The 57,671-nt window shown below is 46.5% G+C and carries 57 protein-coding genes and 2 pseudogenes (1 of these 59 running past the window's edge); 15 read left to right on the top strand and 44 right to left on the bottom strand.

The genetic code is table 11. The annotated features are described in order from the left end of the window. Positions 1-744: the 5' portion of a lytic transglycosylase domain-containing protein gene (locus tag ACEPPX_RS00295; RefSeq protein ID WP_416622473.1), read on the bottom strand. It extends 84 nt beyond the left edge of the window; only the first 744 of its 828 coding nucleotides appear in the window; the start codon lies at positions 742-744; the stop codon falls past the left edge of the window. Positions 745-800: 56 nt separating this feature from the next. On the opposite strand from ACEPPX_RS00295, the gene ACEPPX_RS00290 reads away from it, so the two are divergent. Continuing rightward, positions 801-1,016: a hypothetical protein gene (locus ACEPPX_RS00290; protein WP_416622472.1), complete on the top strand. Its 216-nt coding sequence runs from the start codon at positions 801-803 to the stop codon at positions 1,014-1,016. A gap of 72 nt (positions 1,017-1,088) precedes the next feature. Here ACEPPX_RS00290 and ACEPPX_RS00285 read toward each other — a convergent pair whose 3' ends face one another. The 26 genes from ACEPPX_RS00285 to ACEPPX_RS00160 all read right to left on the bottom strand — a co-directional run bounded on the left by ACEPPX_RS00285 (position 1,089) and on the right by ACEPPX_RS00160 (position 29,975). Next, entirely contained in the window at positions 1,089-5,501 is a 4,413-nt protein-coding gene (locus ACEPPX_RS00285; protein ID WP_416622471.1) for a conjugal transfer protein TraG N-terminal domain-containing protein, read from the bottom strand. A gap of 12 nt (positions 5,502-5,513) precedes the next feature. Continuing rightward, positions 5,514-7,070, bottom strand: a complete 1,557-nt coding sequence (locus ACEPPX_RS00280) for a conjugal transfer protein TraH (protein WP_416622470.1) — start codon at positions 7,068-7,070, stop codon at positions 5,514-5,516. Positions 7,071-7,082: 12 nt separating this feature from the next. Next, positions 7,083-8,084, bottom strand: a complete 1,002-nt coding sequence (traF, locus tag ACEPPX_RS00275; RefSeq protein ID WP_416622469.1) for a conjugal transfer protein TraF — start codon at positions 8,082-8,084, stop codon at positions 7,083-7,085. Between the two features lie 10 nt (positions 8,085-8,094). Further along, positions 8,095-9,126 carry a tetratricopeptide repeat protein gene (locus tag ACEPPX_RS00270; protein WP_416622468.1) on the bottom strand — a complete coding sequence of 344 codons (1,032 nt, stop codon included), beginning with the start codon at positions 9,124-9,126 and terminating at the stop codon, positions 8,095-8,097. A 10-nt stretch (positions 9,127-9,136) separates the two neighbouring features. Then, positions 9,137-10,285, bottom strand: a complete 1,149-nt coding sequence (locus ACEPPX_RS00265) for a TraU family protein (RefSeq protein ID WP_416622467.1) — start codon at positions 10,283-10,285, stop codon at positions 9,137-9,139. A gap of 9 nt (positions 10,286-10,294) precedes the next feature. Continuing rightward, a complete protein-coding gene (locus ACEPPX_RS00260; protein ID WP_416622466.1) occupies positions 10,295-11,383 on the bottom strand; it encodes a TrbC family F-type conjugative pilus assembly protein in 1,089 nt (362 codons plus the stop codon). Next, the gene (gene lepB, locus ACEPPX_RS00255; protein WP_416622465.1) at positions 11,316-11,837 is read right to left on the bottom strand and encodes a signal peptidase I; all 522 of its coding nucleotides are present in this window, start codon (positions 11,835-11,837) and stop codon (positions 11,316-11,318) included. Before lepB ends, ACEPPX_RS00260 begins: the two co-directional genes overlap by 68 nt. Further along, positions 11,837-12,373 (bottom strand): hypothetical protein, encoded by a 537-nt coding sequence (locus tag ACEPPX_RS00250; RefSeq protein WP_416622464.1) that lies wholly within the window; start codon positions 12,371-12,373, stop codon positions 11,837-11,839. The genes lepB and ACEPPX_RS00250 overlap by 1 nt, the downstream gene beginning before the upstream one ends. After that, on the bottom strand, positions 12,370-12,732 hold the full coding sequence (locus tag ACEPPX_RS00245; RefSeq protein WP_416622463.1) for a hypothetical protein: 363 nt from the start codon (positions 12,730-12,732) through the stop codon (positions 12,370-12,372). Before ACEPPX_RS00245 ends, ACEPPX_RS00250 begins: the two co-directional genes overlap by 4 nt. Positions 12,733-12,748: 16 nt before the next feature. Then, the gene (locus tag ACEPPX_RS00240) at positions 12,749-15,256 is read right to left on the bottom strand and encodes a TraC family protein (RefSeq protein ID WP_416622462.1); all 2,508 of its coding nucleotides are present in this window, start codon (positions 15,254-15,256) and stop codon (positions 12,749-12,751) included. Positions 15,257-15,321: 65 nt separating this feature from the next. Continuing rightward, on the bottom strand, positions 15,322-15,738 hold the full coding sequence (locus ACEPPX_RS00235) for a single-stranded DNA-binding protein (protein WP_416622461.1): 417 nt from the start codon (positions 15,736-15,738) through the stop codon (positions 15,322-15,324). Positions 15,739-15,992: 254 nt separating this feature from the next. Then, the gene (locus ACEPPX_RS00230) at positions 15,993-16,544 is read right to left on the bottom strand and encodes a hypothetical protein (RefSeq protein ID WP_416622460.1); all 552 of its coding nucleotides are present in this window, start codon (positions 16,542-16,544) and stop codon (positions 15,993-15,995) included. 240 nt (positions 16,545-16,784) lie between these two features. Beyond that, a complete protein-coding gene (locus tag ACEPPX_RS00225; protein ID WP_416622459.1) occupies positions 16,785-17,924 on the bottom strand; it encodes an AcaB family transcriptional regulator in 1,140 nt (379 codons plus the stop codon). A gap of 521 nt (positions 17,925-18,445) precedes the next feature. Further along, positions 18,446-19,963 (bottom strand): hypothetical protein, encoded by a 1,518-nt coding sequence (locus ACEPPX_RS00220; RefSeq protein ID WP_416622458.1) that lies wholly within the window; start codon positions 19,961-19,963, stop codon positions 18,446-18,448. 9 nt (positions 19,964-19,972) lie between these two features. After that, positions 19,973-20,716, bottom strand: coding sequence for a hypothetical protein (locus ACEPPX_RS00215; protein WP_416622457.1), 744 nt, complete (start codon positions 20,714-20,716; stop codon positions 19,973-19,975). Then, complete coding sequence (locus ACEPPX_RS00210; RefSeq protein ID WP_416622456.1) at positions 20,713-21,357, bottom strand: STY4526/YPO1902 family pathogenicity island replication protein; 645 nt, start codon at positions 21,355-21,357, stop codon at positions 20,713-20,715. Before ACEPPX_RS00210 ends, ACEPPX_RS00215 begins: the two co-directional genes overlap by 4 nt. A gap of 15 nt (positions 21,358-21,372) precedes the next feature. Next, positions 21,373-23,037: a ParB N-terminal domain-containing protein gene (locus tag ACEPPX_RS00205; RefSeq protein WP_416622455.1), complete on the bottom strand. Its 1,665-nt coding sequence runs from the start codon at positions 23,035-23,037 to the stop codon at positions 21,373-21,375. Between the two features lie 2 nt (positions 23,038-23,039). Continuing rightward, positions 23,040-23,951 (bottom strand): ParA family protein, encoded by a 912-nt coding sequence (locus ACEPPX_RS00200; RefSeq protein ID WP_416622454.1) that lies wholly within the window; start codon positions 23,949-23,951, stop codon positions 23,040-23,042. 494 nt (positions 23,952-24,445) lie between these two features. Further along, the gene (locus ACEPPX_RS00195) at positions 24,446-25,582 is read right to left on the bottom strand and encodes a zonular occludens toxin domain-containing protein (RefSeq protein WP_416622453.1); all 1,137 of its coding nucleotides are present in this window, start codon (positions 25,580-25,582) and stop codon (positions 24,446-24,448) included. 4 nt (positions 25,583-25,586) lie between these two features. Next, positions 25,587-25,874 (bottom strand): DUF2523 domain-containing protein, encoded by a 288-nt coding sequence (locus tag ACEPPX_RS00190; protein ID WP_416622452.1) that lies wholly within the window; start codon positions 25,872-25,874, stop codon positions 25,587-25,589. Between the two features lie 2 nt (positions 25,875-25,876). After that, positions 25,877-27,421: an IgG-binding virulence factor TspB family protein gene (locus ACEPPX_RS00185; protein WP_416622451.1), complete on the bottom strand. Its 1,545-nt coding sequence runs from the start codon at positions 27,419-27,421 to the stop codon at positions 25,877-25,879. A 74-nt stretch (positions 27,422-27,495) separates the two neighbouring features. Beyond that, the gene (locus tag ACEPPX_RS00180) at positions 27,496-27,771 is read right to left on the bottom strand and encodes a hypothetical protein (protein ID WP_416622450.1); all 276 of its coding nucleotides are present in this window, start codon (positions 27,769-27,771) and stop codon (positions 27,496-27,498) included. A gap of 11 nt (positions 27,772-27,782) precedes the next feature. Then, positions 27,783-27,998 (bottom strand): major capsid protein, encoded by a 216-nt coding sequence (locus ACEPPX_RS00175; RefSeq protein WP_416622449.1) that lies wholly within the window; start codon positions 27,996-27,998, stop codon positions 27,783-27,785. A 66-nt stretch (positions 27,999-28,064) separates the two neighbouring features. Continuing rightward, positions 28,065-28,376, bottom strand: a complete 312-nt coding sequence (locus tag ACEPPX_RS00170; RefSeq protein WP_416622448.1) for a hypothetical protein — start codon at positions 28,374-28,376, stop codon at positions 28,065-28,067. Continuing rightward, positions 28,348-29,769, bottom strand: coding sequence for a replication initiation factor domain-containing protein (locus ACEPPX_RS00165; RefSeq protein WP_416622447.1), 1,422 nt, complete (start codon positions 29,767-29,769; stop codon positions 28,348-28,350). The genes ACEPPX_RS00170 and ACEPPX_RS00165 overlap by 29 nt, the downstream gene beginning before the upstream one ends. Further along, the gene (locus ACEPPX_RS00160; protein ID WP_416622446.1) at positions 29,766-29,975 is read right to left on the bottom strand and encodes a hypothetical protein; all 210 of its coding nucleotides are present in this window, start codon (positions 29,973-29,975) and stop codon (positions 29,766-29,768) included. Before ACEPPX_RS00160 ends, ACEPPX_RS00165 begins: the two co-directional genes overlap by 4 nt. A gap of 145 nt (positions 29,976-30,120) precedes the next feature. Between ACEPPX_RS00160 and ACEPPX_RS00155 the strand changes: the two genes are divergently transcribed. Beyond that, a complete protein-coding gene (locus ACEPPX_RS00155) occupies positions 30,121-30,303 on the top strand; it encodes a hypothetical protein (protein ID WP_416622445.1) in 183 nt (60 codons plus the stop codon). Positions 30,304-31,233: 930 nt separating this feature from the next. On the opposite strand, the gene ACEPPX_RS00150 is transcribed toward ACEPPX_RS00155, so the two are convergent. From ACEPPX_RS00150 to ACEPPX_RS00115, 8 genes are all read right to left on the bottom strand, one after another. Further along, entirely contained in the window at positions 31,234-32,370 is a 1,137-nt protein-coding gene (locus tag ACEPPX_RS00150; RefSeq protein ID WP_416622453.1) for a zonular occludens toxin domain-containing protein, read from the bottom strand. Between the two features lie 4 nt (positions 32,371-32,374). Continuing rightward, positions 32,375-32,662: a DUF2523 domain-containing protein gene (locus ACEPPX_RS00145; RefSeq protein ID WP_416622452.1), complete on the bottom strand. Its 288-nt coding sequence runs from the start codon at positions 32,660-32,662 to the stop codon at positions 32,375-32,377. A 2-nt stretch (positions 32,663-32,664) separates the two neighbouring features. Further along, the gene (locus ACEPPX_RS00140) at positions 32,665-34,209 is read right to left on the bottom strand and encodes an IgG-binding virulence factor TspB family protein (RefSeq protein ID WP_416622451.1); all 1,545 of its coding nucleotides are present in this window, start codon (positions 34,207-34,209) and stop codon (positions 32,665-32,667) included. A gap of 74 nt (positions 34,210-34,283) precedes the next feature. Then, positions 34,284-34,559: a hypothetical protein gene (locus ACEPPX_RS00135; RefSeq protein WP_416622450.1), complete on the bottom strand. Its 276-nt coding sequence runs from the start codon at positions 34,557-34,559 to the stop codon at positions 34,284-34,286. Positions 34,560-34,570: 11 nt separating this feature from the next. Continuing rightward, entirely contained in the window at positions 34,571-34,786 is a 216-nt protein-coding gene (locus ACEPPX_RS00130) for a major capsid protein (protein ID WP_416622449.1), read from the bottom strand. Positions 34,787-34,852: 66 nt separating this feature from the next. After that, positions 34,853-35,164: a hypothetical protein gene (locus ACEPPX_RS00125; protein WP_416622448.1), complete on the bottom strand. Its 312-nt coding sequence runs from the start codon at positions 35,162-35,164 to the stop codon at positions 34,853-34,855. Beyond that, entirely contained in the window at positions 35,136-36,557 is a 1,422-nt protein-coding gene (locus ACEPPX_RS00120; RefSeq protein ID WP_416622447.1) for a replication initiation factor domain-containing protein, read from the bottom strand. Before ACEPPX_RS00120 ends, ACEPPX_RS00125 begins: the two co-directional genes overlap by 29 nt. Continuing rightward, positions 36,554-36,763, bottom strand: coding sequence for a hypothetical protein (locus tag ACEPPX_RS00115; protein WP_416622446.1), 210 nt, complete (start codon positions 36,761-36,763; stop codon positions 36,554-36,556). Before ACEPPX_RS00115 ends, ACEPPX_RS00120 begins: the two co-directional genes overlap by 4 nt. A gap of 145 nt (positions 36,764-36,908) precedes the next feature. On the opposite strand from ACEPPX_RS00115, the gene ACEPPX_RS00110 reads away from it, so the two are divergent. After that, positions 36,909-37,091: a hypothetical protein gene (locus tag ACEPPX_RS00110; RefSeq protein WP_416622445.1), complete on the top strand. Its 183-nt coding sequence runs from the start codon at positions 36,909-36,911 to the stop codon at positions 37,089-37,091. Positions 37,092-37,875: 784 nt separating this feature from the next. Here ACEPPX_RS00110 and ACEPPX_RS00105 read toward each other — a convergent pair. Continuing rightward, on the bottom strand, positions 37,876-38,253 hold the full coding sequence (locus tag ACEPPX_RS00105; protein ID WP_416622444.1) for a hypothetical protein: 378 nt from the start codon (positions 38,251-38,253) through the stop codon (positions 37,876-37,878). A 9-nt stretch (positions 38,254-38,262) separates the two neighbouring features. Beyond that, positions 38,263-38,463 (bottom strand): annotated as a pseudogene (locus ACEPPX_RS00100) (hypothetical protein); the annotation flags it as partial. Between the two features lie 380 nt (positions 38,464-38,843). On the opposite strand from ACEPPX_RS00100, the gene pdxH reads away from it, so the two are divergent. Next, positions 38,844-39,476, top strand: coding sequence for a pyridoxamine 5'-phosphate oxidase (gene pdxH / locus ACEPPX_RS00095; RefSeq protein ID WP_416622443.1), 633 nt, complete (start codon positions 38,844-38,846; stop codon positions 39,474-39,476). A 90-nt stretch (positions 39,477-39,566) separates the two neighbouring features. Here the strand turns inward: pdxH and ung are convergent, their stop codons facing one another. From ung to hpnD, 4 genes are read right to left on the bottom strand one after another with little or no spacing between them, the layout of a single operon-like run. Then, entirely contained in the window at positions 39,567-40,226 is a 660-nt protein-coding gene (ung, locus tag ACEPPX_RS00090) for a uracil-DNA glycosylase (RefSeq protein WP_047761359.1), read from the bottom strand. A gap of 26 nt (positions 40,227-40,252) precedes the next feature. Next, positions 40,253-40,972 (bottom strand): SDR family oxidoreductase, encoded by a 720-nt coding sequence (locus ACEPPX_RS00085; protein WP_416622442.1) that lies wholly within the window; start codon positions 40,970-40,972, stop codon positions 40,253-40,255. A gap of 11 nt (positions 40,973-40,983) precedes the next feature. Further along, a complete protein-coding gene (gene hpnE / locus ACEPPX_RS00080; RefSeq protein WP_416622441.1) occupies positions 40,984-42,294 on the bottom strand; it encodes a hydroxysqualene dehydroxylase HpnE in 1,311 nt (436 codons plus the stop codon). Next, a complete protein-coding gene (gene hpnD, locus ACEPPX_RS00075; RefSeq protein ID WP_416622440.1) occupies positions 42,291-43,139 on the bottom strand; it encodes a presqualene diphosphate synthase HpnD in 849 nt (282 codons plus the stop codon). The genes hpnE and hpnD overlap by 4 nt, the downstream gene beginning before the upstream one ends. Before the next feature lie 241 nt (positions 43,140-43,380). Here hpnD and hscA point away from each other — a divergent pair, with 241 nt between their 5' ends. The 8 genes from hscA (at position 43,381) to pth (ending at position 49,599) form a co-directional block, all read left to right on the top strand. Further along, positions 43,381-45,243, top strand: coding sequence for a Fe-S protein assembly chaperone HscA (hscA, locus tag ACEPPX_RS00070; protein ID WP_416622439.1), 1,863 nt, complete (start codon positions 43,381-43,383; stop codon positions 45,241-45,243). Between the two features lie 97 nt (positions 45,244-45,340). Further along, the gene (fdx, locus tag ACEPPX_RS00065; protein WP_047761354.1) at positions 45,341-45,682 is read left to right on the top strand and encodes an ISC system 2Fe-2S type ferredoxin; all 342 of its coding nucleotides are present in this window, start codon (positions 45,341-45,343) and stop codon (positions 45,680-45,682) included. Positions 45,683-45,825: 143 nt separating this feature from the next. Further along, complete coding sequence (locus ACEPPX_RS00060) at positions 45,826-46,395, top strand: hypothetical protein (protein WP_416622438.1); 570 nt, start codon at positions 45,826-45,828, stop codon at positions 46,393-46,395. Positions 46,396-46,504: 109 nt separating this feature from the next. Beyond that, positions 46,505-47,452 (top strand): thioredoxin-disulfide reductase, encoded by a 948-nt coding sequence (gene trxB, locus ACEPPX_RS00055; protein ID WP_416622437.1) that lies wholly within the window; start codon positions 46,505-46,507, stop codon positions 47,450-47,452. A 103-nt stretch (positions 47,453-47,555) separates the two neighbouring features. Continuing rightward, positions 47,556-48,047 (top strand): peptidylprolyl isomerase, encoded by a 492-nt coding sequence (locus ACEPPX_RS00050; RefSeq protein ID WP_047761351.1) that lies wholly within the window; start codon positions 47,556-47,558, stop codon positions 48,045-48,047. A 180-nt stretch (positions 48,048-48,227) separates the two neighbouring features. Beyond that, positions 48,228-48,659: a type II toxin-antitoxin system RatA family toxin gene (locus tag ACEPPX_RS00045; RefSeq protein WP_047761350.1), complete on the top strand. Its 432-nt coding sequence runs from the start codon at positions 48,228-48,230 to the stop codon at positions 48,657-48,659. Next, positions 48,652-48,939, top strand: coding sequence for an RnfH family protein (locus tag ACEPPX_RS00040; RefSeq protein ID WP_416622436.1), 288 nt, complete (start codon positions 48,652-48,654; stop codon positions 48,937-48,939). Before ACEPPX_RS00045 ends, ACEPPX_RS00040 begins: the two co-directional genes overlap by 8 nt. Before the next feature lie 84 nt (positions 48,940-49,023). Then, positions 49,024-49,599 carry an aminoacyl-tRNA hydrolase gene (pth, locus tag ACEPPX_RS00035; protein WP_416622435.1) on the top strand — a complete coding sequence of 192 codons (576 nt, stop codon included), beginning with the start codon at positions 49,024-49,026 and terminating at the stop codon, positions 49,597-49,599. Positions 49,600-49,698: 99 nt separating this feature from the next. On the opposite strand, the gene ACEPPX_RS00030 is transcribed toward pth, so the two are convergent. After that, positions 49,699-50,454: a formylglycine-generating enzyme family protein gene (locus ACEPPX_RS00030; protein WP_416622434.1), complete on the bottom strand. Its 756-nt coding sequence runs from the start codon at positions 50,452-50,454 to the stop codon at positions 49,699-49,701. A gap of 118 nt (positions 50,455-50,572) precedes the next feature. Next, positions 50,573-52,060: a copper-containing nitrite reductase gene (gene nirK, locus ACEPPX_RS00025; protein WP_416622433.1), complete on the bottom strand. Its 1,488-nt coding sequence runs from the start codon at positions 52,058-52,060 to the stop codon at positions 50,573-50,575. A gap of 389 nt (positions 52,061-52,449) precedes the next feature. On the opposite strand from nirK, the gene ACEPPX_RS00020 reads away from it, so the two are divergent. The 3 genes from ACEPPX_RS00020 (at position 52,450) to ACEPPX_RS00010 (ending at position 57,331) form a co-directional block, all read left to right on the top strand. Further along, on the top strand, positions 52,450-54,708 hold the full coding sequence (locus tag ACEPPX_RS00020; RefSeq protein ID WP_416622432.1) for a nitric-oxide reductase large subunit: 2,259 nt from the start codon (positions 52,450-52,452) through the stop codon (positions 54,706-54,708). Between the two features lie 215 nt (positions 54,709-54,923). After that, entirely contained in the window at positions 54,924-56,234 is a 1,311-nt protein-coding gene (locus tag ACEPPX_RS00015; RefSeq protein ID WP_416622431.1) for a hypothetical protein, read from the top strand. 296 nt (positions 56,235-56,530) lie between these two features. Further along, entirely contained in the window at positions 56,531-57,331 is an 801-nt protein-coding gene (locus tag ACEPPX_RS00010; RefSeq protein ID WP_416622430.1) for a DUF4198 domain-containing protein, read from the top strand. Positions 57,332-57,564: 233 nt separating this feature from the next. On the opposite strand, the pseudogene ACEPPX_RS00005 reads toward ACEPPX_RS00010, so the two are convergent. Beyond that, positions 57,565-57,671: pseudogene (locus ACEPPX_RS00005) on the bottom strand (IS1595 family transposase); the annotation flags it as partial.

Raw genomic sequence — 57,671 nt, 5'->3', positions numbered from 1 at the left:
GCCAGAGTTTTTGGCGACACGTTCTGTCGTGTGGAAGTAACTTTCCTGTTTGGTAACAGCTTTTTTGGCAGTTTGGCCTGTATTTTTCAGACGGCCTGTCCCACGCATAGGCGTGGGTTTGGAAGGCAAGCTGACGCGGGGTGTTTCGGCCGTTGCTGATCCGGAAACTTTTTGCAGATTTTCTTGTCTATAATTATCTGTTTTAGATGATTTTTCTTGAAAAAGGCGATGCAGGGAAGTAATATTGCGGACATAGGCACGAGTTTCCTTAAACGGGGGGATACTCCGACCGTATTTGCGGACATTTCCCGGCCCTGCATTATAGGCAGCTAATGCCAGTTCGACGGTTTTAAATTCGTCCAACATCTTGCGTAAATACCGGCTGCCGGTACGGATTGAAACCTCGGCATCAAATAATTGCAAATGGTGTACGCCTAAATCGGCAGCTGTGCCCGGCATGACTTGGGTTAAACCGGTCGCTTTCACTCGTGAAACTGCTTTGCGGTTATAACCGCTTTCATAAGCAACCAAAGCCTTGAGCAAATCCGGATCAATACCTTCCTCTCGTGCTATTTTTTCGATAGCAGGACTGTGTTTCCAATAGTTTGCAATCATCGTCAGGCAGGACTTGTTAGCGATTTTACCTTGGAGGCAGCCCTCAACCCGCTCTTTGGCACTTTTAGCAAAAGAGGGTTGTGCAGCTAAAAGCACAGTCACTAAAACGGTAACGACAGTTTTTTTCATGTTGCAATACCTCAGACAAACGGGATATTTTTTGAATCTTCGACAGGAGTATGGCTATGAAGCAGAATAATCAGAACATCGACCTGACCAAAGTGGATTTAACCCAATTGGATAGTGAGTCTATGGATCGCTTGATTGATGCCTTTAAAGGGACGAAATACTATAAACGTCAAAATAAAGTAGCATCTATTGCTAAGTTTATTGTGTTTGGTGCATGGGGTTGCGTTATTGCGTACTTTGTCATCTCCATTGTTGCAGCTTTGTTAAAATAATTTAAGTCATTTTATCATTTTCACTTAATTCTGCATAAAAAGAGCTGGCTGGTTAGCCAGCTCTTTTTATGTTCAACTGAACGTACTCTTAGCATGTATCAACGCGGCTCGGACATCACTCAGGCTCAAATGTGCCTTATTGTTACCCACCCCGTGATAATAGCTTTGGCCGGCAGCTACCTGCTGTGCATGGCCTTTCATGGCATGGGGCACAGGGAATGATGCCCATTCCTTAGCCATGGCGACCATCGCTTTGTTGATGTCGTTATGCCTGCCTTTGATAAAGTCCAAGGCTGCTCCGCCTCCGGCTTTACCAATCAGGTACTCGCTGAAGAAACGCTCCTGCAATTCCGGAGTGAATTTTTCATTACCGGACAAACCCAATGCCTTGACACCGGAAGCAAAGGTGGACGGAATCATCTGATAGCGGCCGATAGCATTAAACTCTTTGTTTCGTTGCGCGGTCATGATTTCGCTTACCGTCATACCGGTCAGATTGCGCGTAGCGGTTCTCTGACCGTAACGCTCACCCAGGTTGACCGAATTATAGCCGCCTTCACCCTTACTGATTAAAGAGCGCAATGCGGACATCGAGGTCGCATCGGTGGGTGTGGCAGTGCTGGAAATGGCTTCGCCGAGGCCGCGTACTTGCCCGGATTCAGCCAGACGTTCGAAACGTTCGGCAGCTTCCTGATTCTTAAAGTTGAAGTGAATGTGGTCCCCAGTGGCACCACCTTCGCCTTTCTTCTCATAATCCACATAATAATCTTTGTTGCTGAAACCGTTTTGCTGCATAAAATCGCGGATTTTATGTTCGGCAGCCATCCAAGCAGCATGGCCGCTGCCGAGGGCTTCGGTGCTTTTGCCTTCTTTATCCAATACCATGTCGAGTGCCAAACCGCGTACATGGGTGCTATTCGGGCGCTTGTCGACATGATAGGTATCATTGAAGGCACTGAAACGGACATCCTGCTTATCGGTATCGAATAATCTTTCCATAGCGTGTGCCATGGCCAATACGCCTGCTTGGGTTTTAACCCCGTTTTTGGCCTCACCACCGAAGGCTTGGTTGCGTGCCAAGGTCGTCAAACCGTCACGGCCGGTGGGCAAATAGCTGCCGTTGTCCTGCATATTCGCTTTATGCGGACCATCTGCAGACGGAGTCGGATGTTGGTCACTGTAATCCAACATCTGATCCGCTGTCGGTGCGGTCAGTTTGCGGCCAATAATGTTTTCTACCGGGGAACCGTCAAAGGTTTTGCTAGAATCATTGGGATTGTAGTTGTCCAACATTCTGCTCAATTCAGCATAACGTTTGTTGAGCGCATCGGTATCGTTAAATACGGCAGTTTTACCAGAAACAGGGTTCATACCAAGAAATCCCCCATTTTCTTCTCCCGTAATTCCAAGGCCTTTAGATACACCTTCAAGCAACTTTTCTGGAGCGGCTCGTTGGCGCAACTCCTTCTCAATTGCCTGTTTCTCTTCAATCGCAGCCACTTTCATGGCATTGTTGGCCTCAATCACTTTACGCTGCTCGGCAATTGTCATGCCCATACTATTTACCTTTTCACCAACCTGCGGACCAAGGTTTCGGGTGCTACCCAGTCGTTCACCGACACCCAAATCTTGGCGAAAACTGCCGACGAAAGCCGCATTCTGTGGATCAATATCTTGGCTGATTCGGCTGGCTGCTTGCCCCTGCATCATCTTTTGATGCTCAAGCATATCCATACGGCCTTCCAGCATGGCTTTATGGGTTTCTATGCCCTTCATATCGCTGTGATTGAAAATCTCACGCATGGCGGCATTGGCCGCCAGCCGCTCCGCATCACTGCCCGCAGCGTTAAATGCCATCAATCGGTCGAACAGTGCTCCGTTAGCATTGCCGCCAAAGCGCCCGGCATCCATAATGGTCTGAGCCACTTTGTCGCTGTATTGGCCGGCTGCGGTAATAGCTGCATTACGCTGTATGTCAGCAGCCTGGCTGTCGCGGTCGACGTTGATCATGACCTCGTTGAACATTTTCTGGTCAATGCTGGTCGCACTACTGCCAGATTGCTGCAGAGAGGCAGCATTTTCCAGGCTGCTCATATCGGATCTCAAATCGGAAAGGGTCTGACTGTGGACTTCCTGCAGGGTTTGTGAATCCAAACTGGCGGCCGTCATGGTTAGACCGTTGCTGTTGGTAACGCTGCTGCTAGTGGTCGTACCTTCCGATTTTTCACTGCCGGTACTGCTACTGCTGGTATCACTGGCTTGTCCGTTGGTAGAAAGTTCTACCAAAACACCTCCTTTTGCCTTACCACCATTACCAAGAAACTCTAGGCCACCAGATGCCTCTGCACCTGCATAAACCTTACCGCCGGCAGCCTGAATGGTTGAATCCGCCATCACATGAGTGCCTGCTTCCACATAACGCGCCGAAGCCTGCTGCCCGGTCGCCTGATCGATGACCCAGCCTGAAGAAGTGGCCACACCGTTCGAGTCGATATGGGCAAACGTCATTTGCTCGGCCGTCGTACCCAATGCGCTGGCCTGTGCCGACAGGACGCGTTTGGCTGTTTCGGTTTGGCTGTCGGTCATGGCCAGATTGAAAGTCGTCGGACTGTTGGCGTAGGCGTTGGACTGCAAATCCTCCATGCTCTCCGCCGGCCCGTATTGGGTCGAATTCTGAATCATTCTTTCCGCACCGATGACGCTTGTTTTATGGAGGTCAGGTGCTTCCAGTTCTTCTTTGATGGCATTTTGGCCAACCAGATTAGCACGGTTCGCAATCGCGGCAAAACCATAGGCCGAACCGCTTAAGATAAAGAACAAAATGGTCGGAATGTAGGCCATCAGCGATGAGCCGGTCAGGATGGATTTTTGGATACTGTCGAACAATCCGGCGGTAAATCCCGGAGACAGCACCACATTCGGAGTGCCACTATACATAATGGCCAAGGTTGATTTGTAGAGGTTGTCCATCAAGTTTTGCTGCATAAAGTGGGCAATTAAAGTATCAATCGGCAGCCACGAGTTAATCCACGCAGCCAGCATGATATACATGCCCAACAGTTTGAAACCTGACCAGCCCCGAATGACAATCATGAACACCATCAGAGGAGTCACACCGATATACAGGCACAGCATCAGGTTTAAAAAGCCTTCTGCCAGTGTCTGAAAAATAGACGCTTCACCGGCAGCATCTACGGCGGACGTACCAATGGCATCTGTCATCATGGCAGCCGCCTGGGTACAGGCCGCATCTTGCGCGCCGATACACTGATTGGCAATCTGATTAAAAATCATCGAAGCCTGAATAGAAGCCGCGTCAATCTGTACACCGGCGCTGTAATACTGTGCCAGTGCATTCGGTGTCAGGGTACCGCTCTGCTGTGCCATCGCATAGGCCGTCGTCAATACGTCCGCTGGTCGGGGATTGCTGCTTGAAGAACTGCCGACCTGTGTGGCCAATACACCTGGCAACTCATTCAGTTCGGATTGGATTTTGATTGCACGTGCCGATGGATCAAGTGTCACACCGGAGCTGCCGCTCATATTGCGGGTGGCTACAATCTGATTGGCGGCAGCCGAGGCGCTTTGTGCAGTTGCCGGGGTCGTATGGCTCAATACTTGGGCGGCGATGATTTTGCCGGCATCGGCACAATTCATGGAAGTCTGAATGGCTTTGCCGCTGCCGGTAGGGTCAGGAACCATAATCTGCGTCATGCCACTTTGATGACCGCTGGTCAATACACGCAAAAAGCCTTCTTTGCTCACATCGCTCCAGCGCACATTCCAGCCACAGGAACGGGTGGCAATGGCCATATTGGTCATGATTAAGGCATTTTCAGGGGTATTAAACTGACGGCGTAACTGCATCAGTGTACGCAGCGGACTGAAAAAGCCTTGCGTGCCGTGTACCGACAGATTGCCGGCCACCGGTCCTTCAACGGCTGCCGTGCCTGTCCAGTTAGCATCCGGCAGTACGGTACTGGCCGTATCAATGCCCTCGGTAAAACTCTTGCCCAACTTGCTGAACAAACCCAGTGTCCATGCCACCCCAACCGGAATGTTGTCCACCTTGCGGAAGCGTACCGCACCGGCATTACTGTTTAATGCCTGGTCGTAATAGGAGGCAACATATACCGGCGTAGTCGGAATAATCGCGAACGCTAAGAAGATAATCATCAGGATGGTTTTGAACGGTTCGAACTTCATCGAAGTGGCCGCGCTCAAGCACATCAACGTGATGGCAATCAGGATGGCTAATTGAACAGCACTGATAACCATAGAGCCGGAGTCGCTGTTAAACAGCATTGCAATCATGCTGAAAGTACGGGCAACCATGTCAATGTCGCCGACCACCCAAATAGTTGAAATATCGGCATTACCGGGGATTTCACTATCGGGAATCGCGGCATAGGCCACTGGGATAAAAGCCACTAGCAGGACAGCGAGGGCGGTGATGCGGTTCAGGTAGCGTTTCAGGGAAGGCATGATACGGATTCCTTATTTTGCTGCGATGGTCAGCCCATTTTTAATTGCCAATGCAGTGTCCAGCATCTGCGACAGATTCTGCATGGTTTGAGAACGGGCATTGAAAGCCAAGCGGTTGTTGGCCTCCTGTTCCAGTTTTGCCATTTGTGCTTTTTGGCTGTCACTCAGAGGCACAATGTGTTTGCCGTTTGGAGAGACATTGGCAGAATAGGCTGAAGCGATGTTTTTGTTCATGGCCATGACCATTTCTGCTCCCATCTGTTCCGCCCATGCGTCAGCAAAGGCAGAAACTGCCTGAGTTTGGAGGCGGGTGCCGGATTTGGCCGCTGCGGCCAGCTTGCTGCGGATTTCTTCCGGAATCGAATTGGCAAAGGCAATTTGCTTGGTACTTTGGGCAATAGTATTGTCAGCCAAGTGCGCCATAATCGAATCAGAAGCAATAGAGGTCACGACAGAGTCCCCCATACTGTTCCTGTCTCCATAGGCGGTTTGTTTGCCGGCCATCATATTGATGATGTAGCGCTTAACACCCGGAAAATCGGTTTCGGCCATAGTCACGGTTTGGCAGCTGTCGGCTTTATTGATGTTGAAATCAGAACATTTGTAGCCGTCTAATACCCCACCGGTTTCTTTGCCGTACACCAAATCACGGAACGACCAGATTGGCTCATATACTTTGTCTCCTTTTTCTTTAGACTCCTTGACGAACAAACCGCCGGAAGTGCTGGAAGTGGCATTGCTGCCAGTTAAGGCAATGGTGGTGCCATACAGATTCATCGCCAGCTGCAGATAACTTTGGTCACCACCATACGGTTCAGTATTGATACCGCCGCCGCTTTGGCCGTTTTTACCAAATACACCGGCTGATGCCAGGGTATTCATCATATTGTTGCCGTAAATGGTGGACTGGTCGGCCGCATCATCAGGACGGTTGGCGTTTTTCCCTGAGTAACTGCGCTTTTGCAAGGCTTCAGAAAAATCGGAAACAGCCCCCTTGGCTGCGCCCCATGCTGCTTCAAAGCTGCCTTTGGTTTCACCGAGCATACTGCTCATCTGTGAGGTATCGCCGCGCGCCGCTTCGACCATTGCGCTGCTGATTTGGCAGGTGTTTTTGGCCGCACCGTTGATCTTGCTGGTCATATCGTGCAGCCCGCTCATAATATTTTGGCAAGACGGACACATATTATCCAAGGCGATCTTAAGGGCGTAACCGGTTCCGTTCGCCATAATCGCACGGATAATATTACGCATGTTGTCCACGGAAATCATTGAAAATGAACCGAAGTAGGCATCAATACCGCCGCAGCCAGCCGAAAAACGCGGTGGGTCATAAGCCAGGATATTGAACGAACGCACCGGCGAACGCATACTCAGGCCGCCGAGCGAGCCGCCATAGTTACCGTTGACCGCCCCCAATTCGGGAGAGGTCGTCGTCCACATCGCGTCCATACCGGAGGAAATGTCAGCCTGAACAGGAGCGGGCAGGGTGGCAAATAGAAGTGAGGCGGCCACTACGCCGATTTTGACGGTCGCATAAGTACGTTTGGCTTTGGTTTTCAGAATCGACATAACTTGGGTCTCCTACATTTTGTTTTTGATGATGCGGTTCAACATTTTGACTACCTCATCCATATCATCCGGGTCTTCCAACCTGTTTTTAGCGGCATTCAAGTCCTTACTGCTGATCATGCCGCGCTCATTCAGTTTGGCGAGGTTGGTCAGATTCGGGTCGGCCAGATTCATGTCGATGGCCGCTGTGACGATTTTCTGTTCCAGCTCACTCATACTCATCGCGCCATGGGCGACAACGGCTACACGGTCAGGCGGTACAACCAAAATGGTTGCCGGGGTCAGCTGTATGCCCATGCTGCGGGCGCGTTGCCCGCCCCGGTCATAACGGATTTGGGCCGGTTTCATACCGCTGATGACACCGCCATCGGTACTGATGTAGCGCACCTGTATCTTGTATTTCTCTTCCAGCATTTTGGTAACCTGATACTGGCTTTGACAAAAGGCGCAGCTGCTGTCGAAGAACATCCAGATACCGGCTTTACGGCTTAAATCTTTAATGATGCCTTCCTTAGCTTGGTCGATCTGCCACAGAACCTGTTGACGTGCCAAGGCAGAAATCGGTACGCGTACCGATTCGGACAACATCGGATCGGCATCGGTTACTTTTTTGCTCATGCGGGCAAATTCATCGGCTTTATCGAGCATCAGCCGGTTGACATACAGATAGGCTCGGACGTTTTCTTCGGTAGGATTGGAAATGGCCAGCTCAAGCAACTCTTTCTGCTTGTCTCGTATCCAAGTAGCAGAACCGAACTCAGCCTTTTTTTCAACTTTGGGGGTTTCCGGCTTTTCAGACGGCTTTGGGGCTGACGGAGCTTCAGGTTTAGGCTCCTCTTTTACTTTCGGCTTAGGTTTGGCAGCCGGCTTGTCCTTGTACCAAAAGTAGCCGTCGTCGGTTGCCTTCTCGAACGCAGAACCCTCTGCCAGTACCTGCATACTCAAAACCGCACCACCTAGGGAAACCAGTATCAATCCGGCGACGGAGGTTCGTATTTTCCAATTTTTCATCATAATTCGTTCTCTAGCGGATGATTGCAGGGTCTTCAAACAATGGGGCGGTGTAATCGAAGGGAGCAGGCCGGATGCCCCTGCGCTGCAGCCACATGGATACAGACGTGCCGACCCGTTTTTGCTCATCCGGTTTCAGACTGTTCATGGCGCGTTTGGCGTAAGAAGCATATTTTTTATCGGTTGCTGCTGCGATTTGCAGCCAGCGTGCAGCTTCAAGACGATTTGCTTTGTGCAGGCTGTCACCTTTACTGTAATAACGTGCCAAAGCCACCATGGCACCGCTGTGCCAGCGGTCGGCTGCACGGTTGTAGTAGGGTAGTGCGGCCGGCTGGTTTTCAGCGGCAATCAACAGACCGTAGCGGTAGAGGGCGTTCGGGTCACGCATTCGGGCAGCATTGGCATAATGGCTGCGTGCCTCAGCCAGCTGCACAGGGGCGGTTTTGGCAGCCGCTTCTTTAATCAGTCCGGCATGGTATTCGGCCGGCCAAAATACAGCATTACGCCCCTTACTTTCACGGTATGCCTGTATCGAGGTCAGAAACCACTTCAGTGCAGTGCGGTTGTCTGCCGCCACCCCCTTGCCGTAGTAGTAAGCCCGACCAAGGTTGTAGGCGGCTAAATGGTTTCCGGTCAGACTGCCGTCAGGGTTCTTCACCGCTTTTTGATAGGATCGCAGTGCCAGCTGTACATCCTGGCGGCCGGATAATTTACCGGTCTCGGCCAGGTAGCCGTAATACAGGGAAGCCCAGCGGTTGCCGCCGTTAGCCGCATCTCTCAGTTTGGTCGCGTACAGACTGTCACCGTGGGTAAAGCGTTCGTACAGTTGGCGCGCAGCTTCCTGCTCACTTAGTTTGCGCTTATAACCGGTTTTCGGAGCCTGGCCGTCCACTTTTTTCTCGGCAGGTGATTTGGCAGCTTGGGATCCGATAATGCGGCGCTCTTCGCCGAATACTTTTCTGTCCATTTCCTGCTTGCCGTCCTGTGCTGCCGCATTCAGTGCGGTCAACAGTAGGCAGGCGGCAACGGTTTTAACGGTATTCATCTTTCACTCCTCAATCAAATTCGCAGCAATCCACCCAGCGCCATAAAAGGTAAACTGCATCTTCATCCTCGGTTTTCGTGCTTTTCTCGCTGCGGCCTATACCCCAACGCAGGCTGCTGGCACCTAGACGGTGAGCACAGCGGCTCGTGATGTTCAAAAAGCTCGCAACCTCCCCCGCGCTTTGCTTGACCATAGTGTCCAAATCAAGCCCATCGGCACTGCGGGAAGAAGAGCCAGAGGAAGCCTCACTGTACGGATACAGCATGGTGGCTTTAAATTCGGATTTTCGCGGGAAAGGAGTAGCTATTGGTGAACACAGTGCGTTGTCACCAACGGTACTCACACTGGCAAAACCTCCGGTACGGTTAGAAACCATAATGGAACGGTTCAAAATCGTAGAAGTCGCGACTGTGCTGTCACGCTCGGCCGACAGAGCGCCGACGGCAGGCAGGTTGTTGCCCATGCAACCACCCAACCAATAAGCCGTATCATCGGCGTAACCCCAACCAACGCCGGTGGTATTGGCCACACAAGAGGCTGTATGTGCTGCCATATCGAACAGGGGATTATTGACAACATTTCCGATGGCCATCCACTCCGGATAGAGCAGGTTGCCCCATACTGGGTCACGTTTCGACCAGGTAGGCTGCAATACCGAACTTTCGAACGATCCACGGTAAAAGCAGCGCGGTGTCCAACCGTAAATGTTGTATAGCGGAAATACCCAACTGTGGTAGTGATAGAAGCCGGTATCGTATTTACCTTGGCCGACGCTGCCACCGTTGGCGGATACCGCGCCGGTCAATCCACCTACACGGGACATTTGTTTCAGCACCTGTCCGACTTGTTTACCGTAAACAGGCGAACATGAAGGGTTGCGTACAACTTCAACTAAGCGGGTGGGCAGCCACATGCCGCGCGTATAACCATAACGGACATAAGGTTCTTTACCGCATTTGCAGATACTTTGATTGGTCGCATGCGGCGGATTGGGTACGTCATTACCGGAGATAACGGTGCTACCCATAATGCGCAACGGAAAAGCCGAATCAAAACAGAAGTCAGTAATTGCGCCCAGACCTGCATTGGAACAGCTGTTGGCCGAAGCAAAGCCGGCCGCTGTGGAAAAGAGCAGGGATGTAAGGATTTTTTTCAACATGGAAAACTCCTACGGATTCTTCACTTCGACGACATCAAAATGCTTGCCGTTTTGACGGTAATAAGTCGGTACGGTCTTAACCTGCAAAAACTTTCGGGTTCTCTCATCCAAGGGGGCAGCATTCAATCCTGCACCGTCCAATCGGCCTAAACGCGTATACAGCACCACCAGGTCGGGATGATATTTCTTCATGGCTTGGGCAAAACGCACCTGCCAGAGATTGCGGCCGTCGATGACCACCAAACCGCGCATACCGGCCGGATCCAAAGCCAAGACATTGAAGCGCGTTCCTCGCGGATACAGTACCTTGCCAGTTTGCGGGTCGGTAATATCAAAAGCAGCCGTTTGATAAGGGATCAGGCGGGTAACTTTGCGCTCTGTGGCTACCGGTAAATTCAGACGGCCGGCCAAGGCCGCCTGTGCATCCTGTCGGGCTTGTACCGCTTCCCGGTTCCAGTCGCGTCCGGCGGCGCGGCGGCGCATCACCTCAGCTTGGTCAGGCTCGCTGACACGCCATTGCTGGCTCAGTCGTTGGTTGAAACGGCGCTCTTTGACCGCATTAACCGAAGCATTGATGTTTTGTACCCCTTGCACCAAATACCATTTGTTGTTGCTGTCCTTATGCACCAGTGCCGGAACGTAGGCTATCCGGTATTCGGCAAATGCAGCCGGCTGCACGATAATGTTCGGCGGATTTTTTTTGGCACGTTGCGACAATTTTTTATAGAGGGTATCGGTATAGTCGAACATTTCCTCCACACTACCGTTGCCCCAGCCGCGATAGGCAAACACGACATCCTTGCGTCCTGCTCCCTGTTCCAAAAGGCTCAAAACAATCTGCTCCGGCATGGAACGGCTTAAAAAAACCACCGTGCGCGTATGCTGCAATTCTTCCATGGTCGGATTTTGCCCGACCTGCTGACGGCGGCTCCCTACGGTCCAATGTTCAGCTTCCTTTGTGAACTGCATACTGCGGACTTTTTGCTGTCGGACGAGATCACTTAAAAACGCCGTATCATCGGCTCTCGCCTCAAAACAGAACGTGCAGGCGGCCAACCAGAGCAGTGACAGGATACGGCCCCCAGTAGCGGGAGTCATACGAGTGTTTTTCTGTTCCATATACGAAGACTTCATCCTTTCCCAGACGGTATTCGGTATCCCACGCCGTCAGCGGTTTGTTCCATTTACCGGCAACGTAACGCACATCGCCTAAAAATTTGCCGTTGATATACAGATTGCCGTTTTTAACCGTCACAGTGTCACCCGGTAGGCCGGCAATGAGCTTGCCGACCGTCTCGCCGTCTGCCAGTACCGGCCTCATGTTTTTGGCCGGGAACAGCACTAAATCGTAACGTTCAAGCTGTCCGACGGCCTCTGTTTTATCCCACAGGTAGACCGACCACGGCAGGCAGCCTGAAATCGTGCGCTCCAGCATGATGCCGTAACGTTCAGTAATACCGACTGAGGCAAACTTAACCGCCAAGACCAGCGGCACTGCCCACAGGCCACGCAGCCAGTCCTTCCGAGTCAACTCTTTCCCCAATACCCTCATCAGTCCAACTCCGCTCCGCCACCGGCTGAACCGGCTGCAGGCAAAGCACCGTCTTGGGGTAGGGAGGCCGGCGGCAACATGGCATTCGGTGAAATTGCCTGTTGTGGCGCAATCAGTGCAATACCGAGTTCCTTCGCCACCTGTTCGGTAATATCTGTCCCTTCAGGATAGGTTACGACGGCCGTTCTCTGGACAATAATCATGCCGTCATCAGACATTTGGCGAAGTTTTGCCTGTACCTGCTCGAGATTTTGCGTCAGCATCCGGCGTACTGCTTCCGGGTCTTGGTTTTGCGACTGGTTCATTGCCTGAGTCAGGTAGGAAGCCGCTAGGCGGTCACTATCCACCACATAAAACCCGGCTGCCGGTTTGGCAGAACGAGCGAAAGACGACTGGTAGAAGTTGTAGCCGGCAAGCATCAGAGCCGCTGCTGCCAAGCCCAGGGCCAACAGACTGCCTGAGCCATTTTCGACTGTGTCAGTGCGGCTGGGCGCTTCCTGCTTGTTTCCCTGCTCCTGTTTGTTTTCATTACTCATGTCAGCTCCTTTCCAGATTCCGTTTGTGACACTTTATTTTCATAACGGGCTGCTTCGGCCATCAAACCGTCGATGGTCTGAAGAGCTGACCCGCCCCAGTAATAGTGGAGTACCATCCCCCAGTCGTAATGTTCGAAGTTTTCATCCAACCAGTTACAACGTGCCGTATTGAGACGATCCTGCTCACGGCTTTGAAGCAGTACCAGTTTGGCAGCTTCGAAGTGTTCGGCCAGAGGACCTTCCGCCGTATCAAAAACCACATCAATCCAACCGTCGTTCTCAGTGCCGACCACCACACCTGTGATTTCCGGCGTTTCGCGGTAACACACCAAATCGCCGAATGAAAATGTCGTGTTCATTGCCAAATCCTTTGTCTTAATCGTATGTACCGTCGCCATAACGGTTCCAAGCTTCACGGTGAATCAGGTCCGCTACTTTTTCCCCTGCACGGATGCGGTTTTTCAAATCAGTAAAGAATGCACCTTCGGTACTGAACAGAACGCGGTTGAAAGGAGTTTCGATCAGACGTACGATACCGGCGGTTTCTTCGCCCGAAATCAAAACAAACTCACCATATTCGCCTTTTACCGTATGGATTTTCTGTAACAGGCTCGAAACGTAGGGCGAAGGTTTGAACCATCCTTCCCGTGCTGCCTGTTCCAGCGAATCACCGGTTTGGCGAAACATGAATTTGGTGTAAGTCGAACCCATAATGTCGTAACCGAATTTGGTGGCAAATACCTGGTTGAAGGTTTGGCCAACCACCCAAACACCACCATCCTCCTTGCGCACCTTGGAACACAGTTGTCCTACCCATTGCGCAAACGGTGCGTCTTTCAATAAATCACCGCATTCTTCCAGCCACAGCAGCCGTTTGCGACCATCATGTTTCATAAACATTTCCTGGCTGATGCCGGTAGCCGTCATCATCAGGACAACATCGTGCAGATGGCGGTTGGTTGCCAGACCGGACATTTCCAACACTGTCCAGTCTGCTTCGGTACGCAGGTTGTTTTTACCTCTGAACCAGCGTCCCATGCTGCCGGTAGAGCCGAAAGGCATCAGCAGCATGGCCAACTCATGCTGTTTGCCGCTCATGTGGCCGTTTTGTGCCTGCAAATACTGGATTACATCGGTTACTTCGGCATCATTGGCCTTAGCAGTAAACACAGACTGGATGGCTTCCATCAGCAATGCACTTTCCAAATCATCCAAACCTTCAGTCGGTTTGGCCATCTTCCCGAAAATCGGAATCAGGATTTCCATCTCACGTTCGATGTCACTGATGCGGGTAAATGGGTTCAGGCAGATGTCTGAATTCGGATGAAAGTCGATAACCTGTGCACCGGCGATTTGTGCGGCCGCCACATAACTCATGCCTCTGTCGATGGTCCAAACCTTCGTACCCAGCGACAGCTCATCCTGAATCATACGCTGCGACAATACCGATTTACCCTGGCCGGGCTGTCCCAGAATCAGGCCGTTATAGTTGGAGTTCTTAGGATCGAAAATACCGAAACGGAACGGTTTGCCTCGACGAGTAGTGAACAGGTTACGGTTACCAAAGCCACGCCACTCATCCATTACCGGCAGCAGGTGTGCAGCCAGCTTGGTCGGCATGGTTTTAAAACGGAATGTCCGTTTGATGCTCTCCGGCGACGCATTCATCGGCAATGTATTGAAGAAGCTGACAGCCGGTAATAACCGTTCCTGACGCATCAAAAAACCGTTGCTGCGGAAATAGGCCGCCATGCGTGCCAAACTTTCGCGTATCTGTCGGCGGGAATGATGGAACAGTGAATAAGTCGTGCAGACCTCGACCATTTGTCCGCCTTTAGTGGTTTCTTCCTGTATCATTTTGAAACCGGCGAGACGGCGGCGCAGACGCGGGGAAATATTCAACGCCCCTGGTACTTTGGCTGCACGCTCCGTCATCAAGTGGTCGGAACTGACTTTGCTGCGTTTTTTGTCCTGATTCGGAAAATGAATCGTGGTTTGGAACATATACGGCATACCCGGCTGTGGACCGCTGCCGCCAGGATGACCAATCAGGTCAATCATCCGCGACATATGCCAGGGCTTCTCCTGAGTCGGGTAACGGTCAATGGTCAGAATACCGACATTTTGATTTTTACCGTCGTGCGAAAAGCCCTTACACAGCAACATCCCTTGTCGGAACATTCCCCAATCAACCGATGTACCCGGCGGAAACAGCTGTACGTTCAGCGGCATTTCTTCATCAATACCACCATCCCATTTACCTTCCATATCGAATGGTCGGCGCAGAATCGCCAGCGCCTCAGAACGGTCTGCCAGGCGGATATTGAGTCCGGCCGTTCTTAACTGGCTCAGACACTGGCTGTACAGTCGTTTGAACTCCTCGCATTCCTTCATGAATTTACGATAGTCCTCTTCCGAACCGTCTAAAGGGCGTTTGGTTTTAAGCGGGATTTTGAGCGTCCAAGTACATATCGGCTGCAGTATTTTGGTATCACTACCATGCAGCAGCTTACGTTTGGTTCCTGTACGCAGGTACTCGGCACGTCCGGCTACGGCTTCCTTGGCCAAAGTGACCGATTCGTCGCCGGAAGCACCCAGTCGTTCAGATTCATAACGGCCGGTTACATCATCGATGTCGGGGATACCGAAATTGTGAAAAGACATCAACGTACCTGCCGGATATTGGATTTCCAGCAGATCATCGAAGGAATTACCCATCCCCTCATTCCAGCCGGGAAGCGGCTCGAACACCCCCATGGTTGCAATCGCATTTTCGTTTTCGTAATAGAAAATGCCGTCCGTATCATCGCCGGCAATCAGACTGACAAACTGACGGCCGCCGTCGCGGTTGCGGTTGATTTCAAAAATATCGGGTTTAGACATGTTTGCCCCAAAGTGAGAATAGCCTGGGGCGGCAGGAGGCCGCCCTTATTCCGTATAACCGGGAATTAGAACGGCGAATCATCCGTTTCCGAATCATTCGGACGAGGAGGACGCAAAGTGACAGATTCGATGCGGCTCGAATCCAAATTGAGGTAAATATCTTCTACACGGATTTTACGGGTACGGTGAACCACACCGTCTTTCTCGTAAGAACCGATGCTTTCGCGGCCGGTAATCGTCACCGGCAGACCCTTGACCAGAATACTGGCCAAATGCTCGGCACGGCGCTCCCAGTATTCGCATTCGACCCATTCTGTATGGCCTGCGACATAACGGCGCTCGCCTGATGAATTATCAGGACGGTATTCGGTAGAGGCGATAGAAAAATTCAGTACGATGGCTTCTTCGTCGCCGGAACGTTGGATTTTTTTGAGAGTAATGTTTTGACCGAGATTACCTCGGATTTTCAAATCAATAGACATAGCAGGCATTCCTTACGGATTGCCTGTGTTTTGAATGCGGCAGAACGAAAATTCTGCCAATAAAGATGGGGGTAAAATGGAATTTACTCCCACATTTTTTATTTGTCAATAGGTTTTGTGAAAATTTTACGAACGGTCATTTTAGTACCCAAGCGATTGAAAGCAAATAAAATAAGTATACTATACTGCCACAGGTTTTACCCCTAGGAACAACATCAGGGGTATTCACCCCCTGAACACCTCCGGTTTCTGCCTCAGTATCCGGGCAGGTCTTCTTCAATCGGGTTGTAACGTACCCTGTCGGGCAGCATCTTTTTTTCAAAACCACTCAAAGCCAACGCTGCCTCAATTTCTACTTTCATGTCGTATAGTTGCCTCAGCCGGAATACCAACAACCCCGCACGGTGGAAATAGTCTTTCATGGCAAAATGCACTTGGAAGTGGATCATGATTTCATCGAACGATGCGTTCTTCTTTTGCAGCAATTCGAAAACCTGTTCCCATTCGTTGAGATTTTGCCCTCGATACAGAAAACACACATAGGGAATGTGGTATTCGTCCCGGGGATAATGCGGCAGGTTTTTACCCATGCCGTAGTTCCTACGGGAACGAACCCCTAAAAACAAAATACCCTGTTCCCGCATTTCCTTGACTTCTGTGGCAAACACCTTTGCATCCATGGTCAGCTCACGCCATTCCATTTCAAACCGGCGTATTTGCCCATCCACGGCATCAATGCCCTTAATACGTTTCAAACTGTCGAAACACCCGTATAGCGTATCCGCAGTTATATCTTGTCGTTCCATACTATCCACTTGCCGGTTAATGATTTCCAATCAGCCCACGGTATTGCCATGACGGAAATGTCTGCAACGCATACGCTGTATCCGCGGACAGGGTGTGCATAGTATGCACAGTCTCGGTAATCGGTTTCAGGTGTTCACAGTGTGAACAGCATTTTGCCGCAGTTTCGCTCCCTTACCCTTAAAAGTCTTTTAGTGTGCGGACTTTAATGACACGGGTTTTCCACCGAAGAAAATTCACTTTTATGCTTCTTCCCCGACAGCCAAAAGTCCGTATTGCGTCGCATAAGCCGTCATTTTTTCCAAATCGGCAGCCGAGAACGGAGATCGCAGGAAAATATACTGCGGTACGGTCTCATAGACCAACACGTTACGTGGAATAGGATCAACCGCCTTCTCATCAATCACCGTTTTCAGACGTTTGCCCAGCGAACCGCCTTCATCATTCAGGAAATCGTGACGGGAAAGGTTTTTAATCTTGCGCATTTTCATCGTAACCAAGTACAGATTTTGGTTCAGCCGTCTGATATGCGAACCGCCCTCACGGATGATTTTGTTACATACTGAGTTTTCCAACAGACCTTTCAACATCAGTGTTTTGGCTAGACGGATATACAGGTCGTATGCCGTCAGCAGTTGGACTAGACTGAAGCCGTAACCACGAATATGGCCGACAGGGATACTGACCGGTTTCTCGTTCTCAACCACACCGATATGGATGCCGGACGTATTGACCCGTTCCACCAACAAACGCATTTTGTCGGTTTCGGTCTTCAAAAAAGTAGCCGTCTGAGACAACTCGTGTTCGAACCGAATCAGTGCGGCATGAGCAAACGGATTACCGTCTTGGGTCATTTTAATCAGCTCAGCCGTCAATGCCATTACATAACGGATACCCGGCCAGCGTTCGCGGATACGGTTCTTATCATTCATCCCCTCCCATGCACGTACTGCCTGTTTGGTATGCAGCAACACATAGTCCTGTTGGACATCACGCAGTTTGCCGATACTGTCGAACTTGGAATCCGCGCTCATAAAAATTTCGATGTCTTCCAAAGAAGTGGCACCGGCATTTTTAAAAAACGGATTGAGGCTGGCAGCCCCCATACGAGGGGCGAGACGGTTGTCTCGGATATATTTTTGAAGCAACTGCCTGTGGCTGGAGAATTGGCGTACCGCCTCATATTCGGGGTTATCCTTCGGAACGCTGAAAATATTGACCTGATGGACACCGCCAAACAAATCGCTTAACCGCTTTTCTTCGCCGTTATAGTCATACCCGTTGGAGAAGAACGACTGCTTGACCGTGGGTATTTTCTGAGACCATTCGGGTGGTGTTGGAATGGCGAAAGGCGGAATAACGATACGGTGTTTTGCACTCATGAAAAAGCTCCTCGGGTTAAGTAGATGAACTGGTCGGATTTTTGAGCCAGTCTCGGTAATTGGTTTCAGGTGTGCATAGTATGCACAGTCTCGGTAATTGGTTTCAGGTGTGCATAGTATGCACAGTCTCGGTAATTGGTTTCAGGTGTGCATAGTATGCACAGTCTCGGTAATTGGTTTCAGGTGTGCATAGTATGCACAGTCTCGGTAATTGGTTTCAGGTGTGCATAGTATGCACAGTCTCGGTAATTGGTTTCAGGTGTGCATAGTATGCACAGTCTCGGTAATTGGTTTCAGGTGTGCATAGTATGCACAGTCTCGGTAATTGGTTTCAGGTGTGCATAGTATGCACAGTCTCGGTAATTGGTTTCAGGTGTGCATAGTATTTTGCCGCAGTTTCGCTCCCTTACCCTTAAAAGCCTTTTAGTGTGTGGACTTTAATTACACAGATAGCTGATATATCGAAATCTTGCTTAACCAGCCTCTGAAACGTGGATTTTCACTATCGGAGGCTCATGGTTTTAACGGGTACACTTCTGTTTCAGCATATTCTGCATGTCGGCAATGACTTTTCTACCAGAATCTTTTTCTTTCGGGGTTTCAGGCGGCGCTACTGTTTCCGGCAATACTCGGTTGGCTGTCATGCGTGCTGCTTCAATTCGCATGTTTCTCACAATGGATGCAAATGAGCAGGTTAAGCCTTCGGGACTGGCAGCCTGTTTGCACAAGTGTGTCAGTAAGCCTAGGGGACTGTTGACGGGTTTAACCTGACCAGCAATCTCATCAAGAATTTCCTGATATTGGTCGTGACTGCCATTGGGAAAGAACTTTTCAAAGACGTGTCGGCAGTCTGTTTTCAATTTGGACAGCTTGGAAGGGTATACCAAACCGTCAAAACGGATGTCTGTATCCCCATTGTAAGGAACAGGAGTATCGACCACTACCACATCATATTTCTGTGAAGTTCCAGTACCGGTGTTTGTTGTAGTTGTAAGATCCTCCGTAGGAGGATTGTTGTAATTATTACTATATATATTTTGCCGATTCGTCACTTCTGACTTTCCCAAATCGTCACTTCTAAACTTCTGACTTTCTCCTTTTGTTACTTCCGAGTTTTCCAATTTGTTACTTCTAATGTTTTTCAATGACTTATCTTGATTTTCGGGTGTATCTTCCGAATTTTTCGATTTGTCACTTCCCAAACCCTGTTCCGTTTGCGTTTTGCGTGCTGCCAATACGCCCAAACGCATTTCCGGCTTCTGGGTGAGACTGATTTTTTCTTCCAGCATGGCCATCAGACGTGCGCCATTGATGTGGCTGAAGATACGGGCGTTCTGCTCGTAATGCTTTTCTACCAACAGACCGGCATTCTTTAACATGGTTCGGGTACGTTGCTGCGGTTTGTAGCCTAGCATGGTAGCCTCTTCCCATTCTTTGATGGTGGCCGAGTAATACAGACGACGCATCATAAAGGGGTTGTTTAGATTTGCGTGACGGGCGCTTTGGTGCAGGGCGTTCGACAGGATAACGGCCGCATGGATGTCGCCGGTCAGCCATACCAAGTCTAGGTGGTACACGATGGAATCACTGAAATAGTCGCGGATAAAACCCAGCTCCTGTTTGCGCCATTCTTCGATGGTCAGTTGGGTTACATCCGCCAAACCGAAAGATTTGCAGATGGCTTCCGACAGAGCCTTCAAATTCACACGCACGGCCAAACGCGCACCCTGGCCGATACGGGCAACCTGAATCAGGTTGAGTTCGACCAGTTTGTCTTTGCACAAACCCTGTTCGCGTTTAGTCAGGCCAGTTTCTTCTTCCGTTTCGGCAATGGATTTGAATATCCAGCCGTCACGGATTTCGACATTGATACCGACCCGCAGCCAGTACAATAATTGAGACAGATAGGCGGCAGTTTTAAGGCTGCCGGTAATCTGTATCAGGCTGCGGTGTACCACGATGCGGCGGCCTGACTGCAAACGGCGCCAGCAGGCAACAAGATTGCCGTTGAACTCTTTCGGAGGGAGCAGTTCGTTCATCATGCCTCCCTATACCTGCGGGTTATGCAGATACTGCCATGACAGATCCGCCATGGCTTTATGGTTTAGGCGGAATACGGTCAGCTCGTAAAAAGGGTGGCGGCCCGCTTCTAATAATCCAGCTTTGGCTAAAGCCTTCATGGAACGGTGCTGTTCTGCCTCATTCAATATGGACATGGCCTTTACCTGTGCTTCGGTATAGAGAATCCATTCGCTGAAATCGCCGCGTTTGTCCGGTGTCTGGTAGCGTTGTTGTGCCTGCACCATAAAATAAAACAGCACATCATTGATTTTGAAGCCGGATTGCAGCATGGCTGCCGCACACAGCCGGTCAACCGGAACGGAAGGCATCATGCTGTATGTACTGTCACCGCGCAAAGCGTTATCCTGTTCGCGCAAAGCATCGGAGAAGTGCTTCTCGTTCAAGCTGTACACAGTATGCACACCAGAACGTTCGGACAGCAGGAAGCCATGCTGTTTCAACAGACGGCGCACGTTGTGCCAACGGTGTTTACTGAAGCCCAATCCGTCGCGCATATCGACATCGCTGATTGGGACCGATTGATTGTAAGGGCAGCTGCGGACCATCCATGACAAAAAGTAACCGGCATAGCTATCTCCAGCCAACTGACCGTAAGCGGGGACGTACAGTACCGGCTCCTCCATCAGGGAACCCAGTACGCTGGTAATGACCTGGTTCTGTTCGATTTCCGCCAGTTCGGGATACTCGTACAGGCTTAATACATTGTTCATTTCAGATACTCCGAGATGGCAGTATTCAACTGGGAAAGGTCGTAGTCGGGAAAGGCTTTGTGCAGCAGTTGGTAGCGCGTATAACTATCTTTCTCCTGTTCGCACAATTTCTCCCAGTAAGCTGCAACCGTCAGTTGCTCTTCCAGCTCCAGTGTTTTACGGCGGCCGACCGCTACTGGCAGATTCATTTCCGCACGTAGTTTCTTAATGTCGGCCGAAGCCAGCATTGCACACATATTCAGAATCATGGTATTGCTCGCACCATGGGCAACCAGCCACTCGCATTGCTGCATTTGGCGTTGGCGCTTCTCATTCTGTTCGCGCTCGATACGCATGATTTCCTGTAAAGTGTTCAGGTCAATACGGACTTCCAATACCCCTGCCAGGCGTTCAGCAATCGTGCCGACTTGTTCCGCTGTCAGTTTGCTCAGATATTCGAATACCTCAGCGTATTTACCGATCATCACGGAATTGGTTATGCGCTCCTGCTTGCACGGCGAACCGGCAGCAAGGATATTCAGAATCTGTGCATAGAGTAGGGCGTTTTTGCCCGTCAAACGCATCTTGTAGGTATCTGCAGCCGGTATCACGACAGGTTGGCGGCGTGCTGTACTTCTCAACATTCTCCATTCGGGAAACATACTCCGTCCTCCTCATCAAACCGGTTTGAACACATCCATTTTAGGCCAGCCGCAATGGTGTGCATTGATAACCGCCTGCAGATATTCGAACAACAGTGGCGACAATTCTTCATCGCCCGTCATCAGGTAATAGACGTTCAGATTCAGATTGTCGAAACCGCCGGCACCCAAGGTGTATTCGACCACATTTTTAAATAATTCTGGATCGCGGTAAGCAGCCGCCAGTACGGGATGCCTGCGTTCGTTTGCCAAAAACGGATTGTATTTTTGCAGCATATCGGGCGAACCGAACAGTTCTGATTCGCTGCTGGTCTGCCACAAATAGCCGAATACGATTGAGGCACGCGGATGACGAATGTTCAGACTGCCGTTTATCAACAGGTTGCCGCGCCATTCGTCACTGGAGAAGTCCGGCAAATCCAGCATATAGCCGTAAGGCATTTTATCGTCAAATATCAGGAAATCACGGATATTGGCTGCATTTACCAGGTTAATCACAGCAGTATGCAGAGCTTTGATTGCCTGATTTTCATCTAAGGCTACTGCTGCGGCAGCCGAAGGCAGGGTTATGGGATTACGGGCAGAATCGGAAGTAGGGGATTCGGCCGCAGATTGAAGAAGAGGGGGGTTACTGGTTTCAATTTCGCGTATGAATGCCTTGGAATGCGGTTTGACCACATTCCAAGTCACGCTGTCGCTCTGCACATCAGGCGTTGCTGTCATTTTCGCTTTGTCCTGTGGATCAGAATCGGAATCTGTTCCAGTTTCGGCGGCGGAAGTCGCGCCATGACCGCTTGGGGAAGCTGTCCCAGTTGCCTGTTTGATGCCGTAAACGGCTTCAAACTGCTGTTGCAGATATGCTTGAAGCGCCGGAACATCGAGTTCCGTCTCTTCAATATGGTCGCTGTGCCATGTATCTAACGTCGCCTCCCAAAAGTCGACAAACGCTGCCCCAGTTTCATCCTCAGGAGCAAGCTGTCCCAGTAATTCGTTGTATTGTTTGCGGATGGCTGAACTTTTAGGCAAAGAAAGAGCATTGCAGAACTTACCTAACGCACTCAGGTTGTCTGTGGCGAAGAAATAGAGTGAAAGGGCGCTTAAAGATGTAGCCAAACCACGCTGAGTAAACTCATCCACCAACTTACGCAAACCCAAGGTTTCAGCGGATTTTTCCTGCAACATATCGCGAATTTCCGCATACGCGCAGGCTTTGTCCCAAAAAACCATGTCCGCACGCTGTTCGTTTTCAATCAGGTGGGCGATTTGGATGTCTTCGTCGTTGGTGTATTCGATGTAGATGCACGGAATGCTCGCAAAACGGGCATCGCCAGTTTCCTCATACAGTTCTTTGACGATTTTAAGGCGCGTATTACCGCCTTGTGCCAGTATGTATTTGCCGGACTCGGGACGACGGGTCACATGCACGGGATGCTGCACGCCCGATGCGCAGATAGAGGCTTTGATTTGTCCGTACAACTCCTCGTCATGTTGGCGACGGGGATTTTTGTCGAAAAAATCAATGTCGTTAACCGATAGATTGAGAAACATGCCCGGCATATTTTGTGGGGCGGTATTCAGATTCATACCGGTTTGGGTCGGATTGGCAACGAGCAGGCTGGAATTGACCAAGTCGCCCGTCAGTTTCCGAGTCGGTCTGATGGGTTGGTTGCCGTTAGACATGATTATTCTCCCGCTGTATCGGTTTTAGGCTCTTCTGTACCGTATTCGCTGTACAAGTCGGCCATATTATTGAAGAAAGTGCCTTTCAATTGCTGATCTTTAATCGGTGGGAAAAGCTCATAAACGAGAGAAGTCATTACTGAGAGTGCAGATTCGGACTTGCCTGCGTGTTCGCGCTCGTGGCAATGTACCGGAATCCGATAGGTAGAGGCTTCCAAATAGGCTTTGGCATACGGAATCACCGTATTTAGAATCTGATTTTTACCGTCAATGGAAGTATTGAACTCGGCTTTGATTTCATCGGCAATCAGACGGGCATTACGCGAACGGTCTTGCGCGTAAATCAAGGCACGCAGAGGCGGAACGTCTAAGTTGATGGCCGAACCGAGGCTGAGGCGTTCCAGCAGACCCAATGTACCTTTCAGAAACTCGCGCGTACTGAGTGCACTCGGATTGATTGGGCTGAGGAGCATGGTTGAAGCATAGACAACAGCATCCTGAACAGGACCGACAGCTCCTTGGGTGTCGATAATAACAATATCGTAATTTGTCTGAATGAACGGATGAACCAGCTTCGAACGCAGCAAAACAGCGCGGTCGATGCGGTTTTGGACATTAATACGGACATCATCCGACAGATTATTTGACAGGATAATGTCCAAATTCGGATAAACCGTATTGGAAACGGTAGATGAAATGGTATTTTCGGAATTGTCTCCCAAAAGCAACTCGACAATACCGTTCGGTGCAACGTAATGCAGCGGATAGTATTTGCTCAAAGATGCTTGAGGGTCGGCATCAATCATTAATACACGGAAGCCCATATCGGCAAGCATACCGCCGATGTTTGAAGTAACAGTTGTTTTTCCTGTTCCACCTTTGGTTCCCACGATTCCAAGAGTCGTAATAGGCATAGGATGTAACCTTTGTAAAATTGCGTTAAAAATAAGCCTATACCGTATATCTTGACTGTTTTAAGCCACTTTGAACGCCGACTTAGAGATTTTACTAAAGGCAGCATTCTTTTATTCGCATAATTTACGGTTAGGTTAAATTTAACCTTTTTTTGCCCTCGGCGACGTTCGCCACGTGGCAGGGGGGGCAGGTAAGAAACGCACCTGCCCCCCTTTGCCAAGCGTGATTTGCTCTATTTGATTATCAAGTGGGTATTCATAAAGACGGCGGCAAAAACGATCCGCCGTCTTTACAAAGCTTCCCACTTGACAATCAACTAGAGCAGATCAATACGACCAGAAATAAACAACTCAAAAATTGTTAAGGAATACCAAAAAAAATTAACGACAGAAAGCGAAATCCTAGAAAAACAACCGCGAGTAATGCAAAAGAAAAAAATAAGATAAAAAAACCAAAAAACAGGAGTAATCAGCATAAAAAAACCTCTAATAAATTATTGGGCAGACGGAGCAGCAGAATAATCAGGCTGCGCAAGTGTCAACTTATCTTGACCGCCGAAAGAGGATACAGAGGCAGCAGGTGAGACGGCGGAGCCGTTAGAAAATTGCTGCCGAGCCGGCGAATCGTCAAGATAAGGATTAAATGGCAGACCGTTAACGGCATAGTCTCGACACATTGCGTCATTAACCTCTTTAAGAGGCGTTGCCTGATCACTATAACAAGTACAACCCGACTCGCCACCAAGAATACAAGCGGCTAAACGCTCAAACGTTTTAACTTGGCGGACTTGATTATAAATAGGCTTTGATTCAGGCTTTTCGGCCAAAGTAGGCACAAAATCAACAGGCTTTAAGTCAGCATCAAAAGATGCTGAAGAAGTATCCTGCTGATTTTGGACAGCAGCCGCCGTATCCAAATTAGACGGCTGTTCAACAGCCGAGACAACAGGAGGGGATACGGCGGCAGAATAAGATTGATAAACGCCGTAAGCCTTCCAAAGAAGAAAAGGCAAAATAACAAAGAGCGCTATAAGCGGCTTAGGAATATTTTTCTTAAATTTCTGATGCTGGCTAGATGATTTATAGTATTGGAAAGCGGCCTTAGGCGGCTTCCAAGAAGAAGACTCAGTACCGGACAAACCGGCAGGATTATCAAGAGAAGTAACACATTTATACCACCAGTATTGCTTCATACCAATGGATTTTCTCTCCAGGTGAATATGCTTGGAAACCAAGTTACGAACAAACACGTCAAGCTGACTAGGATGCTGGGTCATCAAAATAACAGTATGGCCATGATGCCTTAATTCTGTTAATTCTTGGATATAAGGCGGAACAGGGCGACCGGCAGGACGGACGGGATAACAATAATGCGCTTCGTCTACTATTAAAATAGCACCCTCGGGCACAACATCACGAAGAGGAGCCGCCTGAATCTCTTCTTCTGTCAGCTCATGCGCTTTAAATTTTTTCTTATCGAGTCCGTCGATATGACAAAAATATAAAGGCCGATCAACGACAGCACCATCTCCGAGCGTCATTTTAAACAAGCCGTCCTCATTGGTAAGAATCATATTCACAACACGGCTTGTTTTCCCAGTACCCATATTACCAGTAATTAAATAAATCATAGAATCAACCTTTAGGCAGAATGAAAGTTAATTTATTCAGCGCAACAATTGAAATGTGAAAAGCAAATGCGCCGAATAAATAGCCTAAACCTTGACCGAATCCAGCGATTAAAAGCAAATTAAGGGCATCTGATGGCATCTGATTAATAGCACTGGATAAATAAGATTTAAATTTATCTAGTGCTATTAAATATCCGGCATAAGTTACAAAACTCATGCCAGTGGCAAGAACAATCCTAATAATTAAAAGCTTAAGCAAAATGCCAATTAAAGGTATTAAAGCAACAGGCATCATCATCTCCTTAAACTAGAAAAAGCAACATAAGCGGACGCAATAATAAAAGCAATTAAAACCGCGAATCTGACCCTAGATGCAAATTCACAAAAAGGCTCATAAGAAACATTAAAAGGCTTACCCAAAACAGAAAAACTCAACGGCTGCGGACAAACGCCGTTAGCAGGTAAAAAGTCATCAGAAGACCAAGTAGTTTCATCAGTAACGTGCGGAATTTTTATACCGTCAAATAAAGATTCATCAGGTTCGCCCATCTTTTCACAGGCAAGAATATCGGGGAAAACCTTACATAGAAGACCAGTACCATCAGGCGGCGGCGGATCATCTGACTGGCCGTCTGATTGGCCGTCTGATTGGCCGTCTGATTGGCCGTCTGATTGGCCGTCTGATTGGCCGTCTGATTGGCCGTCTGATTGGCTGCCTGATTGGCTGCCTGATTGGCTGCCCGATTGGCTGCCTGAAGATGGAGCAGGTGCTTCGGGTGAATTAGGCCTTAAATCAGGACGGGGAACATCATTTGCGGAAACAGTTGTTTCACCATTTAAATTTTTAAAAGTCCAAGTTGTTTGAGTAGGTTGACCATTGGAATTAGTGTAAGGATTTGAATAGGCTGAAACGCCATCCATAACCCAAACACCTGAATAAGACTCACCAGGAACATTACCACCAGCATCGGCGGTTAAATTAACATATTGAGTAGGATTGCCGTCCACAACAGGGCCGACAATCTGGTCAAATTGTTCTTGAGTAATCGGCGTCGCACCCTTAAAAACTTGTATGGAGCCAACATAAACATGTTGTTTTGAATTTCCTAATTCACCCTTGGAAACACAACCATTAAACCAACTAGCATCATAGTCAGATGATATCTTTCGACAAACGTCTTGTAATGTTTTAGGAGATGAAGTCGGAGTAATAATTACCAACTTGCGGCCTGAATCAAGTAAATATTGAGCAACTTTATCCTGGAAATAAGGCTTTTTAATACCAGCCCGATCAAGTTCTAAATCGTTGACTGTGCGACGCGTCACATTATTAACACCATCAACCCAAGCGGGGACATAAAAATAAATAATAACCTTAGATCCATCGTCAGGCTGAATAAAGGTACCATGCTCTTGGCTATAAACCCAACCTTGATCAGCAAGATAAGGAGATAAAAGGTTATAGGCCATGTGGGCATTCATGACGAGACCAACAGGACCAGCAAAACGACCTGCGACCTTCCCGCCCTGTTTGGCCAGATTCAACAAATTAGCCCACACGACTTTTTTCGGCACTTTATATTTAACAGTTACAGGAACTTGATTAGCGGTGTTGATTTTGCGCTCAAGATCACGGCCAAAAGCCGCAATATCTTTAGAGCCGTCATATTGATGGCTATAACCGCCGCCGATATCTTTCCAAACACGAATACCATTTCGGTTATAGTCAGTAACGACATAGCCTAATTTGCCAGTCATAGGATTTATTTGTAGCTCGCTAGCAAATAAATAAGATGAAAAAAAAAGGCCAAAACAGCCTAAAAAAATTTTTTTAAACATAAAACCTCAATATTTAAAAAGCATAAAACCAATCAAACAAGGAATTAAAATACCAAGGAAAAAATAAAAATCATTCATTTGAATTGGGAACGAATTAAAGAAACAAAAAACAAAGAAGCCATAAGACCAAAAATCAACCAACCAATTTCGAGACCAGAATTAAAGTTATCTAAAGGATCACAAGCGGGCAAATTAGCCTGAATAGTTTGGCCAGACAACTGCCAGCCAAGGCCGTTATATTCAGGCTTCAAAATCGTGCCATCAGGTTTTATTAAAGGCACTACCAAGCTGAAATAAAGGTTTTCAGCTTGAGACTGCTCTAAACATTTATTACCAACTTGGTAGTACATAAATCACCTGATTACTTGATTTGACGACGCATCAAGGCAAAAACAAACAGAGCGGCTAAAACGCCGATAATCAACCAGCCCACTTCAACGCCATCAGCTTGGGCAGTTGAAATGGCAGTTTTAACGCCTTCGGGCAAAGCCGCATGAGCTTGGGTAGCCAAGGCCAAAGGAGCAGCAAACAAAGCAGCTTTAGCAGCGTAACGACGAGCAACATTTAAGAATTTCATGATTTTCCTTTCGATTTAAACAAAAATTGAAATGCCGCTTTCAAAGGCAAACGGCAAGCCCAAAATTTACTTAGGAGTTACAGGCTTATCGGCCTTGTCCAAAACACGGAGAGCAGATACAACCTTGACAACATTACGACCTTTCTTTTCATCGCGATAAGCAACATCGACCTCACAAGGCAACTTGCCCTTTAAATGAAGCAATTCGGAATGCGTGTCAGCAGTACCGTACTCAAGTTCGATCGAATCAAGACCAAATTCATTTTGGCTAGCGTGATAAATCGGAATATCACAAGTGATACGACAATAGTCATAAGCGATACCGTTATCGGTAGTACCTTTATTCCAATTAACTTTTCGGAGCGTCATTACTGGCATTTTCATTTCCTTTATATTTACGATTTAAGATAAATGACGGCGTAGCATAACGGTCATAAAGATATTCTTCATATGACCGGCGACTAGCAGGCACATCATCGGTTTTGTTTAAATAAGCAAGGCTTTTTAAACGCTTCAAACGCTCATACTCTTCATAAGAGCGATGATTCAGGCGAGGAGCAGAGTCAAGCTCAACCCCTAATTTCTCGATAACCTCATAAGCGGAGTAAGGCAGACGCTTAAATTCATGGATAAATTTAACGTTCAAGCAGTCGCAATCAAATGCGGCAGAAGATAACCGCTTAGGCATTTTGTCCTTACCACCTTTAAGAGCAGCGACAATCTGTTCAGGCGTAAAACCTAAATCCTCCATCATGTTTATTGAGGGCGAGGATTGCATAGAGGCATATTTAAGGACGTGCTCAATGCTCACGTCTTTAGTTTTTTTTACACGTTCAATCTTCTTAGGTGCTTCAGTATGACGAGAAAATAAAATCTCGAAAGCTGGATAAGCCGCAGTCATGTAAGAGCCTGGACTTAAGAGAATATCGTGAGGGATAACAATATCGCGGTTATGCATCTCAACTTCAGCGCGCACCCAGTTAGACGATAAATCACCTAACTGCTTACCCTTTTCATAGATGCGGGCAAAACGAGACGCGTTTTTACGAGAGCCGATATATAGCGTTTTACCAGTGCCGCGATATTCCAACCAATCGCCACCGACACATTCAGCGATCGGCTTCGTATGGCGAGAGGTGTACAAGCCACTTTCCCAATCTTTTAAAGCTTGATTAGGCGTGTATTCACCATCTAAAAAATCATGTGCTAAGTCAATCCGTGTAATACGTGCGCCAGGAGCGCGAGACTGCAAAAATTCATAAAGGCGGCTTTCCCAACCGGAGAGAGCGGCAGTTAAGCCAACACCCGTAAAAAAGAGACAAACAGTATTTTTCTGTTGACGACCACCCATAGCAAAAAAACCGTAGTTTTCAGACTGATTGCCCATCTTGTAACTGATAGCGTAGCCATTACGACCGTTTTGCTGGCAGAACAAACCAAAACCCATAATCTCTTGTATTTCAGCGGACGCATTAGCTGCAATTTCTTCATCGGTTCCGAGCTGGTCGGGCCGAACAAAAACATCTTCGGACATGGTTATAGTCAAAGTGTCGATAAAGGCAGCGGAAGAACTACCTTTTTTTAGTAAGATTTCTTTAGCCTTGCCATTCACCATGACAACGGTTTGGTAGGCTTCGCTAACCAGTCCCCCCGTGTTACTAGCGGGGGGATTATCAAACTGCCTTTCGGCAGTTTCGCGCGTGATGCGCGCCACCGCGCATTCACCGCGCGAATCCGCCGAAAGAGTTTTAATAAAGCCCGAAGAAATCATTTAACCACCTCAACAAAAACACGGTTATCAGTAATGCGACCAGTTGCTAAAAATTCTTTAGCTAAGGAATCGAAGCGCGCCCAGTTAGAAAAATAGATTTTGGCTTTCAGGCGGCCTTTTTCGATTAAATCCATCTTAAAAATAGAACCATAGTCAGAAGCTATCAATCTGCGACCATTTGACCAAATATCGTAATAATGCTTCATAGGACATAATCCGTCTAAGTTTCTAAGAAAATATATTTTGAACGAATTTTAGATATAGAGAATCTAAGTTGTCAAGAAAATATTTACAAAGATTCTAAGATTCTATAATTTTCATAACAAAGACTATCATTGAAAGGAAACAAAAATGCCGAGCAAGCACATACAAGATAAAACTTGGGAAAAGGTCAAAGACGAATTTGTAAAAGCGGTTGTAACAACAAAAGCAGGATTTAAAGAGACAGAAATACTAAATCTGCTAATCTTAAAAGGCATAGAAAACGTGAAAGACGAAGACTACATAAGGCTAGCAATGGAAAAGAAAAAATGACAATAGGAACAATCTCAATAATATTAATGGTAATAGTCGGAATCGTATTTATTTTAAATATTTACGAAACGATCGAAATAGTCAAAACATGCAAAAAAGCAATAAAAGAACTAGAAAAGAGAAAATAGGGCGCATTTGCGAATCTAGCGAAAAAATCGGCAATTATGACAAAATAACCGCTTGGATAAAATCTAAGCGGTTGTTTTCGTTATGCAAAATCAAAACCAGTGGCTAGATATGTACAAAAAAATAGCGTGCATAAGCTCCGACTACAAACTTGCCAAAAAACTCAATACAAGCACGAGCAGAATAAGCCAGATAAGACGTGGACGGCTAAGATTGTCATTTTGCGAGTGCATTATCATAGCAACCGAACTGCGGATAAATCCGCTTGAAATCCTTGCTGCCTTAGAATATCCGAAAGCCAAGCAACACGAAAAGGAGACGGTTAAAACCGTATATTTTAACGCGTTGCTTGAAACAATCGCCGATAGAATGGCGATTGCGTCAACAAGCAGCGGCAGACGCGGAAAACGGTAGCATTTGCTACTTCGCATAATTTACGGTTAGGTTAAATTTAACCTTTTTTTGCCCTCGGCGACGTTCGCCACGTGGCAGGGGGGGCAGGTAAGAAACGCACCTGCCCCCCTTTGCCAAGCGTGATTTGCTCTATTTGATTATCAAGTGGGTATTCATAAAGACGGCGGCAAAAACGATCCGCCGTCTTTACAAAGCTTCCCACTTGACAATCAACTAGAGCAGATCAATACGACCAGAAATAAACAACTCAAAAATTGTTAAGGAATACCAAAAAAAATTAACGACAGAAAGCGAAATCCTAGAAAAACAACCGCGAGTAATGCAAAAGAAAAAAATAAGATAAAAAAACCAAAAAACAGGAGTAATCAGCATAAAAAAACCTCTAATAAATTATTGGGCAGACGGAGCAGCAGAATAATCAGGCTGCGCAAGTGTCAACTTATCTTGACCGCCGAAAGAGGATACAGAGGCAGCAGGTGAGACGGCGGAGCCGTTAGAAAATTGCTGCCGAGCCGGCGAATCGTCAAGATAAGGATTAAATGGCAGACCGTTAACGGCATAGTCTCGACACATTGCGTCATTAACCTCTTTAAGAGGCGTTGCCTGATCACTATAACAAGTACAACCCGACTCGCCACCAAGAATACAAGCGGCTAAACGCTCAAACGTTTTAACTTGGCGGACTTGATTATAAATAGGCTTTGATTCAGGCTTTTCGGCCAAAGTAGGCACAAAATCAACAGGCTTTAAGTCAGCATCAAAAGATGCTGAAGAAGTATCCTGCTGATTTTGGACAGCAGCCGCCGTATCCAAATTAGACGGCTGTTCAACAGCCGAGACAACAGGAGGGGATACGGCGGCAGAATAAGATTGATAAACGCCGTAAGCCTTCCAAAGAAGAAAAGGCAAAATAACAAAGAGCGCTATAAGCGGCTTAGGAATATTTTTCTTAAATTTCTGATGCTGGCTAGATGATTTATAGTATTGGAAAGCGGCCTTAGGCGGCTTCCAAGAAGAAGACTCAGTACCGGACAAACCGGCAGGATTATCAAGAGAAGTAACACATTTATACCACCAGTATTGCTTCATACCAATGGATTTTCTCTCCAGGTGAATATGCTTGGAAACCAAGTTACGAACAAACACGTCAAGCTGACTAGGATGCTGGGTCATCAAAATAACAGTATGGCCATGATGCCTTAATTCTGTTAATTCTTGGATATAAGGCGGAACAGGGCGACCGGCAGGACGGACGGGATAACAATAATGCGCTTCGTCTACTATTAAAATAGCACCCTCGGGCACAACATCACGAAGAGGAGCCGCCTGAATCTCTTCTTCTGTCAGCTCATGCGCTTTAAATTTTTTCTTATCGAGTCCGTCGATATGACAAAAATATAAAGGCCGATCAACGACAGCACCATCTCCGAGCGTCATTTTAAACAAGCCGTCCTCATTGGTAAGAATCATATTCACAACACGGCTTGTTTTCCCAGTACCCATATTACCAGTAATTAAATAAATCATAGAATCAACCTTTAGGCAGAATGAAAGTTAATTTATTCAGCGCAACAATTGAAATGTGAAAAGCAAATGCGCCGAATAAATAGCCTAAACCTTGACCGAATCCAGCGATTAAAAGCAAATTAAGGGCATCTGATGGCATCTGATTAATAGCACTGGATAAATAAGATTTAAATTTATCTAGTGCTATTAAATATCCGGCATAAGTTACAAAACTCATGCCAGTGGCAAGAACAATCCTAATAATTAAAAGCTTAAGCAAAATGCCAATTAAAGGTATTAAAGCAACAGGCATCATCATCTCCTTAAACTAGAAAAAGCAACATAAGCGGACGCAATAATAAAAGCAATTAAAACCGCGAATCTGACCCTAGATGCAAATTCACAAAAAGGCTCATAAGAAACATTAAAAGGCTTACCCAAAACAGAAAAACTCAACGGCTGCGGACAAACGCCGTTAGCAGGTAAAAAGTCATCAGAAGACCAAGTAGTTTCATCAGTAACGTGCGGAATTTTTATACCGTCAAATAAAGATTCATCAGGTTCGCCCATCTTTTCACAGGCAAGAATATCGGGGAAAACCTTACATAGAAGACCAGTACCATCAGGCGGCGGCGGATCATCTGACTGGCCGTCTGATTGGCCGTCTGATTGGCCGTCTGATTGGCCGTCTGATTGGCCGTCTGATTGGCCGTCTGATTGGCCGTCTGATTGGCTGCCTGATTGGCTGCCTGATTGGCTGCCCGATTGGCTGCCTGAAGATGGAGCAGGTGCTTCGGGTGAATTAGGCCTTAAATCAGGACGGGGAACATCATTTGCGGAAACAGTTGTTTCACCATTTAAATTTTTAAAAGTCCAAGTTGTTTGAGTAGGTTGACCATTGGAATTAGTGTAAGGATTTGAATAGGCTGAAACGCCATCCATAACCCAAACACCTGAATAAGACTCACCAGGAACATTACCACCAGCATCGGCGGTTAAATTAACATATTGAGTAGGATTGCCGTCCACAACAGGGCCGACAATCTGGTCAAATTGTTCTTGAGTAATCGGCGTCGCACCCTTAAAAACTTGTATGGAGCCAACATAAACATGTTGTTTTGAATTTCCTAATTCACCCTTGGAAACACAACCATTAAACCAACTAGCATCATAGTCAGATGATATCTTTCGACAAACGTCTTGTAATGTTTTAGGAGATGAAGTCGGAGTAATAATTACCAACTTGCGGCCTGAATCAAGTAAATATTGAGCAACTTTATCCTGGAAATAAGGCTTTTTAATACCAGCCCGATCAAGTTCTAAATCGTTGACTGTGCGACGCGTCACATTATTAACACCATCAACCCAAGCGGGGACATAAAAATAAATAATAACCTTAGATCCATCGTCAGGCTGAATAAAGGTACCATGCTCTTGGCTATAAACCCAACCTTGATCAGCAAGATAAGGAGATAAAAGGTTATAGGCCATGTGGGCATTCATGACGAGACCAACAGGACCAGCAAAACGACCTGCGACCTTCCCGCCCTGTTTGGCCAGATTCAACAAATTAGCCCACACGACTTTTTTCGGCACTTTATATTTAACAGTTACAGGAACTTGATTAGCGGTGTTGATTTTGCGCTCAAGATCACGGCCAAAAGCCGCAATATCTTTAGAGCCGTCATATTGATGGCTATAACCGCCGCCGATATCTTTCCAAACACGAATACCATTTCGGTTATAGTCAGTAACGACATAGCCTAATTTGCCAGTCATAGGATTTATTTGTAGCTCGCTAGCAAATAAATAAGATGAAAAAAAAAGGCCAAAACAGCCTAAAAAAATTTTTTTAAACATAAAACCTCAATATTTAAAAAGCATAAAACCAATCAAACAAGGAATTAAAATACCAAGGAAAAAATAAAAATCATTCATTTGAATTGGGAACGAATTAAAGAAACAAAAAACAAAGAAGCCATAAGACCAAAAATCAACCAACCAATTTCGAGACCAGAATTAAAGTTATCTAAAGGATCACAAGCGGGCAAATTAGCCTGAATAGTTTGGCCAGACAACTGCCAGCCAAGGCCGTTATATTCAGGCTTCAAAATCGTGCCATCAGGTTTTATTAAAGGCACTACCAAGCTGAAATAAAGGTTTTCAGCTTGAGACTGCTCTAAACATTTATTACCAACTTGGTAGTACATAAATCACCTGATTACTTGATTTGACGACGCATCAAGGCAAAAACAAACAGAGCGGCTAAAACGCCGATAATCAACCAGCCCACTTCAACGCCATCAGCTTGGGCAGTTGAAATGGCAGTTTTAACGCCTTCGGGCAAAGCCGCATGAGCTTGGGTAGCCAAGGCCAAAGGAGCAGCAAACAAAGCAGCTTTAGCAGCGTAACGACGAGCAACATTTAAGAATTTCATGATTTTCCTTTCGATTTAAACAAAAATTGAAATGCCGCTTTCAAAGGCAAACGGCAAGCCCAAAATTTACTTAGGAGTTACAGGCTTATCGGCCTTGTCCAAAACACGGAGAGCAGATACAACCTTGACAACATTACGACCTTTCTTTTCATCGCGATAAGCAACATCGACCTCACAAGGCAACTTGCCCTTTAAATGAAGCAATTCGGAATGCGTGTCAGCAGTACCGTACTCAAGTTCGATCGAATCAAGACCAAATTCATTTTGGCTAGCGTGATAAATCGGAATATCACAAGTGATACGACAATAGTCATAAGCGATACCGTTATCGGTAGTACCTTTATTCCAATTAACTTTTCGGAGCGTCATTACTGGCATTTTCATTTCCTTTATATTTACGATTTAAGATAAATGACGGCGTAGCATAACGGTCATAAAGATATTCTTCATATGACCGGCGACTAGCAGGCACATCATCGGTTTTGTTTAAATAAGCAAGGCTTTTTAAACGCTTCAAACGCTCATACTCTTCATAAGAGCGATGATTCAGGCGAGGAGCAGAGTCAAGCTCAACCCCTAATTTCTCGATAACCTCATAAGCGGAGTAAGGCAGACGCTTAAATTCATGGATAAATTTAACGTTCAAGCAGTCGCAATCAAATGCGGCAGAAGATAACCGCTTAGGCATTTTGTCCTTACCACCTTTAAGAGCAGCGACAATCTGTTCAGGCGTAAAACCTAAATCCTCCATCATGTTTATTGAGGGCGAGGATTGCATAGAGGCATATTTAAGGACGTGCTCAATGCTCACGTCTTTAGTTTTTTTTACACGTTCAATCTTCTTAGGTGCTTCAGTATGACGAGAAAATAAAATCTCGAAAGCTGGATAAGCCGCAGTCATGTAAGAGCCTGGACTTAAGAGAATATCGTGAGGGATAACAATATCGCGGTTATGCATCTCAACTTCAGCGCGCACCCAGTTAGACGATAAATCACCTAACTGCTTACCCTTTTCATAGATGCGGGCAAAACGAGACGCGTTTTTACGAGAGCCGATATATAGCGTTTTACCAGTGCCGCGATATTCCAACCAATCGCCACCGACACATTCAGCGATCGGCTTCGTATGGCGAGAGGTGTACAAGCCACTTTCCCAATCTTTTAAAGCTTGATTAGGCGTGTATTCACCATCTAAAAAATCATGTGCTAAGTCAATCCGTGTAATACGTGCGCCAGGAGCGCGAGACTGCAAAAATTCATAAAGGCGGCTTTCCCAACCGGAGAGAGCGGCAGTTAAGCCAACACCCGTAAAAAAGAGACAAACAGTATTTTTCTGTTGACGACCACCCATAGCAAAAAAACCGTAGTTTTCAGACTGATTGCCCATCTTGTAACTGATAGCGTAGCCATTACGACCGTTTTGCTGGCAGAACAAACCAAAACCCATAATCTCTTGTATTTCAGCGGACGCATTAGCTGCAATTTCTTCATCGGTTCCGAGCTGGTCGGGCCGAACAAAAACATCTTCGGACATGGTTATAGTCAAAGTGTCGATAAAGGCAGCGGAAGAACTACCTTTTTTTAGTAAGATTTCTTTAGCCTTGCCATTCACCATGACAACGGTTTGGTAGGCTTCGCTAACCAGTCCCCCCGTGTTACTAGCGGGGGGATTATCAAACTGCCTTTCGGCAGTTTCGCGCGTGATGCGCGCCACCGCGCATTCACCGCGCGAATCCGCCGAAAGAGTTTTAATAAAGCCCGAAGAAATCATTTAACCACCTCAACAAAAACACGGTTATCAGTAATGCGACCAGTTGCTAAAAATTCTTTAGCTAAGGAATCGAAGCGCGCCCAGTTAGAAAAATAGATTTTGGCTTTCAGGCGGCCTTTTTCGATTAAATCCATCTTAAAAATAGAACCATAGTCAGAAGCTATCAATCTGCGACCATTTGACCAAATATCGTAATAATGCTTCATAGGACATAATCCGTCTAAGTTTCTAAGAAAATATATTTTGAACGAATTTTAGATATAGAGAATCTAAGTTGTCAAGAAAATATTTACAAAGATTCTAAGATTCTATAATTTTCATAACAAAGACTATCATTGAAAGGAAACAAAAATGCCGAGCAAGCACATACAAGATAAAACTTGGGAAAAGGTCAAAGACGAATTTGTAAAAGCGGTTGTAACAACAAAAGCAGGATTTAAAGAGACAGAAATACTAAATCTGCTAATCTTAAAAGGCATAGAAAACGTGAAAGACGAAGACTACATAAGGCTAGCAATGGAAAAGAAAAAATGACAATAGGAACAATCTCAATAATATTAATGGTAATAGTCGGAATCGTATTTATTTTAAATATTTACGAAACGATCGAAATAGTCAAAACATGCAAAAAAGCAATAAAAGAACTAGAAAAGAGAAAATAGGGCGCATTTGCGAATCTAGCGAAAAAATCGGCAATTATGACAAAATAACCGCTTGGATAAAATCTAAGCGGTTGTTTTCGTTATGCAAAATCAAAACCAGTGGCTAGATATGTACAAAAAAATAGCGTGCATAAGCTCCGACTACAAACTTGCCAAAAAACTCAATACAAGCACGAGCAGAATAAGCCAGATAAGACGTGGACGGCTAAGATTGTCATTTTGCGAGTGCATTATCATAGCAACCGAACTGCGGATAAATCCGCTTGAAATCCTTGCTGCCTTAGAATATCCGAAAGCCAAGCAACACGAAAAGGAGACGGTTAAAACCGTATATTTTAACGCGTTGCTTGAAACAATCGCCGATAGAATGGCGATTGCGTCAACAAGCAGCGGCAGACGCGGAAAACGGTAGCATTTGCTACTTCGCATAATTTATATTATGTTAAATTTAAAGATGGTGTGAATAATGATGGAGTAAAAAATAAAGTAACTATTCTTATTTCTCTCATTTAATAGACACAGACTTGTAACTAGGCTGAGCATTCATACTCATACAGATAGAATAAAAAAAACCGTCTGAAAGATTTGGATTTTCAGACGGCATAGTTTATTTATGAATAATTAGAAGCAGGCAATATGTACTGCTCTTACGCTTGCTATTCATCAAATTGCGGCCATTGGAAATCATTTACCTTATACTCCGCACTTAATAATGTTGATATGTCGGATTTTATAGCATCAAAAATTTGAGATAGATTACCCGCATAAATCATAGCCATAAATAAGGCATTACTAGCAATTTTGAAATTTTGATCGTTTAGCGCAAATTGACATATCCCCATATAATTTAAAAAATTTCTTAAATCTTCTTTAAACTCATTATCCCAATCTCCTTCTAAAGTGTAATCTTTACACCACCTAATATTGCCTATTTCATGATCTATAGCTCTTGATATTTGCAAATCTGTTAAGTCAAATCCTTGGTGAAGACCTAAATTAATCAGAATTTTTTTTACATCATTCAATGTTTCCATAATAATTTCCTATTTTAAGTTTAATTTACGGCCTTTTGCTGCTTCGGTTTTTATTTGGTTGAACGAACCATCCATATTTAAAACAAATTTAAAGTTTCCATTTTTATCAAAAACCTCCAAATGATTTTTATGTTGGGCATCTAAATAAAATTGATCAGTAGCTTTTAATACCGCTTTGCTTTCCTGAACTGCATAAACAGACTGTTCTTGATGAAACCGTTTTGTTTGGCTAAAGAGTTAAATAACTGTTCGGTCACTTTGCCTATTGTATCCTTTCCTTCGCTGATGGTTTTTTCAGTAGCAATGTAGCATGTACAAATTATAACAATCATTAATTATAGCAAGGTGGTATTTATGCCGCGCGGATATAGAAAAAACGCCGTCTGAAAGGTTTGGATTTTCAGACGGTACAGTTTTATTCATGGAAGTGTACAGGCAATATGTACTGCTCTTAAGCTAAATACATAAGGCAGCTTTATGAAAACAATATATACATATACAATCTCATACGAAGATAAGTGAGATGCTTGGCTCCTTTTCCCTCTAATTTTATTTTTTAAACATAAATACTCAAAAGGACAACTCCCAAAATGGATCTGCACAATATTCGCGAAGATTACTCTAAACAGGAATTATCCGAACATGAATGCAATGCCAATCCTATTGTGCAGTTCGAATATTGGCTTAAAGCCGCCATACATGCCAAAGTAAACGAACCTACAGCTATGAATATTGCAACCGTCGGCACAGACGGAAAACCTTCCAGCCGGGTGGTTTTATTAAAAGAAGTTAATTCTGAAGGTTTTGTATTTTTTACCAATTACCTTAGCCGCAAGGGCCGTTCGCTGGAGCAAAATCCTTTTGCGGCATTAACTTTTTTTTGGCCTGAGCTGGAGCGGCAAGTTCGTATCGAAGGTTGCGTCAGCCGTCTTTCGCCGGAAGCATCAGACGAGTATTTCGAAAGCCGCCCCTATACAAGCAGAATCGGAGCATGGGCAAGCGAACAAAGCCAAGTTATTGAAAGCAAATCAGTATTGGTTAAGCGTGCAGCGGCTATCGGTTTAAAACATCCTCTTCATGTTCCCCGCCCTCCTCATTGGGGTGGCTATGTCGTCATACCTAATTATATGGAATTCTGGCAAGGCCGGCCGAGCCGTTTGCATGACCGTATATGTTACCGGCAAGAAAACGGTGTTTGGCTGAAAGCGCGATTGGCACCTTAAGACAAAAGAATCTTAATAACTCTAAAAGAAAAAGGCCGTCTGAAAAATTATATTTCAGACGGCCTTTTGCATATATGTCGCTTATTATACTTATATTTGCCAATTAATCATACTTTTACCATGTTCTTGCAAATACTTATTGGTGCGTGAAAAAGGCTTGCTGCCAAAAAAACCACGATAAGCAGATAAAGGCGATGGATGGGGGGATGTTATTACCAAGTGGCGGTTTCTGTCGATGAAGGCTCCTTTTTTCTGGGCATGGCTACCCCATAAGATAAATACAAGATGCTCCCTTTGCTCGGCCAGCTGGCGGATGACTTTGTCGGTAAAGGTTTCCCACCCCAATAATGCATGAGAGTGTGCCTGCCCTGCCCGAACGGTCAAAACGGTGTTCAATAACAATACGCCCTGCTCCGCCCATGCTTGCAAATAGCCATGCGAAGGAATACGGAAGCCGATGATATCGTCTGCCAACTCTTTATAAATATTTTGTAGAGACGGGGGAATCTGTATATCCGGCCGTACGGAAAAAGAAAGCCCATGAGCCTGTCCCGGGCCGTGATATGGATCTTGCCCTAGAATCACCACCTTTACTTGGTCGAACTCAGTTGCCCGAAAAGCGTTAAAAACATCTTTTTCGGGCGGGTAAATAACTTGGCCGTTGTTTCGCTCCGCCCTTACGGTATTAATAATATGTTGGAAATAAGGCTGCTGTTTTTCAGCGCCCAAGGCTTCTTTCCAAGTATTCATAGTTGTTTGTGCTTTACCGGTTCGATTTACAAATAAACGATTTCACCGCTACGGCCTTTGCTTTCCTTACTTGCCCACCATACGAAGTGCGGCATGATATCTTCGTAGTTTTTACGCTCGCTACGGGCTTCGCCAGGGTGGGTTTTCATACGTTGGGGAGAGTTAACCGCCCCCGGCACCAATACATTGGCGCGTAGGTTGTCAAAACGATCCCATTCATCGGCAGCTACTTTGCATAAGTAGTTGAGTGCTGCTTTAGAAGCGCCGAAACCGCCCCAGTAAGCCTTAGGATCTTCACCATGGCTTTCTCCGACAAAAATAACCGAAGCATCGGGAGATTCTTTCAAAAGCGGTAGAAATGCGCGGGTCAACCCCATCGGAGCGACGGTATTGATACGGTATTGGTTCACCCATTCTGATACGGTTTGGAAATCCAAAGGGGATAATGCGTAAAAATAGCTGGCACAATGAACAATACCGTCGAGTTTGCGGTTGGTCGCTTCGGCAATAGTGGTTGCCAAGCGGCCGAATTCGGCTTCTTCGGCGGTAAGCAGGTCGAAGCAAATTGCAAACGGTTCCGGGCCGCCGGCGGCTACAATATCGTCGTATACTTTTTCCAATTTCTTCTGATGGCGTGCGACTAATACTACAATAGCACCTGCAGCCGCATAGGCTTTGGCGACTTGTTCGCCTATGCCTTGCGAGGCGCCGGTCACCAGAATGATTTTATCGGTCAGTTGAGTCATTTCGCTTCCCTTCAAGCAGTTAAATTGTTCAGGCATAACGCGGCGGTGCTTTGTCCGTGTTGTACGGCGGCTTCCAGTGTAGCGGGATAGCGCGGATGCAGATAATCGCCGCAAGGATAAATGTGATGGTGGTGCAGCCAAACCGTATCAGGCAGACGGCGGTTAACCGTACTGGCAGTAGTTGCACGCTTTTCGGTGATCACCCGTGCGGCAACGGGGGCTTTAAGCGTCGGGCAAATTCTTAATATATCTGCATGCACACGCTCAATCCATTGTTCATTGGTGTGGTTTGAATGTAAATCAGACACACTGATCACCGCGGTTAGTTCGTGCTTATCTCCGTCCAATGCACCGCGTGATATCAACCATTGCGCCGTTCCCCGGCTAAAACCGGTCATTGCAGAGGGCATTTCGAGAGCTTCGGCATAACGCAAATATACGGTGGTGATGGCGTGATACTGTATTTTTGAATATTCTGATTGGATATAGTGTGGTGTTTCAGCCGGCATTAATGCGGCGGCGTGATATGGGGCAACGGCTAAAATTACCGCATCAAACAGTTCATTTTCAATACGCACACGTCCGTCGGGGCTGATTTGTAATTTTCCCACCCGTGTTGCCAACCGAATGGTTGCTTTTTGTTTTTTGAGGAAACTTAAGGCAGGCTCGGCCATAAGTTTCCCTAAATCACATTTAGGTAACAGATAATCGCCTGCCGCTTTATCAGCCCATACACCGTCTTGCAGAACGTTACTTAAAATATTCAGGCTGGCATTTTGCAAAGGCGTATTCAATGCGCCCCATACCAACGGTTGCCAAAACTCTGCCACCAATTTACGCGGCATTTGACGGGCATTCAACCAATCAGCCACACTCATATCCGCAGGGTTGAAGTGTTGGCGCTTTTGCAAAGCCTTCATGCTGTCGAGTAGGCGGATCTTATCTGCCCAACCGATATTTTTCGCACGAAGAATGCCCGTTATCAAATGCAAAGGTGCAGGCAGCCTGCTGGAGGCGGAGAACTGCAAACCGTCTGCCATATACCACTGCAAAGGCCGGCGCTCAAAAACTTCTGCTTCATTTACACCGATTCGGTTCAACAATGTGCGTACGCCGTGATAAGCACCAAGCAAAATATGCTGGCCGTTATCTAGAAAACTAAAATTATGATCAACGGCATTCAATGCGCGAGCCCTGCCCCCCGCTTGTTTACCGGCCTCAAATATAGTTACGTCGGCTTTGGCACTTAGATGTATAGCGGCGGAAAGCCCTGCCCACCCTGCACCGATAACGGCAATTTTTTTTCGTGCCGGATTTTTCATGGTTTGAATCCCAGCAGCCAGGTTTTCAAGGCAATACGCTTTTTGCGTGGGCCGGGAATAGCAATTTTGTATTTCAACACGTTTTGCGCACCATCCCGCTCTATTTCATTTAGTAAAGCATAGTAAATCGCGGCCAAAATCAGTCCTACTTTTTGTGACTTTTTATCTTCGGCCGGTAAAAGTGCTACTGCTTCCCGATAAGTTTGGCGGGCGCGCCTGATTTGAAAGGCCATCAGTTGTGCAAATGCTTGATCGGGCTTTGCTAGCATAATTGTTTGGGCCGGCACATTAAAGCGCTGTAATTCTTCGGTAGGCAGATAAATACGCCCGCTTCTAGCATCTTCGCCGACATCGCGGATGATATTGGTCAGTTGGAGAGCCAACCCCATTTTATCGGCATAATCCAATGTTTCCGAACGGGTAAATCCTAAAATACGGGTAATCAGCCTGCCTACTACCCCGGCTACACGGTAACAGTAAAGCTGCAAATCGGCAAAAGTCGCATAACGGGCATGCTGCAAATCCATTTGCATACCCTCCACCACTTCTAATAGCTCCTCTTTAGGCAGTGAAAAATCTTTGACTGTTGTTTGCAATGCTTGGCATACGGGATGCTCGGGCAGGCCGTCTGAAAATACTTTATCCAACTCCAAGCGCCACCAGTTCAACGTGGTTTGCGCGACTGACGGATCAGAACAATCGTCTACCACATCGTCTAATTCGCGGCAAAACGCATATAGCACCGTCAATGCATCTTGCCGGTGCTGGGGCAAAAAACGGAAAGCGGCCAAAAAACTAGAACGGCTTTCTGCGGCTTTTTGGCGGCAATATTCAAGTGGCTGCACATTTGTTCCCGGTCATTTATCAATGTGGAATTGTAGCGGATTTTCAGACGGCCACAAATACGCATAGCAGCAAATTTCATCTTAAAATGTATGAAAAATACCGAATGATACGGTTTGCAGATATGCCGTTACAAACATACCGATAAAAGCAATCTAATCCCGACAAAAACACTCAACTATCTGCTGCAAATCTGCTAAAATACGCCCCATTCACGATAAAAACATTAAGGCACAAACCATTATGGCTTTACTGCAAATCGCCGAACCCGGCCTTTCCGCCGCTCCGCACCAGCACCGCCTCGCCGTAGGTATTGATTTAGGCACAACCAACAGTTTGGTTGCCACCGTAAAAAGTGGTAGCGCAATTTGCCTGCCGGACAAACAAGACCGTGTTACCCTACCTTCTGTGGTTCGCTATTGCGAAGACCAGCGCGTAGAGGTTGGATATGATGCCCTAAAAGCACAAAAAATCGACCCTAGCAACACCATTAGCTCCGCCAAACGCTTAATCGGCAGAACACTTGCCGATCTGAAAGCCGATAACCATTACTTTCCCTACCGCTTCGGCAATAACGAACGCATTATCGAAATGCATACTCGTCAAGGAAGCAAAACGCCGATTGAGGTTTCCGCCGAGATTTTGCGAGCACTAAAAGCGCGTGCCGAAGAGAGTTTGGGCGGTGAACTTACCGGCGCGGTAATTACCGTACCTGCTTACTTCGATGATGCCCAGCGTCAGGCTACCAAAGATGCAGCACGATTGGCCGGTTTAAACGTTTTGCGCCTGCTAAACGAACCTACCGCCGCTGCCATCGCCTACGGCCTTGATAATCGTTCGGAAGGCACCTTTGTTGTGTATGATTTGGGCGGCGGCACATTCGACGTTTCAGTATTAAAGCTCACCAAAGGCCTGTTTGAAGTTAAAGCCACGGGGGGTAACAGCGCATTGGGTGGTGATGATTTTGACCACCGTTTGTTCTGCTACTTACTTGAAAAAAACACACTCTCCCAACTTTCCGAGCCCGACAGCCAGCTTTTGCTGAGCCTGACACGGGAAGCCAAAGAAACGCTCACTACCGAGACCAGCGCAACCATTCAGGCACAGCTTTCAGACGGCCACAAAATCGACACCCAAATCACCCGGCAAGAATTCCACAACCTCACCCAGCATTTGGTTGCCAAAACCATCGAACCTGTAAAGCAGGCGTTAAAAGATGCAGGCATTACCAAAGCCGATGTCAAAGGCGTGATTATGGTTGGTGGTGCTACACGCATGTTGCATGTACAGCAGGCCGTAGCTACATTCTTCGGCCAAACCCCGCTCAACAATCTTAATCCCGATCAGGTTGTCGCCCTTGGTGCGGCTATCCAGGCTAATGTTTTGGCGGGCAATAAAAATGAAGAAGATTGGCTTCTACTCGATGTTACCCCACTGTCACTCGGCCTTGAAACTTACGGCGGCCTGGTTGAAAAAGTAATTCCGCGCAATTCAACCCTTCCTACTGCCCGAGCGCAAGACTTCACCACATTTAAAGACGGCCAAACCGCCATGACTATTCATGTGGTGCAAGGTGAGCGCGAATTAGTTGCCGACTGCCGCAGCTTGGCTAAGTTCACCTTGCGCGGCATCCCCCCTATGGTTGCCGGAGCGGCCCGTATCCGCGTTACTTTTCAGGTTGATGCGGACGGATTACTTTCCGTATCCGCACGCGAGCAGTCCACCGGAGTACAAGCGCAAATCGAAGTTAAGCCAGCCTATGGCCTGGACGACGAAACCATTACCCAAATGCTTAAAGACAGCATGAGTAATGCTGGAGACGATATGGCAGCGCGCGCGCGCGCAGAAGCTGCCGTAGAAGCGGAAGGATTAATGGAAGCAGTGCGTGCGGCTTTGGCCTTAGATGCCGATTTGTTATCGGCACAAGAGCTCAATACCATCGAAGAAAAAATAGCCGGTCTGCAAGCCCTACTGACGCAAGGAAGCGCTGAAGAAATCCGCAATGCAACTGCCGACTTGGCACACAACACAGATGATTTCGCCGCCCGACGCATGGACCGTAACATCCAACGCGCATTGGCCGGGCAAAGTATAGAAAATCTGTAAACGCTTTTCAGACGGCCTTTTTATTGCAAAGCCGTCTGAAAAAATTATTTAATAAATTTAAGGCTTTTAAGGCTTAATCACTACCAAGAGAACACGCATGCCGAAAATTACCGTATTACCCCACGCAGAACTCTGTCCCGAAGGCAAAACCATCGAAAATGCTGCCGAGGGCACTTCAGTTTTGGATATTTTGCTTGAAAACGATATTGAATTGGAACACGCCTGTGAAAAATCCTGCGCGTGCACCACTTGTCATATTATTATCCGTAAAGGATTCGACAGCCTTGAAGAGCCAACCGAAATCGAAGAAGATTTGCTTGATCAGGCTTGGGGGTTGGAAGCCGATTCACGGTTAGGCTGCCAAGCAAAAGTGGCCGGTGAAGATTTGGTAGTGGAAATTCCTAAATACACCATTAATCATGCCCGCGAGCATCACTGATACAAACCTTACGCCCTTTAGTTTAGTGCAAACCTTAGCGAGCAATAGTGTAAAGTAAGCCTGAGAAAAGGCTTGCTTTCACTTGATTTTTATAAAACTTTGCCCCATATTTCCGCTGTCACCAACCCAACTACGGAATACGTATGAAACGTTATATTACCCTTGCCGCTTTATCCGCTCTGGCTCTGTCTGCCTGTAAAGACAATACGCAAGCCCAACTCGAACAACAACAAAAACAAATTGAAGCCCTTCAACAACAGTTGGCGCAACAAAACGGCCCTGCTGCCAATGATGACCAAACCGTTTATCAACTTAACCCTGATGCGGTTGCCTCTACTATTCCGGCCGAGTTCCAAAACGGCAATAACGGCCAGCCCGTTACCGGCACCGACGGACAAGAATACGTATATGATCAATCGACCGGCAGCTGGCTGCTGCAAAGTTTGGTAGGTGCGGCCGCCGGTGCGTTTTTGGGCAATATGCTGGCTAATAAATTTACCAAAGCACCTGCCAATTCGGCCGCAGCCCAACAAGTACGCAGCAATTACTACCAATCTTCACGCTACCAAGGCCGTACCAGCCAGCAACTGAATACCCGCAGCGTGCCGGCACAACAAGCCAATCAAGCAAATTCGCCCAACTACCGCAAGGCACAGCAGGCACAACCAAACTACCGCAAACCGGCCCGCCGTAGCGGTATGCGCCGCCGCTAAACAACTGCGGACGCAATCAGGTATTTAAAACCAAACTATCAATACTTTCAGACGGCCTAAGCTATAGTAAAATAGAGGCCGTCTGAAAACATCATCCAAAGGAAAAGCGATGAGTCAACACCATAAACTAATCATCCTCGGCTCCGGCCCCGCCGGTTACACCGCTGCTATTTATGCGGCACGTGCCAACCTGCACCCCGTCATCATCACAGGCATTGCCCAAGGCGGCCAACTGATGACCACTACAGAAGTTGACAATTGGCCAGCAGATGCCGAAGGTGTTCAAGGCCCTGAATTAATGGCACGTTTTCAGGCTCATGCCGAACGTTTCGGTACAGAGATGATTTTCGACCAAATCAATGCCGTCGATTTGCAAAACCGCCCTTTTACTCTTAAAGGCGATATGGGCGAATACACTTGCGATGCCTTGATTGTTGCCACCGGCGCATCCGCCAAATACCTGGGTTTGCCCAGCGAAGAGGCTTTTGCAGGCAAAGGTGTATCGGCTTGTGCGACTTGCGATGGTTTCTTTTACAAAAAACAAGACGTTGCAGTGATCGGCGGCGGCAATACAGCAGTTGAAGAAGCCCTCTATTTGGCCAATATTGCCAATACCGTTACCCTTATCCATCGCCGAGATAGCTTCCGTGCCGAAAAAATCATGGTAGACAAGCTGATGAAGCGCGTAGAAGAAGGCAAAGTCATCCTCAAGCTCAATAGCAATCTGGACGAAGTGCTCGGTGACGATATGGGCGTAACAGGTGCCCGCTTGAAAAATAACGACGGCAGTACCGAAGAAATCACCGTTAAAGGTATCTTTATCGCCATTGGCCACAAACCTAATACCGATATTTTCAAAGGCCAGCTCGATATGGATGAAACCGGCTATTTGAAAACGCGCGGAGGCAGTGCCGACAATGTAGGCGCTACCAATATCGAAGGCGTGTGGGCGGCCGGAGATGTAAAAGACCACACCTACCGCCAGGCGATTACCAGCGCCGCATCCGGTTGCCAGGCTGCATTGGATGCCGAACGCTGGCTGGATAGCCAACGCTGATAAAATAAGGTAGAGGCCGGCTTAACATAGTATGTTCAGACGGCCTCAAAAGGAAAACGGATATTTATATCTGCTCCCACCAACTTGAAATAAAGGAAACGAAATGATTAAACTACATACCAATTTCGGTGTTATCGGCATTGAGCTGGATCACGAAAAAGCCCCTATTACAGCGGCTAACTTCGAACAATATGTGAAAGACGGCTTTTATGACGGAGTAATCTTTCACCGTGTGATCAAAGGCTTCATGATTCAAGGCGGCGGTATGGATCAAGATATGAACGAAAAAGCCACCCGTGATCCGATCCAAAACGAAGCTCAAAACGGCTTGAAAAACGACAAATACACCATTGCAATGGCCCGTACACAAGCTCCCCATTCTGCTTCGGCACAATTTTTTATCAATACCAAAGACAACACTTTCCTGAACCACACCGAGCCGAGCCTGCACGGTTGGGGGTATGCCGTATTCGGTAAAGTGGTTGAAGGCCAAGACGTTGTAGACGCCATCGAAGGTGTAGCAACCAAACGCCATGGTTACCATGATGATGTTCCGGTTGATCCTGTGGTTATTACCAAAGCAGAAATCGTTTAAGCCGTCATAATATATAATAGACCCATACGGAAATGCCGCCTGAAATTCAGACGGCATTTCTTACTTTTATCTTTACCCTATATACACTTTTACCGTACCGGCAATGCCATGCAACGCATACATATTTTCCGGATTGGTTTATAATAATGCCCTTTGCCGCAGTCTTATTCAGCCAGTCTAATGAAAACCGTAGAAAAAAGCGTATTGGTGTTACACAGTGCAGAACAAATGTTTGAGCTTGTCGACCGTGTTGAGGATTATCCAAAATTCCTACCTTGGTATAGCAAAACCGAGGTAATCGAACGCACCGACACGGAGTTAAAAGCCCGCTTGTTTATGGACTATATGCGTGTTCAGCAATCTTTCGCTACCCATAACCATAACATTCCCGGCAGGGAAATCCATCTTAATCTGCTTGAAGGCCCATTTAAAACTCTGAAGGGGCATTGGCGGTTTATTCCCTTGGGAGATGATGCGTGCAAAGTTGAATTCAAACTCGAATACGACTTCTCCAGCAGCCTTCTTTCCACTCTGATTTCACCCGTATTCAGCCACCTTTCAGGTACGCTGGTAGATGCTTTTATCAAAGAGGCCGACCGCCGTTATGGTTAATATTGAAATTGCATACGGAACCGCCGAAAAACAAATACTGCTAACCATGCAGGTTGCGGAGGGAACTACTGCGCGACAGGCCGTACTCTCCAGCGCGGTAAAACAGCACTTTCCCGAAGCCGATTTGCAAAATGCTCCCTTAGGTATTTTCGGTAAAAGAGTAAAAGACGATACCTTGTTGCGTGATAAAGACCGTATCGAAATCTACCGCTCTCTTCTAATCGACCCCAAAGAAGCACGCCGCCTGCGCGTACAGGCCAAGCAACAAGAAGAAGCATAATCCCGCCGTTTGAAAACATTACCTGATAATAATTTTTTTCATAACATAAAAATATTTCAGACGGCCTTATTTAAAGAGAACAGAATGTCTACCATCAAACTGATAGTCGGCTTAGGAAACCCCGGTAAAGAGTATGAACAAACCCGCCATAATGTGGGATTTTGGTTTGTAGACGAACTCGCATGGGCTTGGAGAGCCACATTTAAAGAAGAGAAAAAATTTTTCGGTGAAGTAGCGCGTGTTTCCCGCCCCGAAGGAGATGTTTGGCTGCTGAAACCGAATACTTTCATGAACCGGTCCGGGCAGGCCGTAGCCGCCTTGGCTCAATTTTATAAAATCAAGCCTTCCGAAATCATGGTAGTGCATGATGAATTGGATATTGCCTGCGGCCGCATCAAATTCAAACTCGGCGGAGGCAACGGCGGCCATAATGGTTTGAAAGATATCCAAGCGCGCTTGGGCACTCCCGATTATTACCGTCTGCGCTTAGGTATTGATCATCCGGGCGATCGTAATTTGGTTGTCGGCTATGTATTAAACAAACCCAGTGCGGAAGACCGCCAAAAAATTGATGACAGTATCGCCAAATCCTTACGCGGGCTACCCAAAATCATGGCAGGTGAATTCGAAGAAGCCATGAGGGAACTACACAGTAAATAATGTAACCATTATGCTTTAACTTACGCTATATCACTCTTTTAAATCCTCGTGATGAACAAAAGCCGTCTGAAACTCAGACGGCCTTTGTTTTATAAATGATTATTTTGCGCAGCGAAAACCTAAATTATGTAATGAAAATCTTGCTTGAAGACTGGTTCGCATACCATAGCGCATAAAGGCGGCATAGTTGCCCGGATCGGCACTGCCGGCCGACGCACCACTACAAAACATACTACTGTCTGCCGAGCCCGAATTGAGTAAGCTGCTATTGAAATCTTCCGTCCATTCCCAAATCAAACCGTGCATATCATATACGCCCCAATAATTCGGTACAGATCGGCCTACGGCGCGTAAGCCTTGACTGCTACCTTTGGCATACCAATCGAGAATCAAACGATTATAGCCCTCTTCAGAGCTTCCGTCTTTGCGCTTTGCCGAGGCCAATCCCGCATATTCCCATTGATCTATGGTCGGCAGCTTTTTACCTTGGGCCGCACAATATGCGTGGGCAGCGAACCAAGAAACATTGGTAACCGGATAATCCAGTTCGGCCGCTTTGGGCTGATAGCTGCCTTCGGCCGCAACCCAATGTTTCAGATAATGGGCATCACTTTGTTTGCTATTGATTTTTCCCCGCTGCCACTGAGGGTTGCTTTTTACAAATGCAAAAAATTCTCTATTGCTAACGGGGGTTTTATCTAAAGAAAAAGTTTTCACCGCAATCATCGGCGTATCTTTTTTCAAATATAAAGGCCGGTAACTGCCGCCTTTGATTTGAGCCATTTCCGCTGCAAATGCAAAACACCCGCCTAGTAATAAAAAGCTAGATGCCAGCCAATAGGAAAAGTTTTTCATTATTTTATCTAAGTGATCAAAAACCACATCATATCGGAAAAGCGTAATTTTTAAAAAACGCCCGCTCAGTTTTTAACATTTGAAAGGCCGTCTGAACCATTTCAGACGGCCTCAACCTTTATTTTGCGTTACGCTCTGCCGCTACCTGCTCAGGTGTAACCTGTCCGCCGCCATTATCAAAAGCATTCAGAATGTAAGTTAATACATTAGCCGTTTGTTCATCATTCAACGACATAGCGGGCATCACACTATTAAACTCCTTGCCGTTCACCACGATTTTGCCGCTTACACCGCGCAGCACAGCATGAATACCACGTTTGATATCGGCAGCCAGATAATCGGATTTTGCCAATGGCGGGAATGCACCGTCGACGCCTTGGCCGGTGGCTTGGTGACAAGCCAAACAGTTGGATTCGTAAACGATTTTACCCAGCTTGATTTGCTCCTCTTTATTAGCTGCTTTAGACGGTCCCTCTTTCACGCGCTCGGCTTCGCTTGCGCTGAGGGGAACGGTTTGAATCGTACCCCCCTCGGGCTGATAAACACTCTCACCTGTTTTACCGGAGAAGATTTCTTTGTTTTCATCCCCTTCTACAACTAATTGTCCCAGGGCGCCTTTGTTAAACGCCCGGAAAATAGAATGGTCAACCAATGTGTAGCTGCCCGGCACATCGAGTTTGAAATCAACAATGGCCGCACCACCCGCAGGAATCAGCGTGGTTTGGATGTTTTTGTTGATTAAATCGCCACCCTCTACATAAACCTTATCGAAAATTTCACCGATCACATGGAAAGACGATACCAAGTTTGGACCACCGTTACCCACAAACAGGCGTACGGTTTCGCCGACATTCGCTTTTAAAGCATTATCGCCGGTGAGAGAACCGACATGGCCGTTAAATACGACATAATCTGGTTGTTCCTTAATCGCTTTTTCCATATCAAAAGGCTGTAAGCCGCGCTCACCGTATTTGCCTTTAGTGTAGAAGTCTCCTTGCACAACATAAAACTCTTTATCCACTTTTGGCAGACCGCCTTTAGGTTCAACCAAAATCAAACCGTACATGCCGTTGGCCACGTGCATACCTACAGGTGCCGTAGCACAATGGTAAATATACAATCCGGGCTGTAAGGCTTTGAAGCTGAAAGTAGAAGTGTGGCCGGGTGCCGTAAATGAAGCCGCAGCGCCGCCTCCTGGGCCGGTAGCCGCATGGAAGTCGATATTATGCGGAACACTGGAATCCGGATGGTTGGAGAATTGAACCTCTACTTGGTCTCCCTCCCTCACCCGGATAAATTGCCCGGGTACATTACCGCCGAACGTCCAATATTTGTAATCCACGCCGTCGGCCATCTGCATAACTTTTTCAACCACTTCGATTTTCACCACCACTTTGGCTTCGTAATCCCGATCAATAGGCGGCGGTACGTTCGGCGCACTGGTTACCACGGCATCAATAACCGGTAGCTCTCCTTGCGTTTTTTGAGATGCAGCCTGTTGTTCCGCAGAGGCTGCAGTTACGTTGTTTTGCTTAACCTCTTCTTGGCCACATGCTCCAAGCATGAATAAAGATGCAATGCAGGCAGCTAATATTTGGCGTTTCATGATGGTTCCTTTTATCAGGTTGCTTTGGCAGTAAATCGTTTTACTGTTTTTTACAAATTATGCTGCAAGTGCCTTTCGCCGTTCTTGATTCATATCAATTTATTCAAAAAATATGAATATTTTTACAAGATTGATTTGCAAAAAAAATACTAATCATTTTTATTTTTGCATATCAACCCTTTATATTTACAATGACATTTATACTTCAATCATCCTGTTAAAATAATTAAATAATATATATTTAAAGAAAATTCACTTACTTAAACCACTCATTCGCTCATGCCGTCTGAAAATACATGACTCGCAAATTTGTGCATGATACAATTCCTAAAGATTCATTCAATATGAATTTTAATTCATCGCAAATCATCCTTTTTAGGAGCACAATAATGGGACAATATAAAAAGCTTTGGTACGCTTTAATTGCCGTACTAACGATTACTTTCTCCCTGCTCGGTTACTTAGGTGTTGAGGTTTACCGCCAAGCGCCGCCGTTTCCGCAGCAATATGTTTCCACATCCGGCCAAGTGGTCATGACAAAAGAAGACATTCTGGCCGGTCAATCCGCATGGCAAAGTACCGGCGGTATGGAATTGGGTTCTATTCTTGGTCACGGTGCATACCAGGCTCCGGACTGGACTGCCGACTGGCTTCACCGAGAGTTAATCGCTTGGCTGGATATCACCGCACAAGCCGAATACGGTCAGAAATACGAACAGCTGGACAGTGTCCGCCAAGCAGGTTTGCGCGAGCGTTTAAGCGATGAATACCGTAACCAAAGCCGTATGGGAGATAACGGTCAAGTCGTGCTTTCCGATACGCGTATCAAAGCGATCGAAGCCGTCGCCCCGTATTACATTACCCTTTACGGTGATGATCCTTCTATGATTACTACACGCGAGCACTTCGCTATGAAAAACGGCACACTGCCGAGCGAAGAGGCGCGTAAAAAGCTGACTAACTTCTTCTTCTGGACTGCATGGGCCGCCTCTACCAACCGCCCTGAACACACCGCAACATATACCAACAACTGGCCGCACGAACCTTTGATCAATAACGTACCGACTCCCGAAAACTATATGTGGTCTCTGGCTTCTATTGTTTTCCTGCTTCTGGGTGTCGGCCTGTTGGTTTGGGGCTTCTCTTTCTTAAGCAATAAAAACAAGGCTGAGCATGAAACCGGTAGTGTGGCGCAAGACCCTATTGCAAAGATCACTCTTACCGCTTCACAAAAAGCTTTGGGCAAATATGTTTTCCTAACTGTAGCCCTCTTTGTGGTACAGGTATTGCTGGGCGGTGTAACCGCACACTATACCGTTGAAGGCCAACAGTTTTATGGCATAAACCTTTCCGAGTGGTTTCCCTACGCCCTCGTTCGTACTTGGCATATCCAATCGGCTATTTTCTGGATTGCCACCGGCTTTCTAACGGCAGGCCTGTTTCTTGCCCCCATCGTAAACGGCGGCAAAGATCCGAAATATCAAGCCCTGGGTGTTAATTTGCTGTATATCGCGTTATTTATCGTGGTGGGCGGTTCTTATGCCGGTAATTTCTTTGCTCTTAGCCATATGATTCCACCGCATTTGAATTTCTGGTTTGGCCACCAAGGTTACGAATATCTTGACTTAGGACGTTTCTGGCAAATCTTGCTGATGGTGGGCTTGCTTTTATGGTTATGGCTGATGCTGCGTTGTACGGTAAATGCCTTTAAAGAGAAAAACGGCGATAAAAACCTATTGGCTATTTTCGTAGCATCTATCGTAGGCGTCGGTGTATTTTATGCGCCCGGTTTGATGTATGGCGAACATACCAGTCTCACTATTATGGAATATTGGCGCTGGTGGGTGGTGCATCTGTGGGTCGAAGGCTTCTTCGAAGTATTCGCTACCGCCGCACTTGCCTTTATTTTCTATAATATGGGCTTGGTTACCAAAAAAATGGCTACCGTTGCCTCATTGGTTTCTGCCAGTTTATTTATGGTAGGCGGCGTTCCCGGCACATTCCACCATCTTTACTTTTCAGGCACGACCACTCCCGTTATGGCCGTCGGCGCATCATTTTCCGCGCTGGAAGTCGTTCCTCTGATTTTGCTTGGACGCGAGGCTTATGAACATTGGTCATATCAACATGCCGCTCCGTGGGCGCGCCGTTTGCGTTGGCCTCTGATGTGTTTTGTTGCCGTAGCATTCTGGAATATGGTTGGTGCCGGCGTATTCGGATTCTTAATCAACCCGCCTATTTCCCTGTTTTATCTGCAAGGCTTAAATACTACTGCCGTGCATGCACATGCGGCGCTTTTCGGTGTTTACGGCTTTTTGGCCTTAGGCTTCGTACTGCTGGTAGCACGTTATCTCAAACCTGACGTCCATTTTGATGACCAACTGATGACTTGGGGCTTTTGGCTTCTGAATATCGGCCTTACTCTGATGATTGTTATCAGTCTGCTGCCAGTAGGTGTTATCCAAGCTTATGCAAGCATTTCGCAAGGCTTGTGGTATGCCCGAAGCGAAGGGTTTATGCAGCAAAACCTTCTCGACACGTTGCGCTGGGTACGCACTATCGCCGACCTGATTTTTATCGGCGGTGCCTGCTGCGTGGCATGGCAAGCCTGTAAAATCGTATTTGCACGAAACCACAAAGCAGTATAAACATTCTGTAACAGTAAAATCATAATCAAACAGCCGAAACGGTATTTCAACGTTTCGGCTGTTTTTTGTCTCTACTTATATTACCGCTATAATTTTTCAGACGGCCTATATCTACCGCCATCTGGTTAGCGATACAAACCAATCATTCCTGATATATGGATAACGGCTGCCATTCCTACTACACTATGTATTTTCTACCCCCAACACAAGAAAAAATGGATACCGATAAAAAATCTTTTCTAAACACATTTGTCCCTCCTCGCCCCAACCATGCCGTAATTAATGTTATGACAGGCATCAACCGCCTGATTAACCTTTATGGTATTCCCGTGTTGCGCGATATCCCCATACTCAACCGTTTACCTGTTATCCGCGGCTTATGCGATATACGTCATTTCGACATTCCCACCGATGATCATATACGTCTGCAAGCCGCTTTAAACGGTAGCAACTGTACCTTTATCACACCAAATCATCCCGAATTTTTTACGGATTGGATGATAGATAAAGAAATATCCGCCCGCTATGCCCCCTATACAGCCAGTTGGGCTACGCACGATATTGTGAACGGTATGGGTGAAATAGGCCAAAAATTCTGGCTTGCCAATCATCTGATTGCCCAGGTACCGGGTAATACAGATCAAGCTCTCGCCTATTCGGTTGAGACCGCCCAATCCGGCACACCGGTATTGCTGCATCCGGAAGGCCGTGTATATTGGCAAAGCGACCGTATCAATACTATTTTCCCCGGTGCAGCAAAAATGGCATTACAAGCTGCCGCACAAGGTTCCCGTCCGGTATTGATACAGCCGCTTGTATGGAAGTTGAAATTTATCCGTAATGAAGAAAAAAACCTTCATGCTGAAATGATACGGTTGGAAAAACAGTTAAAACTGCCATCTATGCCTCAAGCATGTTTGTCTGCCCGCCTATCACGGCTATATAAGGAAGTTTTATGGCTCCGGTTTGAAAAATCAGGACTCCAGCCGCCTAAGCACCTCAGCTTTTTTGAGGCCCAATCTGTTTTTCTCAAGCAACTCCTTGAATCACTACAAAGCTTCGGTACATTTGACGGCAGTTTGGAAGAGCAAGCCGAAGCCATGATAAGCGCAATCCGCCAAGCTAAAAGAAACGGGCAAAATTTAGATCAAACCGTTATCCGCCACAGCAAAGAATTGGAATATATTCTGCGGACACCCCGTTTAGCTTATACACAGGAAACATGGCAGCAGGAACATTTTGCCGAATGTATCAAACGTTTGCGTAATGACCACCTGGCATGGGGTAGCAAGCTCAACAGCCTACATCAATTCGTGCCGCGTCCTGTTGGCGGCCGTACAGCTCACATCCGCGCAGCTAAACCATTGGATATTCGCGCTCTCTTAGCAGAGCAAGACGATGTAAATGCTGAATGGATTACCCAACTATTGCATCTCAGCCTTCAAGATACTTTACATAATTTAAATAAAGAATTGGCCGAGCAATATTCAAATATGCCTCGATATCCGAATCCGCTTACTCTGTAATACTGTCTTTATTAGTGGTTAAATAAATCATATATTTGCTTTGCCAATCAAAATGCCGTCTGAAAATTTTCAGACTGCATTTTGATATTTCAAACCATGTAAATCATTTTTTCCACACCGTTTTATCAATGGTGAAAAACTCAAATATATAGCCTTTTCTAAGTTAACTGCATATTTTCCACCCTGAATTTATCACCATAGCGTTAAACTTTGCTTGCATTTCTCATCAACATACTCTTTACAATTTAAATGTTACAGTATAACATTTCAAAAAATAGTCAATCGGAGTTAACATCATGCAAAAAATTTTCAGCCTACTCGCCCTGACCGCAGCAATCGGTTCGGCTCAAGCCCATGAAATTTGGGTAGAAACCGCACATACCCACGGCGGTGAAATTTTAAAAGCCGAATTAGGCTATGGAGATTTTCCCGAATTAGCCCCTATTCCCAAAGACCGGCTGCATATTTTCAAACAACCTTTACAGCTCGTTACCGAAAAAGGTACCGAAAACCTGATACAAAAAGGCCAACATAACTACCAATTTCAAAGTAAGCAACCCGTACCCGAAGGCAGCTTTTTAGTATTGGGTACATACCAACCTACTTTCTGGTCAAAAAACAGCAATGGTTGGAAACAAGTGAATATGACAGAAATGCCGGATGCCGAATATTGCGAACAAACACGTATGTACGCAAAAAATATTATCAATGTCGGTCACAACAGCGCAGGAAAATCAATTATTACCCGCCCTGTAGGACAAGGCTTGGAAATTGTTCCTTTAGAAAATCCGGCCAATATTCGAGTAGGCGAAGCATTTCCGGTACGGGTATTATTTAATGGCGAACCATTGCCGGATGCCACCTTAACGGCTACTTTCGACGGCTTCAGCGAAATTAATTCAAAAGTACACAAATTAGAGGCACAAGCATTCTCTGATACCACTCTTGCCGATGGTAGCACCTCAATCATCCCGTTGCGTCAAGGATTTTGGAAAGCCCGCGTAGTGCATAAATCCGACTTCCCCGATAGTAAAGTCTGCCAAAAGCTCGCCAGCTACACGACTCTGACTTTTCAAATTGGCCATAACCATCACTAAGATATAACAGACTTTCATCTTAAAATAGCCCAAAATGCCGTCTGAAAGTTTTCAGACGGCATTAAATTTTATGATGAAAGGCCATTCATAATCTGAAGAAAATTTAAATATTTTTTATAATGACAGTTAATTAATCCCAAATTGCTAAAAAACCAAACGATAATTAAACCTCTAACAGTAAAATCAGCTTTATCAGCAACACATATAAATTAAGGGGCTGTATTAGATTAGCCTTAAATATCACACCAAATTCGCAAGATTTTAAGTTGCTCTTTTGGTGTACCAAAGTTAAAACGAAATTCGCATTCTTTCAAGAATAAAGGGAAAGATTTTCGGTCAA

The sequence above is a fragment of the Neisseria sp. S1 genome, assembly GCF_048060015.1.
GTDB lineage: Bacteria > Pseudomonadota > Gammaproteobacteria > Burkholderiales > Neisseriaceae > Neisseria > Neisseria arctica.
This window is presented reverse-complemented; position numbering and strand designations above follow the sequence as displayed.

Excerpts from the sequence above, each read along its gene's own strand:
- ACEPPX_RS00290 (WP_416622472.1), top strand. The coding sequence starts at position 801 with ATGAAGCAGAATAATCAGAACATCGACCTGACCAAAGTGGATTTAACC.
- ACEPPX_RS00285 (WP_416622471.1), bottom strand. The coding sequence starts at position 5,501 with ATGCCTTCCCTGAAACGCTACCTGAACCGCATCACCGCCCTCGCTGTC.
- ACEPPX_RS00280 (WP_416622470.1), bottom strand. The coding sequence starts at position 7,070 with ATGTCGATTCTGAAAACCAAAGCCAAACGTACTTATGCGACCGTCAAA.
- traF (WP_416622469.1), bottom strand. The coding sequence starts at position 8,084 with ATGATGAAAAATTGGAAAATACGAACCTCCGTCGCCGGATTGATACTG.
- ACEPPX_RS00270 (WP_416622468.1), bottom strand. The coding sequence starts at position 9,126 with ATGAATACCGTTAAAACCGTTGCCGCCTGCCTACTGTTGACCGCACTG.
- ACEPPX_RS00265 (WP_416622467.1), bottom strand. The coding sequence starts at position 10,285 with ATGTTGAAAAAAATCCTTACATCCCTGCTCTTTTCCACAGCGGCCGGC.
- ACEPPX_RS00260 (WP_416622466.1), bottom strand. The coding sequence starts at position 11,383 with ATGACTCCCGCTACTGGGGGCCGTATCCTGTCACTGCTCTGGTTGGCC.
- lepB (WP_416622465.1), bottom strand. The coding sequence starts at position 11,837 with ATGAGGGTATTGGGGAAAGAGTTGACTCGGAAGGACTGGCTGCGTGGC.
- ACEPPX_RS00250 (WP_416622464.1), bottom strand. The coding sequence starts at position 12,373 with ATGAGTAATGAAAACAAACAGGAGCAGGGAAACAAGCAGGAAGCGCCC.
- ACEPPX_RS00245 (WP_416622463.1), bottom strand. The coding sequence starts at position 12,732 with ATGAACACGACATTTTCATTCGGCGATTTGGTGTGTTACCGCGAAACG.
- ACEPPX_RS00240 (WP_416622462.1), bottom strand. The coding sequence starts at position 15,256 with ATGTCTAAACCCGATATTTTTGAAATCAACCGCAACCGCGACGGCGGC.
- ACEPPX_RS00235 (WP_416622461.1), bottom strand. The coding sequence starts at position 15,738 with ATGTCTATTGATTTGAAAATCCGAGGTAATCTCGGTCAAAACATTACT.
- ACEPPX_RS00230 (WP_416622460.1), bottom strand. The coding sequence starts at position 16,544 with ATGGAACGACAAGATATAACTGCGGATACGCTATACGGGTGTTTCGAC.
- ACEPPX_RS00225 (WP_416622459.1), bottom strand. The coding sequence starts at position 17,924 with ATGAGTGCAAAACACCGTATCGTTATTCCGCCTTTCGCCATTCCAACA.
- ACEPPX_RS00220 (WP_416622458.1), bottom strand. The coding sequence starts at position 19,963 with ATGAACGAACTGCTCCCTCCGAAAGAGTTCAACGGCAATCTTGTTGCC.
- ACEPPX_RS00215 (WP_416622457.1), bottom strand. The coding sequence starts at position 20,716 with ATGAACAATGTATTAAGCCTGTACGAGTATCCCGAACTGGCGGAAATC.
- ACEPPX_RS00210 (WP_416622456.1), bottom strand. The coding sequence starts at position 21,357 with ATGTTTCCCGAATGGAGAATGTTGAGAAGTACAGCACGCCGCCAACCT.
- ACEPPX_RS00205 (WP_416622455.1), bottom strand. The coding sequence starts at position 23,037 with ATGTCTAACGGCAACCAACCCATCAGACCGACTCGGAAACTGACGGGC.
- ACEPPX_RS00200 (WP_416622454.1), bottom strand. The coding sequence starts at position 23,951 with ATGCCTATTACGACTCTTGGAATCGTGGGAACCAAAGGTGGAACAGGA.
- ACEPPX_RS00195 (WP_416622453.1), bottom strand. The coding sequence starts at position 25,582 with ATGATTTATTTAATTACTGGTAATATGGGTACTGGGAAAACAAGCCGT.
- ACEPPX_RS00190 (WP_416622452.1), bottom strand. The coding sequence starts at position 25,874 with ATGCCTGTTGCTTTAATACCTTTAATTGGCATTTTGCTTAAGCTTTTA.
- ACEPPX_RS00185 (WP_416622451.1), bottom strand. The coding sequence starts at position 27,421 with ATGTTTAAAAAAATTTTTTTAGGCTGTTTTGGCCTTTTTTTTTCATCT.
- ACEPPX_RS00180 (WP_416622450.1), bottom strand. The coding sequence starts at position 27,771 with ATGTACTACCAAGTTGGTAATAAATGTTTAGAGCAGTCTCAAGCTGAA.
- ACEPPX_RS00175 (WP_416622449.1), bottom strand. The coding sequence starts at position 27,998 with ATGAAATTCTTAAATGTTGCTCGTCGTTACGCTGCTAAAGCTGCTTTG.
- ACEPPX_RS00170 (WP_416622448.1), bottom strand. The coding sequence starts at position 28,376 with ATGCCAGTAATGACGCTCCGAAAAGTTAATTGGAATAAAGGTACTACC.
- ACEPPX_RS00165 (WP_416622447.1), bottom strand. The coding sequence starts at position 29,769 with ATGATTTCTTCGGGCTTTATTAAAACTCTTTCGGCGGATTCGCGCGGT.
- ACEPPX_RS00160 (WP_416622446.1), bottom strand. The coding sequence starts at position 29,975 with ATGAAGCATTATTACGATATTTGGTCAAATGGTCGCAGATTGATAGCT.
- ACEPPX_RS00155 (WP_416622445.1), top strand. The coding sequence starts at position 30,121 with ATGCCGAGCAAGCACATACAAGATAAAACTTGGGAAAAGGTCAAAGAC.
- ACEPPX_RS00150 (WP_416622453.1), bottom strand. The coding sequence starts at position 32,370 with ATGATTTATTTAATTACTGGTAATATGGGTACTGGGAAAACAAGCCGT.
- ACEPPX_RS00145 (WP_416622452.1), bottom strand. The coding sequence starts at position 32,662 with ATGCCTGTTGCTTTAATACCTTTAATTGGCATTTTGCTTAAGCTTTTA.
- ACEPPX_RS00140 (WP_416622451.1), bottom strand. The coding sequence starts at position 34,209 with ATGTTTAAAAAAATTTTTTTAGGCTGTTTTGGCCTTTTTTTTTCATCT.
- ACEPPX_RS00135 (WP_416622450.1), bottom strand. The coding sequence starts at position 34,559 with ATGTACTACCAAGTTGGTAATAAATGTTTAGAGCAGTCTCAAGCTGAA.
- ACEPPX_RS00130 (WP_416622449.1), bottom strand. The coding sequence starts at position 34,786 with ATGAAATTCTTAAATGTTGCTCGTCGTTACGCTGCTAAAGCTGCTTTG.
- ACEPPX_RS00125 (WP_416622448.1), bottom strand. The coding sequence starts at position 35,164 with ATGCCAGTAATGACGCTCCGAAAAGTTAATTGGAATAAAGGTACTACC.
- ACEPPX_RS00120 (WP_416622447.1), bottom strand. The coding sequence starts at position 36,557 with ATGATTTCTTCGGGCTTTATTAAAACTCTTTCGGCGGATTCGCGCGGT.
- ACEPPX_RS00115 (WP_416622446.1), bottom strand. The coding sequence starts at position 36,763 with ATGAAGCATTATTACGATATTTGGTCAAATGGTCGCAGATTGATAGCT.
- ACEPPX_RS00110 (WP_416622445.1), top strand. The coding sequence starts at position 36,909 with ATGCCGAGCAAGCACATACAAGATAAAACTTGGGAAAAGGTCAAAGAC.
- ACEPPX_RS00105 (WP_416622444.1), bottom strand. The coding sequence starts at position 38,253 with ATGGAAACATTGAATGATGTAAAAAAAATTCTGATTAATTTAGGTCTT.
- pdxH (WP_416622443.1), top strand. The coding sequence starts at position 38,844 with ATGGATCTGCACAATATTCGCGAAGATTACTCTAAACAGGAATTATCC.
- ung (WP_047761359.1), bottom strand. The coding sequence starts at position 40,226 with ATGAATACTTGGAAAGAAGCCTTGGGCGCTGAAAAACAGCAGCCTTAT.
- ACEPPX_RS00085 (WP_416622442.1), bottom strand. The coding sequence starts at position 40,972 with ATGACTCAACTGACCGATAAAATCATTCTGGTGACCGGCGCCTCGCAA.
- hpnE (WP_416622441.1), bottom strand. The coding sequence starts at position 42,294 with ATGAAAAATCCGGCACGAAAAAAAATTGCCGTTATCGGTGCAGGGTGG.
- hscA (WP_416622439.1), top strand. The coding sequence starts at position 43,381 with ATGGCTTTACTGCAAATCGCCGAACCCGGCCTTTCCGCCGCTCCGCAC.
- fdx (WP_047761354.1), top strand. The coding sequence starts at position 45,341 with ATGCCGAAAATTACCGTATTACCCCACGCAGAACTCTGTCCCGAAGGC.
- ACEPPX_RS00060 (WP_416622438.1), top strand. The coding sequence starts at position 45,826 with ATGAAACGTTATATTACCCTTGCCGCTTTATCCGCTCTGGCTCTGTCT.
- trxB (WP_416622437.1), top strand. The coding sequence starts at position 46,505 with ATGAGTCAACACCATAAACTAATCATCCTCGGCTCCGGCCCCGCCGGT.
- ACEPPX_RS00050 (WP_047761351.1), top strand. The coding sequence starts at position 47,556 with ATGATTAAACTACATACCAATTTCGGTGTTATCGGCATTGAGCTGGAT.
- ACEPPX_RS00045 (WP_047761350.1), top strand. The coding sequence starts at position 48,228 with ATGAAAACCGTAGAAAAAAGCGTATTGGTGTTACACAGTGCAGAACAA.
- ACEPPX_RS00040 (WP_416622436.1), top strand. The coding sequence starts at position 48,652 with ATGGTTAATATTGAAATTGCATACGGAACCGCCGAAAAACAAATACTG.
- pth (WP_416622435.1), top strand. The coding sequence starts at position 49,024 with ATGTCTACCATCAAACTGATAGTCGGCTTAGGAAACCCCGGTAAAGAG.
- ACEPPX_RS00030 (WP_416622434.1), bottom strand. The coding sequence starts at position 50,454 with ATGAAAAACTTTTCCTATTGGCTGGCATCTAGCTTTTTATTACTAGGC.
- nirK (WP_416622433.1), bottom strand. The coding sequence starts at position 52,060 with ATGAAACGCCAAATATTAGCTGCCTGCATTGCATCTTTATTCATGCTT.
- ACEPPX_RS00020 (WP_416622432.1), top strand. The coding sequence starts at position 52,450 with ATGGGACAATATAAAAAGCTTTGGTACGCTTTAATTGCCGTACTAACG.
- ACEPPX_RS00015 (WP_416622431.1), top strand. The coding sequence starts at position 54,924 with ATGGATACCGATAAAAAATCTTTTCTAAACACATTTGTCCCTCCTCGC.
- ACEPPX_RS00010 (WP_416622430.1), top strand. The coding sequence starts at position 56,531 with ATGCAAAAAATTTTCAGCCTACTCGCCCTGACCGCAGCAATCGGTTCG.